Source organism: Enterobacter sp. SST3 (assembly GCF_000286655.1).
GTDB lineage: Bacteria > Pseudomonadota > Gammaproteobacteria > Enterobacterales > Enterobacteriaceae > Enterobacter > Enterobacter roggenkampii.
Window position 1 is genome coordinate 1 of sequence record NZ_ALNS01000034.1, and the last position, 56,894, is coordinate 56,894.

Consider the following 56,894-nt stretch of genomic DNA (forward strand, 5'->3'; position numbering starts at 1 on the left):
AGCCGCCACCCGGCTTTTACGCCGCGCGATCGTCCCGATTCGCCATCACCTTCGGCGTATTCACCTCAATCCAGTCCGCCAGCGCGGCGACTTTCTCGCTGACCTCGATCCCCATCGGGGTCAGGCTATACTCTACGTGCGGCGGCACCACCGGATACGACACGCGATCGACAAATCCGTCCTGCTCCAGCGCCTGAAGCGACTGGGACAGCATCTTTTCGCTCACCCCGCCCATTTTACGGCGCAGATCGCTAAAGCGATGCGTTCCCTGGCGCAGCGCCAGCAGAATCAGTACCCCCCAGCGGCTGGTAACGTGTTTGAGCACCTCTCGTGAAGGACACTGTTCCGCGAAGAGATTGCCATCGCGCAATTGTTCGCTGAGCGTCGGTATCGTTGTTTTCATACTTACCTTTTTGTACGTACTTACTAAAAGTTAGCTATGGTGCTAGTGTGCCACAACACCAGACAAACACGAAGGAGATTCATCATGATCGCGATTACCGGCGCCACCGGCCAGCTTGGCCATCTCGTTATCGAACAGCTGTTGAAAACCGTACCGGCTAACCAGATTGTGGCTATCGTACGTAACCCGGCAAAAGCTGAAGCCTTAAGCCAGCAGGGAATTGTGGTGCGTCAGGCGGACTACACGGATGAAGCCGCATTCACCGCCGCGCTGAACGGCGTGGATAAGCTGCTGCTGATCTCGTCCAGCGAAGTCGGCCAGCGCGCGGCCCAGCACCAGAACGTGATTAACGCCGCCAAAGCGGCAGGGGTGAAATTTATCGCCTATACCAGCCTGCTGCATGCGGATACCTCGCCGCTCGGTCTGCACGTTGAACACGTTGCCACTGAAAAAGCGCTGGCGGCGTCAGGCATTCCTTATGCCCTGCTGCGCAACGGCTGGTATACCGAAAACTATCTGGCGAGCGCGCCGCCTGCGCTGGAACACGGCGTGTTTATTGGGGCGGCAGGCGAAGGCAAAATTGCCTCTGCCACCCGCGCAGACTATGCCGCGGCGGCAGCGAAAGTGATTGCTGAAGAGGGCCATGCGGGCAAGGTGTATGAACTGGCGGGCGACCACGGCTGGACGCTGAGCGAACTGGCGGCTGAACTCAGCAAACAGAGCGGAAAGCCGGTCACCTACCAGAATCTCAGCGAAGCGGAGTTTGCTGCCGCGCTGAAGAGCGTCGGCTTGCCTGCCGGTCTGGCCGATATGCTGGCGGACTCCGATATCGGGGCCTCCAAAGGCGGGCTCTTTGACGACAGCCATACGCTGAGCAAACTGATCGGGCGCCCAACCACTACGCTGGCGCAGAGCATCAAAGCCATCCTGTAATGGTTACGGGATGGTTATTTTTTGTGGCATCCCCTCGGGTCATCTTTGATAATGAAAAGATGACCCACGAGGAGGCTCACCGTGCAAGGCGTACCGGAACAGTTTAATGATGAAAGAGACAGCGCGCGCTTTCGCCATCTGGCGCAGCTGCCGGGCCTGGAGCTGTATCACGCGCATATTTCTGACTACGCCTTTGAGCCTCACACCCATGAAGCCTTCGGCATCGGCACGATTGAAACCGGTGCCGAACGCTTTCGCTATCGCGGCAGCCAGCATCTCGCGGCGGAGAAATCCGTCGTTACCATGAACCCGGACGAGATCCACACCGGCGAATCCGCCACCGAGGGCGGCTGGCGCTACCGGATGGTCTATATCGAACCCGACCTGCTGGAAGAGGTGACCGGCCTCCGGCACTGGTGGTTCAGCGACGTGACCCGTCATGACCCGTTGCGCTCACAGCAAATCGGCAGGCTTATTTACGGCTTGTGGCACACGGACGATCCGCTTGCGCAAAAAGGTTTACTGCTGGATCTGATTGAGACCTTCCAGCCGTTTGCCCACCACGCGCCACGGGTTCAGGAAGGCGCGCACCGCTTCGAACGGGTACGCGAGTACCTGCACGACAACTATATGCGCGCTCTGACGCTGGACGAGCTGGCCAGCGTCGTCTCGCTCAGCCCGTATCATTTCCAGCGCCAGTTCAAAGCCCATTTTCACGTGACGCCGCATCAGATGCTGATGGCCATTCGACTCTGGCGCGCCAAAGCGTTTCTCACCCACGGCATGCCCGCCGCAGAGGTTGCCGCCGCAACCGGGCTGACCGATCAGTCACATCTGACCCGCGCGTTTACCCACCGCTACGGCATTACGCCCGTGCGCTACCAGAAGCAGGTTACACGGCGCTAATGCGCAATCTCATACAATACGCGCGCATTCGCCCCTCCTACACTGACTACAGCGTAAATACCTGTGGATGGAAAAATGATTAGTGGAGTGTTGTATGCCCTGCTGGCCGGGATGATGTGGGGACTGATTTTTGTCGGCCCGCTGATCGTGCCCGAGTATCCGGCAATATTACAGTCGACCGGACGTTATCTGGCGCTGGGGCTGATTGCCCTGCCCCTGGCGTGGCTGGGACGCGCGCGCTTGCGCCAGCTCAGCCGTCAGGACTGGGGAACCGCGCTGGCGCTGACCATGATGGGCAATCTTATCTATTACGTTTGCCTCGCGAGTGCCATTCAGCGTACCGGTGCGCCGGTATCGACCATGATTATCGGCACGCTGCCGGTCGTCATCCCCGTCTTTGCTAACCTGCTCTACAGCCACCGCGATGGCAAACTGGCGTGGTCAAAAATGGCCCCGGCGCTGGTATGCACCGCCCTGGGGCTGATATGCGTCAATATTGCCGAGCTGCGTCATGGGCAGGTGGACGTTGACCTGTGGCGGTACGGTTCTGGCATTCTGCTGGCGTTCATTTCCGTGGCGTGCTGGGCATGGTATGCCCTGCGCAATGCGCGCTGGCTGCGTGAGAACCCGGACAAGCACCCGATGATGTGGGCGACGGCGCAGGCGCTGGTCACGCTGCCCGTATCCGTCGTGGGATATTTCGGCGCATGCCTCTGGCTGGGCCATCAGCAGCCGGACTTCGTCCAGCCCTTCGGGCCAAGACCGTGGGTGTTCATTGGCCTGATGGTTGCGATCGCGGTGCTGTGCTCATGGGTGGGCGCGCTGTGCTGGAACATTGCCAGCCAGAAGCTGCCGACGGTGATCTTAGGGCCGCTGATTGTCTTCGAAACCCTGGCCGGACTGCTTTATACCTTCCTGATGCGCCAGAGCGTGCCGCCGCTGTTCACGGCCTGCGGGATCGTGCTGCTGGTTGTGGGGGTAGTGATGGCGGTGAGAGCGAAGCCGGAAAAACCGAGGGTTGTTCCGGCATCGGAGGTGTGATATTTGCCGGGTGGCGGCTCCGCCTTACCCGGCCTACAAGGAGCCGTTTCGTAGGCCGGGTAAGCGCCAGCGCCACCCGGCATGATGTTAAAACGTTTCCCAGTTTGCTTCAGACGCCGCCGCGACAGGCTGCGCTTTTGGCACATAGGTTTTTACCGGCGCCGCTTTGACCGCCTGGTTGCGGGTAATTTTGAACACCGCCACCGCTTCGTTCAGGCGTGCAGCTTGATCTTCCAGCGCCGCCGCCGCGGCCGCAGACTCCTCCACCAGTGAGGCGTTCTGCTGGGTCACGCGGTCCATCTCGGCTACCGCCTGGCCCACCTGGTCGATACCGCGGCTCTGCTCGTCAGAGGCCGAAGCAATTTCGCCCATAATGTCGGTGACGCGAGTAACCGCATTGACGATCTCAGCCATCGTGGCCCCGGCTTCGTTAACCAGCTGCGAGCCCGCGCTCACGCGTTCGCCGGAGTCATCGATCAACGCTTTGATCTCTTTCGCCGCCTGAGCGCTGCGCTGGGCAAGGGTACGCACTTCCCCTGCCACCACCGCAAAACCACGGCCCTGCTCGCCTGCACGGGCCGCTTCCACCGCCGCGTTCAGCGCCAGAATATTCGTCTGGAAGGCAATCCCGTCGATCACGTTGGTAATTTGCGCGATTTTGCTGGAACTGGTGGCGATTTCGTCCATCGTCCGCACGACGCCTTCCACCACGTTACCGCCCTTCTTCGCCGTGGAGGAGGCATCCAGCGCCAGACGGGAAGCCTGACGCGCGTTATCGGCGTTCTGCTTCACGGTCGCCGTCAGCTGTTCCATGCTGGCTGCCGTCTCTTCCAGAGACGCGGCCTGCTGCTCGGTACGGGAAGAGAGGTCGTTACTGCCAGCGGAGATTTCGCCTGCACCGGTGTAAATGGTATCTGCGCCTTCACGCACCACGCCCACGGTGTTCGCCAGCGAAGTTTGCATCTCCTGCACGTTACGCGCCAGGATGGCCATTTCATTTTTACCGTCGGCCTGAATCGGCTGGGTGAGATCGCCTGCCGCAATGGCGCGAATATGGTTGATCACCTCTTCCAGCGGCAGCAGCAGCACGCGGCGCATCGCAATCCAGCTGGAGATAATCACCACAATCACCAGCAGCATGACCGCAGAGAGGATCCACAGGATGCGCTTGTAATCACTTTCGTTATCCTGAATGCCTTTATCCGTGAGCGCGGCCTGCGCTTCACGCCATTCACGATAAACCGTCTGCATCGCATTCTGTTTTTGTTCAGCATTCTGCTTGAACATATCTTCCAGATTGCCCTGGCTCAGCAGAACATTCATTTGCGTCAGCGTTGCAGAGTAAATGCGGTACTGCTCCTCGAGTTGGTTGGTCAGGTTCTCATCCAGGCCTGGCGTATTCGGCAAGGCATAGTATTTATCGTAATGAACCTGGGCTTCAGTCAGCAGATTTTTCGCCGTGGTCACCAGCTCATTCAGCTGACCGCCGTTAATTTGCGAAGCCATGCTGCTTTGCAGGCGCAGCATCCCGCGGTTCAGGGTGACGCGCGCCTGGTTCAGACTGATCCACGCATCGGTAAACTCCGCCACGTTCTTGCTGGAGAGCTGCGACACGGTAAAGTTGTCTTTATCGTTATTCAGGGCGTTGATAAAGATACCGGCGGAAATCACTTGCATGATGCCGAGCACAAGCAGCACCGAAATCAGAAGGGTAATGACTTTTATACGTTTAAACATGCGTTGCCTTTGTTATATGCAGGTTTGTCTGACGTGGATATATCGGCAGGTGCAGCGGGTTGTTTACTGTTTCTCCACCTTTAAAAAGTTTCGAAACCACTTTCCTGAACCCATTCAGAGGGTTAAATCGGATATTTTTTTGTGATCTGCATCTCACTTTTACCCGTTCCTCTAAAGGGTTATAGCGTCGCTTAAAAGATGTATTTAATATGCACTTTATATTATTGATGATGAGGTAACTGCTATGGCCTTTCGCGACCAACCCCTGGGCGAGCTGGCGCTCTCCATCCCTCGCGCTTCTGCGCTGTTTCGCAAATACGATATGGACTACTGCTGCGGCGGTAAGCAAACCCTGGCACGGGCGGCCCTACGCAAAGAGCTGAACGTTGAGGTGATTGAAGCCGAGCTGGCGAAGCTGGCCGAGCAGCCCGTCGACAAAGACTGGCGAACCGCTCCGCTCGCGGAAATCATCGACCACATCATCGTGCGTTACCATGACCGTCACCGTGAACAGCTGCCGGAGTTGATCCTGCAGGCGACCAAAGTCGAGCGCGTGCATGCCGACAAACCTTCCGTACCGCGCGGTCTGGCGAAATACCTGACCCTGCTGCACGAAGAGCTTTCCAGCCACATGATGAAAGAAGAGCAGATCCTCTTCCCGATGATTAAACAGGGAATGGGAAGTCAGGCGATGGGGCCCATCAGCGTGATGGAAAGCGAGCATGATGACGCGGGCGAACTGCTGGAAGTGATCAAACACACCACCCACAACGTCACGCCGCCGCCAGAAGCGTGCACAACGTGGAAAGCGATGTACAACGGCATTAACGAGATGATTGACGACCTGATGGAACACATCAGCCTTGAGAACAACGTTCTGTTCCCGCGGGCATTAGCGGGGGAATAAAATAGCCCGGTGGCGCTAGCGCTTACCGGGCCTGCAACGTCCTCGAACGTAGGCCGGGTAAGCGTCAGCGCCACCCGGCAACATGCTTAACGCATGCCAGCCATCCGTTTCTTACCGATAAACATCCAGCCCAGCCCCAGCGCGATAAACCACAGCGGCGTGACGATCAGCGCCTGACGGGTATCATCTTCCAGCGTCAGCAGAACCAGCACGAAGACGAAGAACGCCATGCACACCCAGCACATCAGCTTGCCCAGCGGCATCTTGTAGATCGATTTTTCATGCAGGTGTGGGCGCTGTTTGCGGTACACCAGATAGGAACAGAGGATGATGGTCCAGACGAACATAAACAGGATCGCTGAGACCGTGGTAATCATGGTGAACGCGCCAATCACGCTTGGGTTTACGTAGAGCATCACCACGCCGCCCAGCAGGCACATGCAGGAGAAGGTCAGCCCTTTCGCAGGTACCGCACGCTTAGACAGCTTGGCGAACGCGCTCGGCGCCACGCCTTCCTGCGCCAGACCAAACAGCATACGGCTGGTTGAGAACACGCCGCTGTTCGCGGAAGACGCCGCTGAGGTCAGCACCACGAAGTTAATCAGGCTCGCCGCCGCAGGCAGCCCCACCAGCACGAACAGCTCAACGAACGGGCTCTTGCTTGGCACCACCGAGCTCCACGGCGTCACGGACATAATGATGATCAGCGCGAAGACGTAGAACATGATGATACGCACCGGAATGGAGTTGATGGCGCGCGGGAGAGACTTCTCCGGATCTTTGGTTTCCGCAGCGGTCGTTCCGACAAGCTCAATCCCTACAAACGCGAACACCGCAATCTGGAAGCCAGCAAAGAAGCCGCTAATGCCTTTCGGGAACCAGCCTCCATCATTCCACAGATGGGTAAACGACGCCTGAACGCCGGTTGGTGACTGGAAGTGGGTGAGCACCATCACCAGGCCCACCACGATGAGCCCAACGATGGCCACGATTTTGATCATCGCGAACCAGAACTCCATCTCACCGAACATTTTAACGGTGGCGAGGTTCAGGCTCAGCAGCAGAACAATAACCGCCAGCGAGGCCACCCAGTCCGACAGCCCGGGGAACCAGAACTGCGCATAGGCGGTTATCGCCACGACGTCCGCCATACCGGTCACGACCCAGCAGAACCAGTAGGTCCAGCCGGTGAAATAGCCCGCCCATGGCCCGAGCAGGTCTGAAGCGAAGTCGCTGAAGGATTTGTATTCGAGGTTCGAGAGCAGCAGTTCACCCATTGCACGCATCACGAAGAACAGCATAAAACCGATAATCATATAAACGAATATGATTGACGGTCCGGCGAGACTGATGGTTTTGCCTGACCCCATAAACAGCCCGGTACCGATGGCACCCCCAATAGCAATGAGCTGAATATGACGGTTTGTGAGATTGCGCCGTAGCGACTGTTCAGACGACGCCTCTTCGTCGGCGACGACTTTGACCTGATCTACCATGTGATATTTTCCTGTTTATGCCTGTCTGTGTTGTTAAGGCTCTTCTGGCCTTTAAATACGTCAAAAAAATGACGTTCCCTTGTTAGGGCTAATCGATATTAGGTAAGAATCGGCGGGATGAATACTATGATTTAGATATTATGTTAATAATATGTTGAAAGTGAGTGTCATATCACTCATGCAGCGCGAAACAGCTCACAAAAATACACGCAACAGTTTCGTTTGCAAGATAAAATATTGATTCCGACTTAACTATAGGTTTTCACGCTATTTTCCCCTCCCCAAGCGGGGAGAGGAAATAAGAAAAGTCGATTACAGAATTTCCAGCAGCTCGACTTCAAAGACCAGAGTGCTGAATGGCGGGATGGACGCGCCAGCGCCGCGCTCGCCGTAAGCCAGGTTATGCGGGATAGTCAGTTCCCATTTGGAACCCACTGGCATCAGGGTCAGCGCTTCGATCCAGCCCGCGATAACGCCATTCACCGGGAACTCAGCCGGTTCGCCGCGCGCGACGGAGCTGTCGAAGACGGTACCGTCGATCAGCTTACCGGTGTAGTGTACGCGAACGTGGTCGGTACGCGCCGGGATTGCGCCATCGCCCTGATTGATCACGCGGAACTGCAGACCAGACTCGGTGCTGTTCACGCCTTCACGCTCACGGTTCTCTTCCAGATATTTCACACCTTCGGCGGCCATCTCTTCAAAGCGCGCGCGACGCACGGCGTCAGCACGCTCGTGGATTTCACGCAGCGCACGGTGCACAACGTCAACCGGAACGGCAGGCTGTTTACCTTCCAGCGCGTCAGCGATACCCGCCACCAGCGCTTCAGGTAACAGACCTTCCAGGCCGGATTCGCTCAGCTGCTGTCCTACCTGCAAGCCGATACCGTAACTTGCCTGCGCTTCGATAGTGTCAAAAGTCGGGGTGGTCATGGGTTTTCCTTCCATCACATTTAAAGTAGCGGGCAGCATATCAGCCATGCCCTTATGGGTAAAACTTTGTCTGAAGTTAAGGTGACAAACCGCGACGAAACAGAAACAATAGAGAGAACCAGGATTAATCCCGAACTGATGTCACGGATGTCGGGTTTACTACGCCGTTCAGGCAGTTAGCAAACTATACTTCGGGGCACAGGATAAAAAATACGCGGAGCAGGAGGAGTGCCATGCCCGGGCGATTTGAACTGAAACCTACCCTGGCGAAAATCTGGCAGGCGCCGGACAATTTTCGCATCATGGATCCGCTACCTCCTCTGCATCGCAGAGGGATCATCATTGGTGCGCTGATGGTGATTGTGGGCTTCCTGCTTCCTTCCGGTGGCGATGATGTTGATACTGCCCCCGTTACCCGCAATGCTCAGCTGGACCTTCAGTCGCAAACGCGACCGCAGCCTGACGCACAGCCGATGCAGACGCAGCTCGTTACCCCGTCTAACGATCCGGGTCAGGTCGCGCCGGTTGAGCCAGAGCCGATTCAGGACGAACAGCCACAGGAACAGGCCGCCGCCCCGTCTCAGCCTCAGACCCAACAGCCCACCGGCATTGAGCAACAGTGGCGTTCCTATCGCGTAGAGCCGGGGAAAACGCTGGCGCAGCTGTTCCGTGACCACAACCTGCCGCCGACAGACGTGTATGCCATGGCGAAGGTGGAAGGCGCGGGTAAACCGCTCAGTAACCTGCAGAATGGCCAGATGGTGCAAATTCGCCAGAATGCCAGCGGGGTGGTGACAGGGTTAACGATTGATACCGGAAATGGACAACAGGTGCTGTTTACCCGCCAGACAGACGGCAGCTTTATCAGGGTACGTTAAGGGCGGGGTTCTGTAAAAAGCAAAACGCCGGCACAAGGCCGGCGTTTCAACGTGAGCAGAGTAAAAAATTACTCAGCTACAACGTTAACAACCAGTTTAGCGAACACTTCGCTGTGAACCTGGAAGTCAACTTCGTGCTCACCAGTGGTACGCAGAACGCCGTTCGGCAGACGAACTTCGCTCTTAGCCACTTTAACGCCTGCTGCAGAAACTGCATCAGCGATATCGCGGGTACCGATGGAACCGAACAGTTTACCTTCGTCGCCAGCTTTGGACGCGATGGTAACGGTGCCCAGTGCGTTGATTGCTTCAGCGCGAGCGTTAGCAGCCGCCAGAACGTCAGCCAGTTTGGCTTCCAGTTCAGCGCGACGTGCTTCGAAAAACTCTACGTTTTTCTTGGTAGCTGGAACAGCTTTACCCTGTGGAACCAGGAAGTTACGAGCGTAACCCGCTTTAACGTTTACCTGATCACCCAGGCTGCCCAGGTTTGCTACTTTATCAAGCAGAATAACTTGCATTACCTTATCCTCTTAAAGTCGTATTAATGGACCGTGCCCGATTACTGATGACGATCAGTGTACGGCAGCAGGGACAGGTAGCGAGCGCGTTTGATAGCGCGAGCCAGCTGACGCTGATATTTTGCACGAGTACCGGTGATACGGCTTGGGACAATCTTACCGCTTTCGGTGATGTAGTTTTTCAGCGTTGCGATATCTTTATAGTCGATCTCTTGAACGCCTTCCGCGGTGAAACGGCAGAACTTGCGACGACGGAAATAACGTGCCATATGGCTAGTCTCCAGAATCTATCAAATCAATCTGCTCGGCATGCAGAACCATTTTGCTCAGACCGTTCTTTGCCTTGTGGCAAGAGATGAACCCCTGAACGATTACTGCACTACCGACCGTTAAACTGTGAGTAATGGCCTGGTTTTCGTGTCCGCTAATAATAACGGGCATTTGGCACCACGCCTGCCGGTGAAACCCGGCTTCCTCTTGCACAGAACGATGCTCAAGCACGAACTGGCAATGCGGAATTCCTGATGGACTGACCTTTCGAAGGGGAGCCCTGCATACGATGCCGGACAACGCCAGACGGTTGGTCATCAGAAATTACTCTTCAGAATCCCCAGCATCAGAATCATCTGCGGTTTCGTTTGCGAAATCATCGCGACGCTCACGGCGCTCGTCTTTCGCTTTAACCATCGGAGATGCTTCGGTCACTGCGTTTTTGGTACGCATAACCATGCTGCGGATAACGGCATCGTTGAAGCGGAAGTTAGTTTCCAGCTCATCGATCACTTCCTGCGGCGCTTCAACGTTCATCAGAACGTAGTGTGCTTTGTGCAGTTTGTTGATCGGATAAGCCAGCTGACGGCGGCCCCAGTCTTCCAGACGGTGGATCGTGCCCGCTGCTGCAGTGATTGCACCAGTGTAGCGCTCGATCATACCCGGAACCTGTTCGCTCTGGTCAGGATGGACCATAAAAACGATTTCGTAATGACGCATCGAATTGCTCCTTACGGATTATTCAGCCTCCTGTCTGGGTCAGCCGAGGCCCGGGGAGGCAAGGAACGTGTTAAAGGTCGGCTGAAAAATTGACGCGTCATAATACTTGCGCGCCCCTGGAAACTCAAGCTGATTGCACAAATAATTCGCACAAAGCGCGAAGCGGGTCTAAGTGGGTGATTTAAAATTACTCACATCCGTAAGCGGTGTTTTTTTGAACAACTGCATCAGAAATGGTCACGCATCCCCGCCGGATGAGTGATTACACTTTAATCAGAGATAACCGAAACAGAAGAAGGAGCATCCCCCCTCTCACAGCACGCAGTCGTGGAGCGCATATCATGAAAAAAATCGCATTAGCCATAATGGCGGCGCTTTTGCTCAGTGCAAACGCGATGGCAGCCATCAAGATAGACAGCCGACAGGCCAGAAACATGGATGATGTGCACAGCTTAGGCGTAATCTATATTAATCATAATTTCGCCACCGAAAGCGAAGCAGATCAGGCACTAAATGAAGAGACCGACGCCCAGGGCGCAACTTATTACCACGTGATGTTAATCCGTGAGCCCGGCAGCAACGGCAATATGCACGCCAGTGCAGATATTTACCGATAACGCCTTAACGCTAGCACCAGGAAAGCCAACAACGAGAACATAGCCATAGTTGACGTTGCCCCCTGCCCGGGGGCTTTTTTTGTGAATGGCTCCGGAATACCACCGGTTACAACTGTTTTTCGGTATTCCAGAGCACTTATTCACTTCTGCCCGTAATAGGCATTCGGGCCATGCTTGCGCATGAAATGCTTGTTCATCAGGTAATCATCAATGCCCTGAAGCCGTGGGTTAATGCCGCGGGCAATCCACGCCATACGTGCCACTTCCTCCATGACGACCGCATTATGGACGGCGTCGTGGGCATCTTTTCCCCAGGCGAACGGGCCGTGCTGATACACCACAATCCCCGGCGTATGCAGCGGCTCGCATTCTCCCAGCGTGTCGATAATCACCTTTCCGGTATTGAGCTCGTACTCTCCTTCCACTTCATCCTGCGTTAATGCGCGCGTGCAGGGGATGTCACCAAAAAAGTAGTCCGCATGTGTCGTGCCCAGCGCCGGAATCGCCAGCCCCGCCTGTGCCCAGGCGGTCGCGTGCGTGGAGTGAGTATGCACCACACCGCCAAGGGACGGATAACGCCGATACAGCGCCAGATGGGTCGCCGTGTCCGAAGAAGGACGCCATTTACCGTCAACAACGTTTCCTTCAAGATCGACCACCACCATATCGTCAGCTTTCATGGTGTCATACGCCACACCGCTCGGCTTAATCACGATCAGCCCCTGCTCGCGATCGATAGCGCTGACGTTACCCCAGGTGAAGGTGACCAGGCCATAGCGGGGCAGATCCATGTTGGCTTCAAAGACCTGCTGTTTAAGCTTAAGCATGTTCAGCCTCCAGTAATCCCGCGCGCGCCATACGCTCGCGCACCCAGTCCCGCGCCTTTGCTACTTCCGCAGCAGGGTTGTCCGACGTTTCGCTCCACATCTCAATCAGGTAAGGCCCGCAATAGCCTGTCTGCTTGAGCGTCTCGAAGCACCGTTCGAAATCCACCACCCCGGTGCCGAACGGTACGTTTTTAAACACGCCAGGACGGGTATCTTTGACGTGCACCGCCACGATATGCCCTATGCCTGCCTGCAGCTCCATCTGCACGTCGTTATCCCATGCCGACAGGTTGCCGATATCGGGATAAAGCTGGAACCACGGGTTGTTCAGATAGTGCGCGTAGCCCAGCGCCTTACTGATGGAGTTCATCAGCGGGTAATCCATGATCTCCATTGCCAGCGTGACCTGCGCACGGCTGGCCATCTCAACGCTCTCTTTCAGACCATCACGGAAACGACGGCGCGTTTCATCGTTGGCTTCCTGATAGTAAACGTCATAACCCGCCAGCTGGATCACGCGGATACCCACGTCCTGCGCAAAGCGGATGGCTTTACGCATGATCTCCAGCCCCTGCGCGCGCACGGCATCATCTTCGCTGCCGAGCGGAAAACGACGATGAGCGCTCAGGCACATGGACGGCACGCGCACGCCCGTTTCCGCGATGGCGCTTACCAGTGCCAGGCGCTGTTCGCGGCTCCAGTCGAGGCGAGCAAGACGCTCGTCCGTCTCATCCACCGACATTTCGACAAAATCGAAGCCCAGCTGCTTCGCCAGCTGTAACCGCTCCAGCCAGCACTCCCCCGCGGGGAGTGCCTTTTCATAGATGCCGAGCGGGACCTGTTTTGACAACATACCCGCCCCTTAGCCCCAAAGCTGAGCGATTGAGCGTTTGAACTGACGCGCGGCTTCCACCGGGGACGCCGCATCACGAATGCTGCGACCGGCAATAAAGACGTGAATCGGAATGCCCTTGAACAGCGGCAGATCTTCCAGCGCCAGACCGCCAGTGACGGTCACTTTGAAACCCATATCGGCCAGACGTTTGATGGCGCTGATATCCGCCTCGCCCCACGCCACACCTGCGGCCTGCGCATCACGGCTGCGGTGATATACCACCTGCTGAATGCCCGCGTCGCGCCACTCCTGGGCCTGCTCCCAGGTCCAGAAGCCGGTCAGCTCAATCTGCACGTCGCCGTTAAACTCTTTTGCCACGTCCAGCGCGCCTTTGGCGGTGTTGATATCCGCACAGCAGATCACGGTGACCCAGTCGGCGTTGGCTTCGAAGCACATGCGGGAGAGGATTTTGCCTGCGTCGGCGATTTTGGCATCCGCCAGCACGATTTTATGCGGATAGAGCGCTTTCAGGTCACGAACCGCACGAACGCCTTCGCCCACGCACAGAATGGTGCCCACTTCAATGATGTCCACTTCTTCCGCAATCAGGCGGGTGGTTTCGTAAGCGTGAGACAGCGTTTGGTTATCCAGCGCAACTTGCAACATGGGTAATGACATATTCAATTCCTCTTAAACGGCCGCCGCAGTGGCGTTATCAATTAAATCCAGCACGTCCTGCGCGGTGCGGCAGGCGCGTAAACGGTCAAAATTGGCTTCGTCATCAAACAGATTGACGATCTGCATGATGCCCACCTCCTGGTGGGTATTGGCATCGACAGCCGCCATAGTGATAAGGATGTCGACCGGGTCGTTATCTTCGTGGTTAAACACCAGCGGCGTTTTCAGCGTCACCAGCGCGAAGCCGGTTTTCTTGACGCCCTCTTCCGGGCGGCCATGCGGCATCGCCAGGCCTGGCGCAATCACAAAGTAAGGGCCATGCTGCGCTACGCCATCCAGAATCGCCTGGTAGTAACGAGGCTCGACAACGTCAGCCTTAACCAGCAGATCCACACTCAGCTTCACCGCTTCCTGCCAGGTACTGGCTTCGGCCCGTAAAAGGATGGAGTTATTCTCTGCCAGCGAATCACGTAGTTTCATATGGCGTCCTTACTTCACGTCTTGTGGGAAGTGTTCTTTGATCACTTCCAGCAGTTTTGGTCCGAAATCCGCAGGCGACAGCATGTTGCGTACACCCACCACATATTTATTACCCGACACACTAATTTCGCCGGCGATATGAGTAGAGGCGATGATGATGTCCGCGCCGTTCAGCTCACTTTTGTATTCACCCACTGCGCAGCTGTTCACCGTGTGGTCGATGTTGGACTGGGTTAAAAACTGGTCCACTTTCATCTTCATGATCATGGAGCTGCCTTGCCCATTACCACACACAGCCAGGATACGTACGGTCATAATCGAAACTCCTTAATGAGCAGACACTTCTGCTGTTTGTTTTTCCGCATCTTCTTCAGCTCGCAGCGAACGGCCAGCGAAGAACATATAAGCCAGAGCAATCAGGATGATGATGGCCATAAAGATCAGTCCGATGGAGGCAAAACCCTGCATCATCGGCGGTGCCAGAATTGACCAGTCCGCCATGCCCATCCAGGCGCTCATACCGGTGAGCTTGACCGCCCACACGCAGCCAAAGATTTCAACCATGCCCATTACCAGGCAGATCTTGAGCGCCGCGCGCCAGCCGCCGAAGTGGTTAGCGAATACGCCGATGGTGGCGTTGGAGAAGAACATCGGGATAAAGCCCGGAATAATCAGGATTGAGGAGCCGCAGCCGACCAGGATACCCACCGCAATCAGCTGGCCGATGGTGCCCCACATAAATCCCCAGACCACCGCGTTTGGCGCGAAGCTATAGATAGCGGCACAGTCGATGGCCAGTACCGCGCCAGGAATCAGGCGCTGAGAAATACCGTTGAAAGCTTCAGACAGTTCGGCGACGAACATACGCACGCCCTGAGTAATGATGAAAATAGCCACGGCGAAAGAGAAACCGGTCTGCAGGATGTAAACCGTCCAGTGGGTTTTCCCCGCCATCGCCTGCACCACATTAATACCGAAGGAGAGCAGAATGGCGCCGAAGAAGAGGGTCATCACAATCGCGGTCGACACGATGTTGTCATGGAAGATATTCAGCCAGCCAGGCAGCTTAAGGTCTTCAACACTCTCTTCTTTTTTGCCCAGATACGGCGCAACTTTATAAGCAATCCAGGCAGCAAACTGTTGCTGGTGACCGATGGAAAAACCGCAACCGTCGGTCACTATCTGGGTTGGCTTGTACATCATGTTGGAGGTGATACCCCAGTAGAGCGATACCAGCACCGCGGTGCAGATAATCGTGGTCCACATTGGGTAACCGAAGATATAGAGAGAAACCGCAATCAGCCCCGCCTGCTGGAACATAATGTGCCCGGTGAGCATGATGGTGCGAATACCGGTAATGCGGCGCAGCAGAACATAGATAATGTTCAGCGCCAGCGCGAGCAGAACGGCGTAACCTACCCAGCTATAGGCATCGCCCATACGATCGATGGTCGCCATCATTGAGGCGTAGGTATCAGAGATAGCCCCATTAATGCCATACACTTCCGACATTTTGGCAACGACTGGCTTAAACGTGCTGGTCAGTATGCCCGACCCCGCCTGCAACAGCATGAAACCGATAATGGTTTTGATGGTGCCTTTAATAATCACGCTGACGCTTTTACGCAGCAGGATATATCCCAGGCACGTCACGATACCCAGCAACAGCGGGGCGTTGGTCATTACCTGATTAAAGAAAACGGTAAAGACGTTGTAGAGGATCTCCATAACTCTCTCCAGAAATGAGAACACGAGGGGCAATCCCTGTGCGGTTGGTGCCATCACTCTATTAATCACAAATAATCACCACAAGATTGAATTTGATTATTTGTGACGCATCACGCAATTTATTTCCCTTCAGTTAGTAATGATTTTCACTACCGCACAAATGAAATAAATTAGTCCTTATAATTCATGGAATTAATGTTTATTGCGCGATAATCTAACAAGTAACAAGCAGAGAGTCTGTGACGTTGAGCAGATAAAATTCCGCATTTTCGCTATTGCAAAGCGCGTAAAATGGTGCCAGCATTAATCACAACGAATCACAATGTGATTACTTTTGATTAAAACCAGGAGCCAAAACGATGAGTAAAGTGAAAACCATCACCCGTGAATCATGGATTCTGAGCACCTTTCCGGAGTGGGGTAGCTGGCTGAACGAAGAAATCGAGCAGGAACAGGTTGCTCCTGGCACGTTTGCAATGTGGTGGCTGGGCTGCACCGGGATCTGGCTGAAATCAGAAGGTGGCGCCAATATCTGCGTCGATTTCTGGTGCGGCACCGGCAAACAGAGCCACGGTAACCCGCTGATGAAAAAAGGCCACCAGATGCAGCGTATGGCCGGCGTTGAAAAACTCCAGCCGAACCTGCGTACTACACCGTTTGTGCTTGATCCTTTTGCCATTCGTCAGATCGATGCCGTGCTCTCTACCCACGATCACAACGACCATATTGATGTAAACGTGGCGGCAGCGGTGATGCAAAACTGCGCGGACGATGTGCCGTTTATCGGGCCGCAGACCTGCGTGGATCTCTGGATTGGCTGGGGTGTGCCGAAAGAGCGCTGCATCGTGATGAAACCGGGCGACGTGGTGAAAATCAAAGACATCGAAATCCATGCTCTTGATGCCTTTGACCGTACCGCTCTGATTACGCTGCCGGCCGATCAAAAAGCGGCAGGTGTACTGCCAGACGGCATGGACGAGCGCGCGGTGAACTACCTGTTCAAAACGCCGGGCGGCTCCCTGTATCACAGCGGTGACTCCCACTACTCCAACTACTACGCTAAGCACGGTAACGAGCATCAGATTGACGTGGCCCTGGGCTCCTACGGCGAGAACCCGCGCGGTATTACGGATAAAATGACCAGCGCCGACATGCTGCGCATGGCGGAAGCGCTGAACACCAAAGTCGTTATTCCGTTCCACCACGATATCTGGTCAAACTTCCAGGCCGATCCGCAGGAAATCCGCGTGTTGTGGGAGATGAAAAAAGACCGCCTGAAGTACGGCTTCAAGCCATTTATCTGGCAGGTAGGCGGCAAGTTCACCTGGCCGCTGGACAAAGACAATCTTGAGTACCACTACCCGCGTGGTTTCGATGATTGCTTCACCATTGAGCCTGACCTGCCGTTTAAGTCCTTCCTCTGATTCCGAGGCCACATCGCCAGACTTGTGTCTGGCGATTTCATATTTATTTTAGTAATTACACGCTATTTCAAATATCATCTTTTCAAATCAATTCTTATCGGAATAGCTCATGACGGAAGCGCAACGGCATCAAATTTTACTGGAACTCCTGGCGCAAACAGGGTTTATCACCGTCGAGAAAGTGATCGAACGTTTAGGGATTTCCCCTGCCACCGCGCGGCGAGACATTAACAAGCTGGATGAAAGCGGCAAGCTGAAAAAAGTTCGCAACGGTGCGGAAGCCATTAGCCAGCAGCGCCCCCGCTGGACGCCGATGAACATTCATCAGGCGCAGAATCACGATGAAAAAGTACGGATCGCCAGAGCCGCGTCGCAGCTGGTGAATCCCGGTGAGAGCGTCGTTATCAACTGCGGCTCTACGGCGTTTTTGCTGGGCCGCGAGATGTGCGGCAAGCCGGTGCAAATCATCACGAACTACTTACCGCTCGCCAACTATCTCATCGATCAGGAGCATGAGAGCGTGGTGATCATGGGTGGTCAGTACAATAAAAGTCAGTCGATTACGCTTAGCCCACAGGACAGCGAAAACAGTCTCTACGCCGGACACTGGATGTTTACCAGCGGCAAAGGCCTGACCGCTGAAGGTTTGTATAAAACCGATATGCTGACCGCGATGGCGGAACAAAACATGCTCAACGTGGTAGGCAAACTCGTGGTGCTGGTCGACAGCAGTAAAGTCGGTGAACGCGCAGGCATGCTGTTCAGCCGCGCAGAACAGATCGACCTGGTGATCACCGGCAAAGGGGCTAACCCCGAGATCCTCCAGAAGCTGGAAGATCAGGGAGTAAAAGTGCTGCGCGTTTAAAGGTGCTGGCGGAAAAACGCTACCGTGGCATCCAGCGCCGTTGGCGTAATGCGGTGGCGAACGCCTGATTCCCACAAACAGGTCAGATTACCGTCCAGCCCTTCCTTCTTTAACGCCTGCTGCAGGCGGAAGGTACCGTCAGGTGGCACCACATCATCCGCATCACCGTGCCACAGCAAAAGCGGGCGATCTGCGAGGCGCGGCAATGCCCGGGTTACTTCCCACTCTTCCAGCCTCGCAGTGATTTCCGCTAAATCCTGAGGGGGAAAAAGGGTCTTCGCCAGCGAGGTAAAATAACCCGAGCCCATCAGACAGGCGACCGACTTCACTTCTGGATGGTGCGTCATGATCCCCAGGGCTGTCATACCGCCCATCGACGCCCCGGCCACGGCCAGACGATTCTCGGCCACCAGCCCTGCCTCATAAAGCGCATCGCGCAACCCGGCAAACTCGGTCAGACTCCCGTGCAGTATGTGCCAGAACTGCCCAAGGCGCGCCTGCTCATTACCCATAAATCGTGCGCCGTGGTCAGGCGCATCCGGCATCACCACGCGAAAACCTGCCTGCGCCAGCGCGACCGCAAAGTAACTGTAAACCAGCTTCGATGAGGTAAATCCATGATAAAAAACCACAACAGGCAGCGGTTTATCACGTTTACCCGCTGGCATAGCGTGTAAAATTTCATGGTCGCCGAGATGGCGTATTTCAATTTCAATCATTGTCGACCCTGCACGAATGGATGATTCATAATGTTGAGAACTGGATTACGGTTTCAGGCTATTTTCATTCGAAAATTACGTCCCAGCTAACACTTCGGGAACATTCCCCCAAAACTAAATTCACAGACAACTACACTATGGCTATCAGGAAACGAGATATGGTTATGCACAGGTTTGCTGCTTTATTGCTGGTGTTTCTGCTTAGCGGCTGTAGCGCACTGCAGGGAACACCGCAACCCGCTCCCCCGGTTGCCGATCATCCGCAGGAGATTCGTCGTAATCAGACGGAAGGATTACAACGAATGGGCACCGTCTCCGCGCTGGTTCGCGGTTCGCCGGATGACGCAGAAGAGGCAATAAAGGCACAAGCCGTCGCCGCCAAAGCAGATTATTACGTCATTATTATGATCGACGAAACCATCATAACGGGACAGTGGTATTCACAGGCCATTTTGTACCGAAAATAATGGTTTACCTTTGAACGACATTTACACTGCTTTGCGTCCATAGACATTTTCCTGTCCACAATAAACTCCATGCCAGCGACAAGGAATGGGGGTTTATTCGCGAAGGATTGCCCGGCGGATACCGGAAATATGTGAAATGGAGCTGACGATGAAACGAACTCTTGCTTTGACCTCTCTGTTGCTCTCCGCAGGCCTGGTGAGCACCACCGCGCAGTCAGCAGAATTCGCCAGTGCTGACTGTGTAACTGGCCTGAATGAAATTGGCCAGATCTCCGTGAATAATATCTCGGGGAGCCCGCAAGACGTTGAACGCGTCGTGGCATTAAAGGCCGATGAGCAGGGTGCTTCCTGGTATCGCATCATCCAGATGCAGGAAGATAACCATATCGACCACTGGCGGGTACAGGCCATTCTCTACGTGTAAACTCCCTCCTGATAAAAGCCACTTATTTTTAGTGGCTTTGCGCTTTTGCAAATTTTTTATCTTATGAAAAACCAATCAATAACAGCAAAATAACATTTTGTTACATTAATTCAGTAAACGTAATCTCCGCTCTGCCGTTGAAGAACCACACCTATTCAATGATGAGCAATTTATGATCAACGTTTTTCGCCGTGCAGGCCTGGGGGCGAAGCTGTCGCTGCTTACGGGCGTCAGTGTCGCCACGCTGTTTCTGCTTTTCACTTTTCTGCTCAGTCAAAAAGCCAGCCAGCAGCTTGAAGCCCTTGCGGTAGAAGACCTGCACAATCAGTCCACCGGCATGGTCGACATGGTGCAGATGTTTAACACCAGCCTGAGTGAAGAGGTTGAGAGTTATACCCGGCTGTTTACCACCTTTTTACCGCAGCCACTGAATATTGATACTTCCCAGGCTCAGACGATTAACGGACTCAGCGTCCCGCTTCTGAAAGGCGGTGACACCGGACTGCATCAAAACAACACCCTGTCTGACGAGTTCCTGAACCGTACGGGAGCCATTTCGACGCTGTTTGTACGCAGCGGTAATGACTTTGTTCGCGTAGCCACCTCCCTGCGCAAAGAGAATGGCGAGCGGGCGATGGGCACCGTGCTGGATACCGCCAGCCCGGCCTTTGCCGCCGTCAACAGAGGGGAAGTCTACCGCGGACTGGCGCTGCTGTTTGGCAAACGCTATATCACCCAGTATCAGCCGGTTAAAAACGCCGAAGGACAGGTCATTGCGATCGTCTTTGTTGGCGTGGACATTACGCACTCCTGGAACGTCATGCGCGAGAAAATCCTCACCCGCCGCCTGGGCGAGAGCGGTCACTTCTTTGTGCTGGATCGCAGCAACGGCAAAACGCGCGGGCAATATCTGTTCCATGCCGGTGAAGAGGGGCAGTTGCCGAAGTGGGACGACGCGACGCAGCAGCAGCTTCTGGGTGACAAGCCCGGCACCCTGGAACGCGTAAGCGACGACGGCCGCACACTTAAAATGGCGTATACCCCGTTGCCAGGCTGGAACTGGACTATCGTGGGCGAAGTGGATAAATCGGTGCTGCTCTCAAGCGTTAACGCCATGCGCGATCGCTTCCTGCTGGCCGGCGTGGTCTTATCTATCCTGTTTGCTGGTCTGTTCGTGGTCCTTATTCGCCGTGTGCTGACCCGACCGCTGAGCAATGTGATCCATCTTGCCCGGCAATATGCTGCAGGGGATCTCCGTTTCAGCCTGCCCGTGACGCGTCAGGACGAGGTCGGCCAGCTGATCGACGCCATTAACGGCATCGGCGGCGGCCTGCAAAAAATTGTTCTGCAGGTTCGCGAGGCCGCAGGCGAGATCCATTTGGGCACTAACGCGCTGGCGTCCGATACCGGCGAGATTTCTGAGCAGATCAACAAGCAGGCCAGCAGCGTGGAAGAGACCTCCGCCAGCATGGAGCAGCTGGCCGCCACCGTACAGCAAAATGCCGCCAACATGGAGCAAACGCAGCAGCTGGTGGGTGAAACCTCCCTCGCGGTCCATCAGGGCGGTGAGACGGTCACCCACGCCGTGTCGACCATGGACGACATTCGCGAGGCGTCAAAACGCATCGAAGACATCACGCGCGTGATTGAGTCCATCGCTTTCCAGACCAATATCCTGGCGCTGAATGCGGCAGTGGAAGCGGCCCGCGCGGGCGAGCACGGGAAAGGGTTTGCGGTGGTTGCGCAGGAAGTTCGCGCCCTGGCCGGACGCAGCGCCAACGCGGTGAAGGAGATTGAACAGCTGATTGGCGATACGCTCAGGAAAGTGAGCGAAGGCCATGCGCTGTCTGAACAGACGCGCCTGGCGATGGATGACATCATCATTCATATCGATAACATCAGCCAGCTGGTCACCGAGATTAACCATGCCTCACGCGAGCAGTCCGCAGGGATTGGCCAGGTGAATCTCGCCATGACCCACATTGGCGAAGCGTCGCATATTAATGCGGATCGTATCTCACGCAGCGAACAAACCGCTCAAACGCTGCGCGAGAAGGGGTCACATCTGGCTCAACTGGTGAGTCTGTTCCAGCTAAAAGACTAACCGACTCTGCCCGTCGCACGTAGCAGCAGGTCATTTTGCACCTGCTCGCTCATCAGCGTACCGCCACGGGTATCCAGCATCATGCGGCACCACGCCTGCGCCACCGGGGGCGATGCGTGCCGCAGCATTTCGCTTCCGGCACCCAGCAGGAAAAGCTGCTGCGCAATTTCCCGCCCCTGCGCCTCCTGCGGTTTACGCAGTTTTTGCTGAAGCTGTCGCCAGCTGCGGTCGAAGTGTCTGTCCTGCCCTTTTACCTGTGCAAACTCATCGGCAAGCAGATCGTGAATACCCGGCTGCTTCGCCAGCACGCGCAGCACGTCCAGGCACATGATATTGCCGGACCCTTCCCAGATGCTGTTCACCGGCATCTCGCGATACAGGCGGGGAAGTTCGCTCTCCTCGCAGTACCCGACTCCGCCCAGCACCTCCATCGCTTCCGCCACAAACGGGATGCCCGCTTTGCACACGCTAAATTTCGCGGCCGGGGTAAACAGCCGCGCCCATGCCGCTTCCTGGGGAGCCGCGCGTTTATCCCACGCCCGGGCCAGGCGGAACAGCAGCGCCGTTTGCCCCTCCAGCACCAGCGCCATCCGGCTTAACACCTCACGCATGAGCGGCTGATCGATAAGATTTTTGCCGAAGGTCTGACGCTGATGCGCGTGATACAGCGCCGCGGACAGCGCACGACGCATCAGTCCGTGGCTGCCCAGCGCGCAGTCAAAGCGCGTCAGGCCGCCCATTTTGAGGATCTGCCGTACCCCTTCGCCCTCTTCCCCCAGCAGCCAGCCGGAGGCATCAAGAAACTCTACCTCGCTGCTGGCGTTGGAGCGGTTCCCGAGCTTGTCCTTAAGGCGCTCCAGCCGGACGGCGTTGCGCTGTCCGTCAGGTAAAAAGCGCGGCACAAAAAAGCAGGACAACCCGCCCTTCGCCTGTGCCAGCACCAGATGCGCATCGCTTTGCGGGACGGAGAAAAACCATTTATGGCCCACCAGCCGGTAGCTGCCGTCGCTGCATTTTTCCGCTTTGGTGGTGTTGCTCAGCACGTCCGAGCCGCCCTGTTTTTCCGTCATCCCCATACCGATCAGCAGGCCACGTTTTTGCGCGCCAGGCGCCAGATGAGGATCGTAGCGATCGCTGAGCAGCGGCGTCAGCCAGTCGTGAAATAGTTTAGGGAGCGCCTGCTGCAGGAGCGGTGTCGCGGCAAACGTCATGGTGACGGGACAAAGCGTGCCTGCCTCAACCTGAGCATGAAGCACAAAGCGTGCGGCCCGGGCGACAAACGCCCCCTTACGCGCCTCCTCTTCCCATGCCAGGTTATGTACCCGATTGGCACACAGCCCCTGCATCAGCAGGTGCCATGCCGGGTGAAAGCGAACGTCATCCAGTCGCTCTCCGGTGGCGTCATAGCGAAGCAACTCCGGCGGATTCACGTTCGCCAGCCTGCCCAGCTCCAGCGACTCTGCGGTGCCTAACTGCTGCCCGATGCTGGCGAGCAGTTCGATATCCCACTCGGCACCCTCACGCGAGACTGCGTCACGCAGCGCGCAGTCCGAGAGGAAAAGGTTGCTGTTAGAGAGTGGTGCAGGTTGATTGAAAACGGTATGAGTCTGCCAGTGCATACTGTCTCCCTCCTTCAGTGGCAATGACGATAAGTATGGACAGACCGCGCACACGCTGCATGGGAGGGGAGTCACACGTTCACGATCCCGCTGATATCATTCGTGAAATAGCTCACAGAACATAAGAATAAACTATTTCATGACTTCGCTTTTGTTGAATAATTTATTCTCTCCCCCTTTCAGTGAGGAAAGTTATGCAACCGGATGCGCACAAGCGAGCATTAATTGCCGGCTCCATTGGTAACTTTATCGAGTGGTATGAGTTTGCGGTCTACGGTTTTCTGGCGACCGTCATTGCGAAGAACTTCTTTCAGCTTGAAGGGGAAGCGGGGCTTACCAGCCTGATCCTCACCTACGCCTCATTTGCCATCGCCTTCTTCTTCCGTCCGCTGGGCGCGGTGGTGTTTGGCCGCATCGGTGACCGAATTGGCCGTAAGCCGACGCTTATTATTGTGCTGGTGCTGATGACGCTGGCCACCGCCGCCATCGGCATTGTGCCGGTCTACGCCAGCATCGGGATTGCCGCACCGCTGATCGTTACGCTGCTTCGGATCCTGCAGGGGCTGTTCGCGGGCGGCGAGTACGGCGGTGCAGTCTCGCTGATGACGGAGTTCGCCCCGCGAGGCAAGCGCGGGCTCTATGGTGCCTGGCAGTCCTTTACCGTGGCGCTGGGGCTGTTAGCGGGCGCCGGCATCGTGGCGCTGCTCTCCGCACTCCTCACGCCTGAAGCCCTGCACGACTGGGGCTGGCGCATTCCTTTCTTCCTGGCGCTGCCCATGGGCGCTGTTGCGCTGTGGCTTCGCGTCAGCATGGAGGAGACACCCAGCTTTGTGCAGCAGCAGGACAAACCGGCCGTCGCTCAGGCGGACATTGCCGCCACGCTCCGGGCCATCGTGATGGGGATTGGCCGCGTGATGGTCTGGTCTGCGGCGGGGTACACCTACCTGGTCATTATGCCGACCTATCTGCAGTCGGCGCTGCACACCGGGTTTAATCAGGCGCTGTTGATCGCAGTGATTTCGAACGTTGGGTTTGCGCTGACGATCATTCCGTCGGGGATCCTGAGCGATCGGATCGGGCGTCGCACGGTGATGATTATCGCCACCGCGCTGCTGCTGATCCTCGCCCTGCCGCTGCTGAAACTTCTGCAGGCGGAGTCCAGCACGCTGGCGGTGAAAGCGATAGTAGTATTGATTGCGGGCGGTCTGGTGGGCATGCTGGCGGGGCCGGGCCCGGCGATGCTCTCTGAGATGTTCCCGACCCGCGTGCGCTATACGGGGCTGGGGCTGGCCTATTCGTTATCGAACGCGATTTTCTCGGGATGCGCAGGGTTAATCATAACCGGGCTGATTAAGCAGACGGGCAATCTGGATATTCCGGCGTACTACGTGATGGCGACGGCAGTAATGAGTATTTTCGCGCTGATGACGCTGAGGAAGGATGACCATCTGCGGTCACTGGAGGAATGAGGTTAATGCCCGGTGGCGCTACGCTTACCGGGCCTACGGTACCGTGCCTTTGTAGGCCGGGTAAGGCGAAGCCGCCACCCGGCATAACAGGCTACCCGCGCTGACGCACCGCTTCAAACAGGCAGATGCCCGTCGCAACAGACACGTTCAGGGAGGACACGCTGCCCGCCATCGGGATGCTGATCAGCTCGTCGCAGTGCTCGCGCGTCAGTCGACGCATACCTTCACCTTCCGCCCCCATCACCAGCGCCAGACGGCCGGTCATTTTGCTCTGATACAGGGTATGATCCGCTTCACCGGCAGTACCGACGATCCAGATGTTCTCTTCCTGCAGCATACGCATGGTGCGCGCCAGGTTGGTCACGCGGATCAGCGGAACGTTTTCCGCCGCGCCGCAGGCCACTTTCTTCGCCGTCGCGTTCAGCTGCGCGGAGCGATCTTTCGGCACGATCACCGCATGCACGCCCGCCGCATCCGCACTACGCAGACACGCGCCGAGGTTGTGCGGATCGGTAACGCCATCGAGGATCAGGAAGAACGGATTCTCGAGCTCAGCGATCAGATCCGGCAGATCGTTTTCCTGATACTGACGGCCCGGCTTCACGCGGGCAATGATCCCCTGGTGAACCGCGCCTTCACTTTTCTCATCCAGGAACTGGCGGTTAGCCAGCTGGATCACCACGCCCTGCGCTTCCAGGGCGTGGATCAGCGGCATCAGACGTTTGTCTTCACGCCCTTTCAGAATAAACACTTCCTGAAAACGCTCCGGTGCGCGCTCGAGAAGGGCCTGCACCGCGTGGATGCCGTAAATCATTTCACTCATTGATGGTTCTCGTAATAAGTATTTCCCCTCTCCCGCTTGGGGAGAGGGTCAGGGTGAGGGGAGAATTTACTCCGCCTGCTTTTTCTTAGCCGCGCGCTTCGCTTTGGTGGCGGCCGCTATTTTCTGTGTCTTCGCGGAAGGTTTCTTCGCGGCACGGGCTTCTTTCTTTGCCGCCTTCGGCTTCTGCTTCTTCTCGCCGCGGAAGGCGCTGTCCGGCTCGAAGTTCACCTTCTTACCGGCCTGACGGCGCTTGCCGCTCGTTTTGCCGTTTCCGCCTTTTTTCGCTCTTTCGCGCTCGGTTTTACCGACGTTACGCGGTGCGCGCTCGCTGGAGATCAGGCTGAAGTCGATTTTACGGTCGTCCATATTCACGGCCTCAACCTTCACTTCCACACGGTCGCCCAGACGATAGGTCTGGCCGCCAGATTCGCCGATCAGACGCTGACCGACCTGGTCGAAGCGGTAGTAGTCGTTATCCAGGCTGGAGACGTGCACCAGACCGTCGATAAACAGCTCATCCAGACGAACGAAGAAGCCAAAGCCGGTCACGCTGGCAATCACGCCTTTGAAGACGTTACCGACCTGGTCCAGCATAAAGTCACACTTCAGCCAGTCCGCCACGTCGCGGGTAGCTTCATCGGCACGGCGTTCGGTCATGGAGCAGTGCTGACCCAGCTGCAGCATCTCTTCCATCGAATAGTGGTAGCCACCGGTTTCGGTGGTGTTCCCTTTATGGCCCTGCTCCTGCGCCAGCAGATACTTGATCGCACGGTGCAGCGAAAGGTCAGGGTAACGACGGATCGGCGACGTAAAGTGGGCGTAAGACTGCAGCGCCAGGCCGAAGTGACCGCGGTTTTCCGGATCGTAAATCGCCTGCTTCATCGAGCGCAGCAGCATTGTCTGTAGCATTTCTGCATCAGGACGATCGCTAATGGATTCCAGCAGCTCGGCGTAATCGCGCGGCTCTGGCTTATTGCCGCCCGGCAGCTCCAGGCCCAGTTCAGCCAGCACGGAGCGGAACGCGGTGATGGCTTCCGTCGACGGTTTATCGTGAATACGGAACAGCGCAGGCTCTTTGGCTTTCTCAACGAAGCGTGCCGCCGAGATGTTCGCCAGGATCATACACTCTTCAATCAGCTTGTGCGCATCATTACGCTGGGTCTGCTCGATGCGCTCAATGCGGCGCTCGGCGTTGAAGATAAATTTCGCCTCTTCGCTCTCAAAGGAGATCCCACCGCGCTCTTCGCGCGCCTGATCCAGCGTTTTGTAGAGGTTATGCAGCTCTTCGATGTGTTTGACCAGCGGCGCGTACTGTTCGCGCAGATCCTGGTCGCCCTGCAGCATATGCCAGACCTTGGTGTAGGTCAGACGCGCGTGCGAGCTCATCACCGCTTCGTAGAACTTGTAGCCGGTTAAGCGCCCTTTGTTGGAGATGGTCATCTCGCAAACCATACAGAGGCGGTCAACCTGCGGGTTCAGGGAACACAGGCCGTTAGACAGCACTTCCGGCAGCATCGGTACAACCTGCGACGGGAAGTAGACCGAGGTACCACGGCTGCGCGCTTCGTTATCCAGCGGGGTATGCGGACGAACGTAGTAGCTTACGTCTGCAATCGCTACCCACAGACGCCAGCCGCCGCCGCGTTTTTTCTCGCAGTAGACGGCATCATCGAAGTCACGGGCGTCTTCACCGTCGATCGTAACCAGCGGCAGGGAGCGGAGATCCACGCGGCCCACTTTGGATTCTTCCGGCACTTCTTCACGCAGGCTTTCGATCTGCTCTTCAACCGCTTTCGGCCAGATGTATGGAATTTCGTGGGTGCGCAGCGCCATATCAACGGCCATGCCGGTGCCCATATTATCGCCCAGCACTTCGACGATTTTACCTACCGCTTTGGTGCGACGGGTTGGGCGCTGGGTAAGTTCCACCACCACCACAAAGCCCATGCGGGCGCCCATCACCTCTTCAGGTGGGATCAGAATGTCGAAGCTCAGACGGCTGTCGTCCGGCACCACGAAGCCCACGCCCGCGTCGGTAAAGTAGCGGCCAACAATCTGGCTGGTTTTTGGCACCAGGACGCGCACGACGCGCGCTTCTCGGCGACCTTTACGGTCAGCGCCCAGCGGCTGCGCCAGAATTTGGTCGCCGTGGATGCACATTTTCATCTGTTCAGATGAGAGATACAGATCGTCTTTACGGCCTTCCACGCGCAGGAAGCCGAAGCCATCGCGGTGACCAATGACGGTCCCTTTCAGCAGATCGAGGCGTTCTGGCAGCGCGTAGCACTGGCGGCGGGTAAAGACCAGCTGCCCGTCACGCTCCATCGCGCGCAGGCGGCGGCGAAGGGCTTCAATTTGCTCTTCACCTTCAATGTTTAATTCAACAGCAAGTTCTTCACGATTGGCGGGTTTTTCGCGTTTTGTTAAGTGTTCAATGATGAACTCGCGGCTGGGGATAGGATTCGCGTATTTTTCGGCTTCGCGTTCCTGGAAAGGATCGTGTGACATGTCGGTTCCTCCGTTGTCAGCTCCGGTGGAAATTTTCTTCATTCCACCAGCAATAATTTATAAAGCGGTTGATTCTCTTCAACCAAATCGGCCAGCGTGTAGTTATCCAGCTCCTTGAGAAAACTTTGCACGGCCTTAGAAAGCGCCTTTTTCAGGCGGCAAGCGGGCGTGATGTGGCAGAACTCGCTGCTGCAGTTCACCAGAGACAGCGGCTCCAGTTCACGTACCACATCGCCAACACGAATACTCTGTGCCGGTTTACCGAGACGGATCCCACCATTCTTCCCGCGGATGGCAGCAACGTATCCGGCACGACTAAGTTGATTGATTATTTTGACCATATGATTACGGGATACGCCGTAGACCTCTGTGACTTCAGAGATACTGGTCATTTTCCCATCGGGTAACGACGCCATGTAGATCAGGGCGCGTAAGCCGTAATCGGTGAAACTTGTTAACTGCACATCAACCTCAGGAAAAAGGGAAATCGCGGACAAACCGCAGAGATATTCATTAATGATGATAAACCAGCCAGATAGTTAGCGGCTAATTTATTTGACAGACGGGGCGAAAAAGCGGAGATCCAGGAGCGGTCGCCGGATGGCGCTACGCTTATCCGGCCTACGGGTCTCCCCGCAGGCCAGCAGTCACGAAGATTATGCGTCGAACGGGTCGCGCAGGATCATCGTTTCAGTACGATCCGGGCCGGTAGAAATAATATCGATCGGCACTTCGGTCAGTTCTTCAATACGCTTGATGTAATCCAGCGCCGCCTGAGGCAGGCCGCTACGCTCTTTCACACCGAAAGTGGTCTCAGACCAGCCCGGCATGGTTTCGTAGATTGGCTCAATGCCTTCCCAGTCGTCAGCAGCCAGCGGCGTGGTGGTCACTTCGCGGCCATCTGGCATACGGTAGCCTACGCAGATTTTCACTTCTTTCAGGCCGTCCAGTACGTCCAGCTTGGTCAGGCAGAAGCCAGACAGGGAGTTGATCTGCACTGCACGACGCACGGCAACCGCATCCAGCCAGCCGGTACGACGACGACGACCGGTGGTCGCGCCAAACTCGTTACCCTGCTTGCACAGGAACTCGCCGGTTTCATCAAACAGTTCGGTCGGGAATGGACCTGCACCCACGCGAGTGGAGTACGCTTTGATGATGCCCAGAACGTAATCCACATAACGTGGACCCAGGCCAGAGCCGGTCGCCACGCCACCCGCGGTGGTGTTGGAAGAGGTTACGTACGGATAGGTACCGTGGTCGATGTCCAGCAGCGTACCCTGCGCACCTTCGAACATGACGAAATCGCCACGCTTGCGCGCCTGGTCCAGCAGATCGGACACATCAACAACCATACCGGTCAGAATGTCTGCAATCGCCATGACGTCATCCAGCACTTTCTGGTAGTCAACAGCGTCAGCTTTGTAGAAGTTCACCAGCTGGAAGTTGTGATATTCCATCACTTCTTTCAGTTTTTCAGCGAAGGTTGCTTTGTCAAAGAGGTCACCCACGCGCAGACCGCGGCGTGCAACTTTATCTTCGTAAGCCGGACCGATACCACGACCGGTGGTGCCGATCGCTTTCGCACCGCGGGCTTTTTCACGCGCAACGTCCAGCGCCACGTGATAGTCCAGGATCAGCGGGCAGGCTTCGGAGAGCAGCAGACGCTCGCGAACCGGGATACCACGGTCTTCCAGACCTTTCATCTCTTTCATCAGCGCAGCTGGAGACAGCACAACGCCGTTACCGATGATGCTGGTGACGTTTTCGCGAAGAATGCCTGATGGAATAAGATGGAGGACGGTTTTTTCACCGTTGATTACGAGAGTATGGCCTGCGTTGTGACCGCCCTGGTAGCGCACAACATATTTAGCCCGTTCAGTCAGAAGATCAACAATCTTCCCTTTACCTTCGTCACCCCATTGGGTGCCCAGTACGACGACGTTGTTACCCATTTTTTTCAAAATCACCGTTTGCTTAAAAATGGATTCTACCATCGCTTTTTCAGATATACAGCACTTTTTGACCTCAGAATATCCCAAATCCGACCACTTTTTGATCAGCCAATCGTTTTCCTCAACATGTAGTAGATCACGATGCCCGCAACCACAAGACCGCCGCCAAAACGACGTAAAATATTATCCGGCAGTTGGCTCATGGTGGCGATCATTCGACGCCAGGCGCGTGGATAGAGCATCGGTCCCAGACCTTCCAGCACCAGGACCAGGGCCAGCGCGAGCCAGATCGTTGAATTCATTTTTGTTCCTTATAAAAGAAAACCACCGCCCCGTTGGGAGCGGTGGTTTGAATACTCAAACGAGTCTGAGTTTATCGCGTTGCGTTAGTCGGCGTCTTCATATAACGGAAGAAATCGCTGTCCGGGCTGAGCACCATCACATCCTGGTTGCTCTGGAAGCTATTCTCGTAAGCACGCAGGCTACGGATAAAGGCATAGAAGTCAGGATCCTGACTGAAGGCATCGGCAAACAGCTTCGCCGCCTCGGCATCACCTTCACCGCGCAGGATACGACCCTGACGCTCAGATTCCGCCAGCGTTTTGGCCACTTCGTAGTCCGCAGCAGCACGCAGCTTCTCCGCCTCTTCCTGGCCCTGTGAACGGTGACGACGGGCGACCGCTTCACGCTCGGCGCGCATACGGTTGTAAATCGCCTCGGACACTTCCACCGGCAGGTTGATCTGCTTGATACGCACATCTACCACTTCAATACCCAGCGCAGCCATACTGTTCGGGTTGATCACCGGCACTTTACCGTTGGTTTCAGCCTGAACGCGCTCAGCCGCTTTGGCAATCGCATCATCTGCTGCTGGCGTTGAAACTTCATCTTCCGTGCCCGCTGTGCCGGAGTTCAGCGCATCGCGAACTTCCAGGGTCAGACGGCCACGGGAATCGGTCACGATGTCTTTCACATCCAGACGACCAATCTCAGAACGCAGACGGTCAGAGAACTTACGTTTCAGCAGCACTTCTGCCTGAGAAACGTCACCGCCGCCCGTTGCCAGGAAGTAACGGCTGAAATCGCTGATGCGCCATTTGATATAGGAATCAACGATCAGGTCTTTCTTCTCTTTAGTCACGAAACGGTCGGCCTGGTTATCCATGGTCTGGATACGCGCATCAAGCGTTTTCACTGACTGAATGAACGGCACCTTGAAGTGCAGACCCGGCTCGTAGATCACCGGGCGTTTGTCGCCATCACGCACGACGCTGCTGAACTGGAACTTGATCCCACGCTCGCCCTCTTTCACCACAAAGATCGAGGTATAAAGCACGACCAGTACGATGACGATGATCGCAATAACTGACTTACGCATCCTTATTCCCCCTGACGCTGGTAGTCGTTACGCTGCGCGTTAGCACGGCGTTGGTCCATAATGTCACCATCGCTCGAAGAAGACGTGGTTGTTGCGCTTGTGCTACCGGATGACGCAGGTGGCAGACGCAGCAGGTTGTTCGCACCGCTGTTGTCTTTTGCTGCCGGTGCAGAACCGCCTTTCAGCATCTGATCCAGCGGCAGCACCATCAGGTTTCCGCCTTTACTGTCGTTAACCAACACTTTGCGGGTGTGGCTCAGCACTTTTTCCATGGTCTCAATATAGAGACGCTCACGGGTAATTTCCGGCGCCGCTTTATATTCCGGCAGGATCTTCGCGAAGCGAGCCACTTCACCCTGTGCTTCCAGGATGGTCTGGGTCTTATACGCACGCGCTTCTTCCAGAATACGCTGCGCCTGACCGTTAGCACGTGGCTGAACTTCGTTGGTGTAGGCTTCTGCTTCACGGATGTACTGCTGTTCGTTTTCACGTGCAGCAATCGCATCGTCAAAGGCCGCTTTTACCTCTTCCGGCGGACGGGCAGCCTGGAAGTTGACGTCCAGCAGGGTAATACCCATGTTGTATGGACGAATGGTCTCTTCCAGCTCACGCTGGGTATCGCTACGGATAACGGTACGACCTTCGGTCAGGATACGGTCCATGGTGTATTTACCGATCACCCCGCGCAGGGCGCTGTCGGTCGCCTGACGCAGGCTGTCATCGGCGCTGGTCACGCTAAACAGATAACGCTCAGGATCGGTCACGCGGTACTGCACGTTCATCTCAACGCGCACCACGTTTTCATCAGACGTCAGCATCACACCAGACGCCGCCAGTTCACGGACCGATTCCACGTTGACCGCGGTCACGTCGTCAATGAAGGTCGGTTTCCAGTTCAGGCCCGGCTCAACCAGATGGCTGAACTTGCCAAAACGCGTAACGACACCGCGTTCCGCTTCTTTAATGGTGTAGAACCCGGTAGCAGCCCAGATGATTACCACTGCAGCGGCAACAATACCGACTACGCGGCCACCCATTTGCGGGCGCGGCCCCTGGGTGGAATTTCCACCTGAGCCAGAACCTTTACCTCCGCCAAGACCACCAAGCTTCTTGCTCAGCTTGCGGAAGATATCATCCAGATCCGGCGGCCCCTGCTCGCGACCACCTTTGTTGCCATTTCCCCCAGAGTTGCCGCCTTGATTATTGCTGCTTCCCCACGGGTCGCGGTCCTGTCCGTTATTACCGGGCTGATTCCACGCCATGTATATGCTCCATATTTGTTATGCAAGGGCGAATTATTCAGGCATCCCCTTTCTGATCAGACGATATAGTCGACCAGCGCAGGTTCTTGTTTACAGAGGCGACGCCAGTCAACGATCGGCATACGCACCTGCATCCCCACGCTGCCGTCATCCTCCATCCACTCTTTTTCTATCGCCTGAAGCTGATAAAACCGGCTGCGCAGCCTGCCTTCCTGTGGCGGCAGTCGCAGCGTGTGCTGAGCTACCTCACCGGAAAGACGTTCTGTCAAAGCCTGGAAAAGCAGTGGCACACCAAGACCGGTCTGGGCAGAAAGCCAGACCCGAATCGGTTTGTTCTCTTCATCTCTGTCGATACGCGGTTCGAAATCGTCCAGCATATCGATCTTGTTCATCACCAACAGCGTTGGGATTTCGTGGGCGTCGATCTCTTCGAGCACCACGTTCACCGCGTCGATGTTCTCCTGCACGCGCACGTCTGCCGCATCAATCACGTGCAGCAGCAGGGTCGCCTGTCGCGTCTCCTGCAAGGTGGCCTTGAACGCCGCCACCAGGTCATGCGGCAGGTGACGGATAAACCCTACGGTATCCGCCAGCACCGTTTCACCGACGTCTGCAACGTCAATACGGCGCAGCGTCGGGTCCAGGGTCGCAAACAGCTGGTCTGCGGCATAAACCTGGGCCTCGGTTATCTGGTTAAACAGGGTGGATTTACCGGCGTTGGTATACCCCACCAGCGACACCGTCGGGATGTCGGCTTTGGTTCGTGCCCGACGCCCCTGCTCACGCTGTTTCTCGACCCTTTCCAGACGTGAGAGGATCTGGGTAATTCGGCCACGCAGCAAACGACGGTCGGTTTCGAGCTGGGTTTCACCCGGGCCGCGCAAACCAATCCCGCCTTTTTGTCTTTCAAGGTGGGTCCAGCCACGCACCAGACGCGTTGCCAGATGACGCAGCTGCGCCAGCTCAACCTGCAGTTTCCCTTCGTGGGTACGTGCACGCTGAGCAAAAATGTCTAAAATCAATCCCGTGCGATCGATAACACGGCATTCGCAGAGAGCTTCCAGGTTGCGCTCCTGGGCTGGAGACAGCGCATGATCAAACAACACGACTGACGCGCCGGTTGCTTTTACGGCATCCGCAATTTCGACTGCTTTACCTTCACCAACAAAATACTTTGGGTGCGGCGCTTTACGGCTACCGGTAATCACCTGCATTGCTTCGACACCGGCGGAAGAGACCAGAGATTCAAACTCCTGGAGGTCTTCCATATCTTTGTCTTGCGAAAAATAGATGTGTACCAGCACCGCCTGCTCACCGGCATCATAACGGTCAAACAAGCGTAAACCTCTCTAAAAAGATCAGCGGGGAACGCAGGATCCCTGGCTCCCCGTGTGGATAACAGTGCGAAACCTTATTCGGTCTCGTCGCTGTCCTGCGCTGGCGTTGAAGAACCCTGCGCGTTGCTGCCATGATGGTAGTTACTACCTGTGCCGCCGCCAGCGTTATTGCTGTGATGAGATACCGGACGGGACGGAACAACTGTAGAAATAGCGTGCTTATAGACCATCTGACTGACCGTGTTTTTCAACAGAATCACGAACTGATCGAAAGACTCAATCTGACCTTGCAGCTTAATACCATTCACCAAATAAATAGAAACTGGAACACGTTCCCGACGCAATGCGTTCAGGAACGGATCTTGTAAAGATTGCCCCTTAGCCATTCTATCTTTTCCTTATATGCTTGTTTTGTACTTAGAACCTTGCGATTCTGAAAAATTGCGCACGATACGCCTCAATTGTACACATTCAGTGAGCGATATCACCAACAACCTCAATCACGTCGCTTAACGCCTGTTGTGGTTTTTCACTGTCTAACCAGTGAACCCCTTCCCAACCGCGCAACCAGGTGATCTGGCGCTTCGCTAACTGTCTCGTGGCGCAAACACCTCGATAAACCATTTCATCGTATGAAATCTCACCTTCAAGGTACGACCACATCTGGCGGTATCCCACACAACGAATGGAAGGCATGTCCGTATGCAAATCTCCACGGGCAAATAGCGCCCGCACTTCTGCTTCAAAATCTGAAGCTAACATCTGATGAAAACGCTGCTCAATTCGCTGATGGAGCAGTTCACGGCTCGCCGGGGCGATGGCGAACTGATGCACCTGATACGGCAGAGCGTCTCCTGACGTTTGCGTCAGTTCCGTTAAAGTTTTACCCGAAATGAAAAAAACTTCCAGTGCCCGGGAAAGCCTTTGCGGATCATTTGGATGGATCCGCGCTGCGGCAACCGGGTCAATCTCCGCCAGTTGCTGATGCAATACGTCCCACCCCTGCTCTGCCGCCTGCTGCTCAATTTTCGCTCTTACTTCCGGGTCCGCGGATGGCAGAGGTGATAACCCCTCCAGCAGCGCCTTGAAGTAGAGCATGGTTCCGCCAACCAACAGCGGTATACGCCCCGCCGCCGTTATCTCGGCCATCTCGGCTAAGGCATCCCGGCGAAAATCCGCTGCGGAGTAAGCCTGAGCCGGGTCGAGGATATCCAGCAAACGGTGCGGTGCCGCGCGCAGTTCTTCTGCGTCAGGCTTCGCCGTGCCGATGTCCATCCCTCGGTAGATGAGGGCGGAGTCGACGCTAATCAACTCTACAGGCAAAACTTTACGCAACTCAATGGCGAGCGCCGTTTTGCCGGAGGCCGTTGGGCCCATTAAAAAAATTGCCTTAGGCAGGCTCGCCTTACTTACGTCAATCATGTTTCAGGGCGTTCATCGCCGTTTTTAAATCAACAGGTTGTAATAACCCACCCGGCGGCGCTTTCACCAGATGCGGACAGAGGCGTTCCACCTCCGCCAGCACGCTGATGGCCTGTGCCATGCTCCACGGCGCGTGTTCGCTGGCCAGATGGCGGGCGATCCACTGCGCGGTGTTAGCGGCATCAAACGATGTTTGCTGCGCCAGGTAGCCTATCAGTTCAGGAATCAAGTTTTGTAAATTTTGTTGGCGTAAGGGTAAAGGCACTGCACGAATTGTCACATGTTGTGGTTCGAGCACAATTTCAATACCCATTTGCGCCAGCTGTGCTTCGGCACGCTGCAATATCCTTGTTTCATCAGGGGATATTTTCAGGCGAACCGGAATTAACAGCGGCTGCGCACAGGCGGCATTTTCGCCCGGCGTGAGCTGCACCTGTTTAAGCCAGCGTTCGGCAACCGGCAGTGCCAGAAGCATCAATTTGCCGTCACGTTCCAGCAGTGCCATATCCGGCGCGATAATCGTCAACACCCGGCCAAAACTCTGGCTATGGCCGTCCAGAGAAGGCTGAGGTGCCGGAATGGGTTCTTTACGCTCTACGGCTGGCGTCTCCAGCAGTTTGCGGTACAACGCGCCCTGCTGCTTTTGATAGCCAGGCTGGGCATTCGGGTAGTTGGCGCCCGTTGGACGCGGCGCGGCCCCTGCGGAGGAAAAGCGCGGCGCTTCCGGTTCACGCGCAACGGCGGGCTCCGCAAAATGGTTGCGGCCTGCAGCGACACGGTTTTCAGGAATTGGGCGTGGCGCCGGTTCTGCGTGTTCCAGCGGCAACGGCGTTTCACCCTGCTGCTGCAGCACGCTCAGCACGCCCTGATAGATAAAATCATGCACCAGTCGCGACTGGTGGAACCGCACTTCATGCTTGGCAGGATGGACGTTCACATCCACCTGATGCGGGTCGATTTCCAGATAAAGCACGAAAGCAGGCTGCTGATCGGCCCCGAGCTTGTCTTCGCAGGCCTGGCGAATGGCGTGATTGATGAGACGGTCGCGCATCATGCGGCCGTTGACGTAGCAATACTGGATCTCCGCAAACGCAGCGCTGCTCGCGTTCGGATCGGCTACCCAGCCGCGCAGCGCCAGATCGCCGTGCTGCCACTCAATGGCCAGCGCCTGTTCCAGAAACGGGGTCCCGCAAATGGCGCCCAGGCGACGCTCTTTCTGTCCACCTTCCGCCACCGCGCGATACTGGCGCATCACCTTGCCGTTGTGGCTAAGGTTAATGGTGACATCGAAACGCGCCAACGCGATACGGCGGATGATCTCGTCGATGTGTCCGAATTCGGTCTTCTCGGTACGCATGAACTTGCGTCGGGCGGGGGTGTTGTAGAAGAGATCTAATACTTCAAGCGTCGTGCCGACAGGGTGCGCCGCGGGTTTGACCGTCACATCCATATCGCGCCCTTCGGCGTAAGCCTGCCAGGCTTCCTGCTGTTCGGCGGTACGGGAGGTCAGCGTTAAGCGCGAAACCGAGCTGATACTGGCCAGCGCTTCACCGCGAAAGCCGAGGCTAATAATCGCTTCCAGGTCATCCAGAGAAGCTATTTTACTGGTGGCGTGACGGGCCAGCGCCAGCGCCAGCTCCTCTTTTTTAATGCCGCAGCCGTTGTCGCGAATGCGGATAAGCTTCGCGCCACCGCGCTCGATATCAATATCGATGCGGGTCGCGCCCGCATCGAGGCTGTTTTCCACCAGCTCCTTCACGACCGACGCAGGGCGTTCCACCACCTCACCGGCGGCGATTTGGTTCGCAAGCTGCGGCGGCAGAACCTGAATCGGCATGAATTCTCCTTAGTTGGTCGCGGTCATCTCACCCGGTAGCGCTGCGCTGGCCGTCTGGGCAGCGCCGCTCTGTGGCGCAGACTGCAGCGGATGGGCATCAAAGTATTTACGCAGACCGTTATAAATCGCTTCAGCAATTTGCTGCTGATAGCTGTCGCTTCCCAGCAGACGCTCTTCACCGTTGTTACTGATAAAGCCCGTCTCTACAAGGATGGACGGGATATCTGGCGAGCGCAGAACGCCGAGGCTGGCATGTTCAGGACGACGCTTATGCAGCACACCAATGCTTTGCAGCTGGTTCAATACGTTAGTGGCCACATCATACCCGACGCGCTGAGAATGACCGAATTGTAAATCCAGCACCGCCTGGCTGAGGTACGGGTCTGACTGGCTGTTCGCCAGCACATCGCCCGCGCCGCCTAGCAGTTCAGACTGCTTCTCATGCTCTTCCAGCCAGTTGGCCATTTCGCTGTTGGCGCGACGGTTCGAGAGTACCCATACCGAGGCACCGGTCGCGTTACGGTTAGGCGCAGCATCCGCGTGGATGGAGACCAGGAAGTTCGCATTCTGCTTGCGCGCGACGTCCGAACGCCCCATTACCGAAATGAAGTAATCCCCGTCGCGGGTCAACACGCCTTTGAACGTAGGGTCGTCGTTGAGCAGTGCACGCAATTTACGGGCAATGGCGATGGTGACATTTTTCTCTTGCGTCCCACCCGGGCCAATCGCACCCGGGTCCTGTCCACCGTGACCTGCATCAATGGCGATAATCACTTTGTCACCGCTGGTCGCAGCACGGCGCGTACTCACCGCCGGACGGGTCACCGTATTGCTGCTGGTTGCCGCAGTGATGCGATCGTTCTGTGATTTAAATGGATTACGCGCAGGTTCAGCAGGACGCGGCGTATACACCGGTTCTTCCACGCGTTTGGCAACGACAGGCGGCGGTGGAGGCGGTGGCGGGACATCGGCATTGATGGTAAAGACCACCGTATAGTTCGCCCCGTTTTGCTGCTTCACTGCCTTCGTTTTGCCCTTTTCGGTCAGATCGACCACCAGGCGTAACGACTGGCTATCCTGCGGCGTACCCGAACGGATACTTTTCACCAGGTTGTTGCCGCTGAACTGCAGCGGTAATCCCTGGATCACGCCTGTCTGTTTGATATCCAGCGCCACGCTGTGGCTGTCTGGCTGTGAAAACGCATACTCAGGATCGCCCATAAAGCTGAACGAGATCCGGGCCTGGCTTTCGCCGTTCGATACCTGAATATCTGAGAGGTTTGCCGCCCCGGCCTGCGCGCACAGCAGCACGGTGGCAGCCAACAACCAACCTTTAACGCGATTTATCATCCCGTCATCCCTACGCTTAACCGGCCAGACGCGCCAGTAAGGAACTGCCTGATGAGGAAACAGCACTGATGCGTGCCTCACGCCCTTGAGCCTGGTAATCTAAGTGAATTTCGACATCCGGGTCAGGCAGCACACCCGCACCTTGTTGCGGCCACTCCACCAGGCAAATGGCGTCGTTGGCAAAATAATCACGGATCCCCATAAATTCCAGCTCCTCAGGATCCGCAAGGCGGTATAAATCGAAGTGGTACACCATGAGATTTTCAAGGGTGTACGGTTCTACCAGCGTGTAGGTTGGGCTTTTCACATTCCCGTTATGCCCTAACGCCTGCAAAAAACCCCGGCTGAAGGTGGTTTTACCCGCCCCTAAATCACCATACAGATAAATGACGGTTGCCCCCTGACAGGCCTGCGCCACGCGCTTGCCGAGATCTAAAGTGGCTTGTTCATCAGGTAAAGGAATCGCTCGATTAGTCATTTTCTACGTCAATCACATCCGGGTTAACTACACGCCGCAGCGTGCAAAAGAGATCGGTGGCCAGCATACCGCGCGTACCGTAACGCGCAGCCAGTTTATCTGCCGCAACGCCGTGGGCCACGCAGCCCGCACAGGCTGCATCATAAAGGGGAAGTTTCTGTCCAAGCAATGCGCCAATAATACCGGAAAGCACATCGCCCATGCCGCCGCTCGCCATGCCCGCATTTCCGGCATCAATAACGCCCTGCGTCTCGTCACTGGCAACAACGGTTCCTGCCCCTTTTAAAACGGCAACACCTCCGTAACGTTTTACCAGACGCTGAGCAGAAAGTAAGCGATCGCTTTCAATTTCTGCCACGCTGCAGTTAAGCAGCCGCGCGGCTTCGCCGGGGTGTGGCGTCAGAATGCGATTGTGACGCTTATCCGGGTTTATTGCCAGAAGGTTAAGCGCGTCGGCATCCCACAGCATCGGTTTGCGAAAATTCTCGACCTTTTGCAGGGCCTGTTTACCCCACGCCTGCTGCCCAAGCCCGGGACCGATCACCACCACGTCCGCCCATTCGAGGCTTTCCTCCAGCGTCTGGAGCGTAAGCTCATGGACCATCAGCTCCGGTCGGGCCGTGACGATCGGCGCAATATTCTCAATGCGAGTGAGCACTCGCACTAATCCGGCGCCGCTGCGCAGAGCCGCTTCACCGGTCATGCGAATCGCACCCGCCGTACCGTGGTCACCGCCCACAATCACCAGCCTGCCGTGATCGCCCTTATGTGACGTTGGTCGTCGCGGCGGGAGCCACGCTGCAAGCTGCGACGCATCATAACGCATGAGGTGCGTTTCCTGCCCGGCCAGCCAGCTCTCCAGCCCCAGCGCACTGTGGTGCAACACGCCAACGACATCCCGCGCTTTGCCGGTCAGTAATCCTGGCTTCAGGGCGATAAAGGTTACCGTATGTGCCGCCTGAATCACCGCCCCCGGCGTCGCACCCGTTTGTGCAATCAGGCCAGAGGGAATATCCAGGGCGACTACCGGCGCGGAATGTCTGTTAGCGTGTTCAATAAGCGCGGCAATGTTTTCGCGCGGCGCGCTGCGCAGCCCGGTGCCCAGCAGCCCGTCAACAATCAGATCAACATCCTCTGGCCAGACGATATCAGGCGCATGAATCACACCGCCGGCGTTCAGCCATGCCTCCCGCGCCGCGCTGGCCTCTTCCGGCAGCGGTTTATCACTTTCGAGAGCCAGCAAGGTCACGCGGATACCCGCAGCGACCGCGAGACGGGCGACGACGTAGCCGTCACCGCCGTTGTTGCCGTGCCCGCACAGAATCAGCCAGTGGGCGGCCTGCGGCCAGGCGCTACGGGCAACGTCAAACGCTGCCTCACCCGCGCGGAGCATCAGTTCATACAGGGTAATCCCGAGGCTGTCTGCAGCCTCTTTTTCGGCGCGCCGGAGGTCATCCGCATGCCAGATGGAATGTGGTATACTTGCGGGGTTTTTCTTCACCGTATGGTCCGTCATGTCACAGCCCCTCGATCTCAATGAATTAGCGCAAAAAATCAAACGGTGGGGTGCTGAGCTTGGCTTCCAGAAGGTAGGCATTACCGATACCGACCTCTCCGCCAGCGAGCCCAAACTGCAGGCCTGGCTGGACAAACAATACCACGGCGAAATGGAGTGGATGGCACGTCATGGCATGATGCGCGCCCGTCCACACGAGCTTTTGCCGGGCACATTACGCGTCATCAGCGTGCGCATGAACTACCTGCCCGCCAATGCGGCCTTTGCGCGCACGCTCAAAAACCCCTCGCTGGGTTACGTTAGCCGGTACGCCCTCGGTCGTGATTACCATAAGCTTCTGCGTAACCGTTTAAAAAAACTCGGGGAAACTATTCAGCAGCACTGTGTTTCGCTGAATTTTAGACCCTTTGTCGATTCCGCGCCTATTCTTGAGCGTCCGATCGCCGAAAAAGCCGGGCTTGGCTGGACAGGTAAGCACTCACTTATTCTTAGCCGCGACGCCGGATCGTTCTTCTTCCTCGGTGAACTGCTGATTGATTTACCGCTGCCGGTAGACGGCCCGGTAGAGGAAGGCTGTGGCCGCTGCGTGGCCTGTATGACCATCTGCCCCACCGGCGCCATCGTTGAGCCTTACACCGTTGATGCGCGCCGCTGTATCTCCTACCTCACGATCGAACTGGAAGGCGCCATTCCAGAGGAGTTCCGACCGCTTATCGGCAACCGCATCTACGGCTGCGACGATTGCCAGCTCATCTGCCCGTGGAACCGCTATTCACAGCTCACGGACGAAGAGGATTTCAGCCCGCGCAAGGCGCTCCATGCCCCGCCGCTCGCTGAACTCTTCGCCTGGACCGAGGCCTGGTTCCTGAAAGTGACGGAGGGTTCGGCCATCCGCCGTATCGGTCATCTGCGCTGGCTGCGAAATGTGGCCGTCGCGCTGGGAAATGCCCCGTGGGATGAAGCGAATATTCGGGCGCTTGAAAGCCGTAGAGGTGAGCACCCACTTCTTGATGAACACATAGAATGGGCGATTGCGCAGCAAATTGAGAAACGTAATGCCTGTGTGGTCGAGGTGCAGCTACCGAAGAAACAGCGTCTGGTGAGGGTGATTGAAAAAGGGCTTCCGCGGGATGCCTGAACTATTCACAGCCTGTGAATAAAATTACAAACTCAAGCGCCATCTGGGCTGGAGAAGAGATCAAGTGATCTCAATAACATTTTGAAATCAAATTTTATGATGTAAATACAATATGTTATAAACATATTATTCACCCTGCTAAGTTTTAACCCTGTTTCGGTTAAGCGCAGTTTCTGTGGATAACTCTGTTCACAAGAGTATTTCAGAGAAAACAGAAAACGTCCCCAGCGATTCTTTTCGCTGTGGATATTTTAGAGATGAAGAAGAATTTGGAGCGGGAAACGAGACTCGAACTCGCGACCCCGACCTTGGCAAGGTCGTGCTCTACCAACTGAGCTATTCCCGCTTGGGTGGTCCGTGCCGTGGAAGCACTTTCAAATTTTGGAGCGGGAAACGAGACTCGAACTCGCGACCCCGACCTTGGCAAGGTCGTGCTCTACCAACTGAGCTATTCCCGCTTGGGCAGTCTGTGCTGTGAAAGCACTTTCAAATTTTGGAGCGGGAAACGAGACTCGAACTCGCGACCCCGACCTTGGCAAGGTCGTGCTCTACCAACTGAGCTATTCCCGCAAATCTGCACTGCTTTTGTTGCTGTCGTAACGTGTAATTCTCTGTCGTTACGGGAGGCGCATTATACGAGAAATCCTTTTAGCTGCAACCCCCCTTAAAGCGATTTTTTCGAAATTCAGTTCAAATGCTTATTTAATCGGCAAGCTGCACAATTTAACGACAAAAACCCGGCCACGCAAGGCGCCGGATCTCAAAATCACAGCTTAATAAAGTTTTCGCGGTAGTAAGAAAGCTCCGCCACGGACTCTCGGATATCGTCCATCGCCTGATGCGTCCCCTGCTTTTTAAAGCCGTCGAGAATTTCAGGCTTCCAGCGACGCGCCAGCTCTTTCAGCGTGCTGACATCCAGATAGCGGTAGTGGAAGTAAGACTCCAGCTCCGGCATGTACTTAAACAGGAAACGACGATCCTGGCCGATGCTATTCCCACAAATAGGTGATTTGCCCGCCGGAACCCACTGTTTCAGGAACTCAAGCGTCGCCAGCTCCGCCTCACGGTCACCCATCGTGCTCGCCTTCACGCGCTCCACCAGGCCACTGCCGGTGTGGGTACGCACGTTCCACTCGTCCATCAACGCCAGCTGGTCATCAGACTGATGCACCGCAATCGTAGGCCCTTCCGCCAGGATATTCAGGTTGGCGTCCGTCACCAGGGTCGCAATTTCAATGATGCGATCGCGCTCGGGATCCAGCCCGGTCATTTCGAGATCGATCCAAATCAGGTTGTTTTCATCCGCGCTCATGTTATTTTCCACCCTTCTCGCATAACCGGCAGTAGCAGGTTAACTAGTATTAATTAGAGTGTATCATAGAGGTTTTGCCCCCTACGGGCGACCAGGAGCCAGTGCGATTGAGTAAAAATAAACTCTCCAAAGGGCAGCAGCGCCGCGTGAATGCCAATCACCAGCGCCGTCTTAAAACCACTGCGGAGAAGGTCGATTACGACGACAACCTGTTTGGCGACCCAACGGAAGGCGTAGTCATCAGCCGTTTCGGTATGCACGCTGACGTGGAATCCGCCGATGGTGCGATTCACCGCTGCAACATCCGACGGACTATTCGTTCTCTGGTGACCGGCGACCGGGTCGTCTGGCGACCGGGTAAAGAGGCGGCGGAAGGCGTAACGGTAAAAGGTATTGTTGAAGCGGTCCATGAGCGTACGTCCGTGTTAACCCGTCCCGATTTCTACGACGGGGTCAAACCGATTGCCGCCAACATTAACCAAATCGTTATCGTATCGGCGATTTTGCCCGAACTGTCGCTCAATATTATCGACCGATACCTCGTCGCCTGCGAAACGCTGCAGGTTGAACCGATCATCGTGCTGAACAAAATCGATCTGCTGGACGACGACGGAATGGCCTTCGTCAATGAGCAGATGGATATCTATCGCAAAATTGGCTATCGCGTCCTGATGGTCTCCAGCTACACCAAAGATGGCCTGAAACCGCTTGAAGAGGCACTGACCGACCGCATCAGCATCTTTGCGGGCCAGTCCGGCGTGGGTAAATCGAGCCTGCTGAACAACCTGCTTGGCCTTCAGCAAGAGATCCTCACCAACGATGTGTCTGACGTCTCGGGCCTCGGCCAGCACACCACCACCGCGTCACGCCTGTATCACTTCCCGCACGGCGGCGACGTGATCGACTCCCCGGGCGTGCGAGAGTTCGGTTTATGGCACCTGGAGCCGGAACAAATCTTTAACGGATTTGTCGAATTCCATGATTATTTAGGCGCTTGCAAGTACCGCGACTGTAAACACGATAACGATCCAGGCTGCGCTATCCGAGAAGCGGTTGAGAAAGGCGAAATCGCGGAGACCCGCTTCGAGAATTATCACCGCATTCTTGAGAGCATGGATCAGGTAAAAACGCGTAAAAACTTTTCTGATTCTGATAACTGACAACTAAGCTAAGCATCGCTAAAATCGTCCCCTTTTTTCAGGTTCCGGTGGCTTACCGCCGGATCAGGAACGACAAAACAATGGCCTGGAGGCTACCTTGTTAAACGCATTTAAACTTTCGCTTCAATACATTCTGCCAAAACTGTGGCTCACTCGCCTGGCGGGCTGGGGCGCGAGCAAACGCGCAGGCTGGCTGACCAAACTGGTCATCGACCTTTTCGTAAAATATTACAAGGTCGACATGAAAGAGGCGCAGAAGCCGGATACCGCCAGCTACCGCACCTTCAACGAATTCTTCGTGCGCCCGCTGCGTGACGACGTGCGCCCGGTGAATACCGACCCTAACGTCCTGGTGATGCCGGCAGACGGCGTGATCAGCCAGTTGGGTAACATCGAAGACGACAAAATTCTGCAGGCGAAGGGCCATAACTACAGCCTGGAAGCGCTGCTGGCGGGGAACTACCTGATGGCGGATCTGTTCCGCAACGGTACCTTTGCCACCACCTATCTGTCACCGCGCGACTACCACCGCGTGCACATGCCGTGTAACGGCATCCTGCGTGAAATGATTTACGTCCCGGGCGATCTGTTCTCCGTGAACCACCTGACCGCGCAGAACGTGCCAAACCTGTTTGCCCGTAACGAGCGCGTCATCTGCCTGTTCGATACTGAATTTGGCCCTATGGCACAGATTCTGGTCGGTGCGACCATCGTCGGCAGCATCGAAACCGTCTGGGCAGGCACCATCACCCCGCCGCGCGAAGGCGTGATCAAACGCTGGACCTGGCCTGCCGGTGAAGCGGAAGGTTCCGTGGCCCTGCTCAAAGGTCAGGAGATGGGCCGCTTTAAGCTGGGCTCCACCGTGATCAACCTGTTTGCGCCGGGCAAAGTGAAGCTGGCTGAACAGCTTGAAAGCCTGTCGGTGACAAAGCTGGGCCAGCCGCTGGCGGTCTCTACCGAAACCTTCGTGACGCCGGATGCAGAGCCTGCTCCGCTGTCACCGGAAGAGATTCACGCCGAGCACGACGCCAGCCCGCTGGTTGACGACAAAAAAGACGAAGGCTAACAACAGAAGGATCGCTGACGTGCGCCCGATTATCGTTCTACTGATGGCCTGGTGCCTCAGCATGGGGGCGTACGCAGCGACAGCCCCCGACGCCAAACAGATAACCCAGGAACTGGAGCAGGCAAAAGCGGCCAAACCCGCTCAGCCAGAGACCGTCGAGTCGCTCCAGTCCGCACTGAACGCGCTTGAGGAGCGGAAAGGCTCGCTTGAGCGCGCTCAGCAGTATCAGCAGGTTATCGACAACTTCCCCAAACTCTCGCAGACGCTGCGCGCGCAGCTCAATAACTTGCGCGACGAACCGCGCGATGTGCCAGCAGGGATGACCTCCGACGCGCTGAACCAGGAGATCCTGCAGGTCAGCAGCCAGCTTCTGGAAAAGAGCCGCCTTGCTCAGCAGGAGCAGGAGCGAGCGCGCGAAATTGCCGATTCCCTCAGCCAGCTTCCGCAGCAGCAAACCGACGCCCGCCGCCAGCTTAATGAAGTTGAGCGCCGCGTGGGGACACAAAACGGCAACACGCCACAGGCGCAGGCCCAAAATCTGGGCCTGCAGGCAGAATCAGCTCGCCTGAAGGCCCTTGTCGATGAGCTCGAGCTGGCGCAGCTTTCCGCCAATAACCGCCAGGAGCTGTCGCGGATGCGCTCAGAACTCGCTCAGAAGCAGAGCGAGCAGCTGGACGCCTATCTTCAGGCCTTGCGCAACCAGCTCAATAGCCAGCGCCAGCGTGAAGCGGAGCGCGCGCTGGAAAGTACCGAGCTGCTGGCAGAAAATAGCGATAACCTGCCTGCCGGCATCGTCGAGCAGTTTAAGGTCAACCGTGAGCTTTCGGCCGCGCTGAATCAACAGGCGCAGCGTATGGATCTGGTGGCCTCGCAGCAGCGTCAGGCCACTAATCAAACCCTTCAGGTTCGCCAGGCGCTCAACACCCTGCGCGAACAGTCCCAGTGGCTCGGATCGTCAAACCTGCTGGGCGAAGCGCTACGCGCCCAGGTCGCGCGCCTGCCGGAGATGCCGAAGCCGCAGCAGCTGGATACCGAAATGGCCCAGCTGCGTGTTCAGCGACTGCATTTTGAAGATCTTCTCAATAAGCAGCCGCAAATCCGCCAGATCCGTCAGGCTGACGGACAGCCTCTGACCAGCGAGCAAAGCCGCATTCTGGAAGCCCAGCTGCGTACCCAGCGTGAACTGCTGAACTCTCTGCTCCAGGGCGGGGATACGCTGATTCTTGAGCTGACCAAGCTAAAAGTGTCCAACAGCCAGCTGGAAGATGCGTTGAAAGAGGTGAACGAGGCGACGCACCGTTATCTCTTCTGGACGTCCGACGTGCGTCCGATGACCTTCTCGTGGCCAATTGAGATTGTCCAGGATCTGCGTCGTCTGATTTCGCTCGATACCTTCAGCCAGCTGGGACAGGCCAGCGTGATGATGCTCACCAGCAAAGAGACCATTTTCCCGCTGCTGGGGGCGTTAATTCTGGTGGGCTTCAGCATTTACTCGCGCAGACATTTCACCCGCTTCCTCGAGCGTTCCAGTTCCCGAGTGGGTAAGGTTACTCAGGATCACTTCTGGCTGACGTTGCGCACCGTATTCTGGTCGATTCTCGTCGCCTCCCCGCTGCCGGTGCTGTGGATGACGCTGGGCTATGGCCTGCGGGAAGCCTGGCCCTATCCGCTCGCGGTAGCAATTGGCGATGGCGTCACCGCCACGGTGCCGCTGCTGTGGGTGGTGATGATTTGCGCCACCTTTGCGCGACCCAATGGCCTGTTCATCGCCCACTTTGGCTGGCCGCGTAATCGCGTGGCGCGCGCCATGCGTTACTATCTGATGAGCATCGGGCTGATTGTGCCGCTGATTATGGCGCTGATCATGTTCGATAATCTCAACGACCGGGAGTTTTCAGGCTCGCTGGGCCGCCTCTGCTTTATGCTGATATGCGGAGCGCTGGCCATCGTCACGCTCAGCCTGAAACGCGCGGGTATTCCGCTCTATCTGGATAAAACCGGCAGCGGCGACAATATGTTCAACCGGCTGCTCTGGAACCTGCTGCTCAGCGCACCGTTGATTGCGATGCTGGCAGCCGCGGTGGGTTACCTTGCGACGTCACAGGCGCTGTTGGCACGTCTCGAAACCTCGGTGGCCATCTGGTTCCTGCTGCTGGTGGTGTATCACGTTATCCGCCGCTGGATGCTGATTCAGCGCCGCCGTCTGGCGTTTGACCGTGCCAAGCATCGCCGGGCGGAGATCCTCGCCCAGCGCGCGCGGGGTGAGGAGGAGCCAAACCACGTTAACAGTACGGAAGGTACGACGGAGGCGGATGAGGTCGAACTGGATCTGGATGCCATCAGTACCCAGTCCCTGCGTCTGGTTCGCTCCATCCTGATGCTGATTGCCCTCCTGTCGGTGATCTTCCTGTGGTCGGAGATCCACTCGGCATTTGGCTTCCTGGAGAACATCTCGCTGTGGGACGTGACCTCTACGGTGCAGGGCGTTGAAAGCCTGGAGCCGATCACCTTAGGGGCGGTGCTGATTGCCATTCTGGTGCTGATCATCACCACCCAACTGGTGCGCAACTTCCCGGCGCTGCTGGAGCTGGCGCTGCTGCAGCATCTGGATTTAACGCCGGGTACGGGCTATGCAATCACGACCATTACCAAGTATCTGATCATGCTGTTTGGCGGTCTGGTTGGCTTCTCGATGATCGGCATTGAGTGGTCGAAGCTCCAGTGGCTCGTCGCAGCGCTCGGCGTTGGGTTAGGTTTTGGTTTACAGGAGATCTTCGCCAACTTCATCTCGGGCCTGATTATTCTGTTCGAAAAACCGATCCGCATTGGCGATACCGTCACGATCCGCGATCTGACCGGCAGCATCACGAAGATCAACACCCGTGCGACGACGATCAGCGACTGGGATCGGAAAGAGATCATCGTGCCAAACAAGGCGTTTATTACCGAGCAGTTCATCAACTGGTCGCTGTCAGACTCCGTTACCCGTGTGGTGCTGACGGTACCGGCACCGTCGGACGCGAACAGCGAAGAGGTCACCCAGATCCTCTACACTGCCGCGGAGCGCTGCTCGCTGGTCATCGACAACCCGGCGCCGGAAGTCTTCCTTGTGGATTTACAGCAGGGGATTCAGATTTTCGAGCTGCGTATCTACGCCGCCGAAATGGGCCACCGTATGCCGCTGCGCCATGAGATCCACCAGCTGATTCTGGCGGGCTTCCGCGAACACGGTATTGATATGCCGTTCCCACCGTTCCAGATGCGTCTGGAAAGCCTGGACGGGCGTAAAACGGGAAGAACGCTGACGTCAGCGGCGCGTACGCGCCCGGCGGGCAGCTTATAACGCATCTCCCCTCCCTTTCGGGAGGGGAATATTCCCGCTACGCCACTTCTGCGACGTACGCCGTCGCGCGTCGACGGTAATTCTCATAAATCCCCATCGCTAACAGCGAGAAGAAGATGGGACCGCCCACCATCCACAGCGCGCTGTTCCAGTCGTTCGCCTCAATTACCGGCTGAATAATGGTAAAGATGTTGGCAAACGCCACCACCAGCACCACCACCGTGGTCGCCAGCAGCGTTGCCGCGCGGGTTTTAAAAATCACAAACGGACGTTCAAGCTCCTGCTTCGCCTTAAAGAACGGGAACGCCAGGGTCAGGAACAGGTACGGCAGCGTCATCGACACGTTCGCCATCAGGGTCAGCTTGTTATAGAACGCCGATGCGGTATCACCGCCAAATGACACCAGCAGAATAAACACGCACACCAGCAGACACTGCATCCACATGGCGTTGGCAGGCATGCCTGCGGTATTGAGCTGGGTCATGCGTCCCGGCCACAGCGCTTTTGGCGTACCCTGGATGATCGCTTTCAGCGGCGAGTAGATCAGCGTGAAGAATGCGCCGGTATAGGCAAGGAACATCGACAGGCCGGTAATGCGCGCAAACCAGATCCCCATGGTGGCCGATGCTTCCGGCATCAGGTGCATGGCGTTACCCAGCGTCATCCCCAGGCTTTTCATCAGCACGTAGGTAATGTTCCCGAGGTTGGTGGTGTTGTTACTCAATACCTGCTGCCAGTTGGTGCTGACGCCCCAGAGGAAAATCGCCAGTGAATAGCCGATGGAAATCACGATAGCGGCAAAAATAATCCCTTTGGCAAAGTTCTTTTCCGGGTTCTCGGTCTTGTCGACCAGCCCGCCCACCGCTTCAATACCGCCGTAGGCGAAGATGGCAAACACCACGAAGGAGAGCATGGCCAGCCCGGACTGGTAACCTGGATTAGGCGAGGAAACGAAGTTCACCTCCTGCGCAAAATGACCACCGTTCAGGCACAGAATGGCAATACTCACCAGCAGCAGCACCAGGTTCAGACACATCACGGAAATACCGCCAACGGCAGTGATACGGGCAATTTTGTTGATGCCTTTTGACGCCACCAGCGTGACCACCACCATCCAGCATACCGCCAGGATACCGACGACCTGCGTGGAGCTCAGCCCCGCCAGAGACCAGACCTGCGTTTTATCGGCACCGAAAAGAAACGTAGAGAATGGCACCCAGACTTTGGCCGCCGTGCTGACCATCCAGACGACATAAGAGGAGAACCACATAAACGTGCCGATAAAGGCATAACGCGGGCCGACGCTGTTGTTCATCCATGAGTAGATCCCGCCCTCTTCTTTCCGGTAAGCCGAGCCCATCTCCGCCATCATCAGCGCAAACGGGATAAAGAAGAACAGAGCCGAAACGATATAAAACGGCGTCGCGCTGTAACCCATCAGATAGAACGCTGACGGGCTGTTGGCAAAGCCAAAGACTGAGGTAAATATCATCAGGATGAGCCCGGTAAGGGTCATCTTTTTGAGTGACTGGGACATAGAACCATCCGAAAAGGAATTAAACTGCGCGGATGGTAGCAGATGACCAGACTAATATTGTGGCTATAAGGGGCAAATTAAGAAAAAGACCCGTATATTAATAATATGGCAGTTTTTAATGTGGCAGGGCCAAATGACCGAGTAGGCCGGGTAAGCGACAGCGCCACCCGGCAATTCTTTAAGCGCGATCGACCGTAAAGGCAATCACATCGCCAAGCTGCTCTGCGCCCAGGGCCAGCATGACCAGACGGTCAACACCCAGCGCCACGCCGGAGCAATCCGGCAGGCCTGCTTTTAATGCTTCAAGCAGATTAACATCAATAGGCTGCTGCGGCAGGCCGCGCGCGGCGCGCTTGCGGTTATCCTGCTCGAAACGTTGCGCCTGCTCGCGCGCGTCGGTCAATTCGTGGAAGCCGTTCGCCAGCTCAATGCCTTTGTAATAGACCTCAAAACGCTCTGCCACACGGTGGTCTTCGGTGCTGATCTGCGCCAGTGACGCCTGGCTTGCCGGGAAGTGATAGACAAACGTCGGACGGTCTTTGCCAATCTGCGGTTCCACGCCGAAGGTGAACAGCAGCTGCAGCAGCGTGTCGCGGTCCTCTTCGGTATCTGCCACGTTGCTCAGATCCAGTTTTGCCGCCACTTCGCGCAGCAGGGTTTTGTCCGCCGACAGCGGATCGATTTCCAGATGGCGCTGGAAGGCCTGCTGATAAGAGAGCGTTTCCGCTTCTGAGCAATCCAGAACCTGCTGAAGCAGATCGTCCACCTCATTCATCAGGCGGTACATATCATAATGCGGGCGGTACCACTCCAGCATGGTGAATTCCGGGTTGTGGTGACGACCCATCTCTTCGTTGCGGAAGCTACGGCACAGCTGATAGACCGGACCACATCCCGCCGCCAGCAGGCGTTTCATGTGGTATTCCGGGCTGGTCATCAGATACAAATTCATGCCCTGAGAGTGGCCGGGGCCAACAAAACGGGTTTCAAACGGGACCAGATGAATATCCGTTACCGTTGCCTGACTCATGCACGGGGTTTCCACCTCCAGGACGCCGCGGTCGGCAAAGAAACGGCGGATCTCCGTCATAATTGCAGCGCGTTTTAACAGATTAGGGATGGATGCGCTCGGCTCCCAGGTGGCCGTTTCGCTCATGAGTTGTTCTCCGATTTCAGACAAGGGCACGAAGTCTACTCGTTAGCAGGGACAGAGACAAATTTTGCGCAGTAAAAAAGCGCATTTCATTTAGGTGAACAATTGCGTGATGCAATTCATCAATCTCAATGATAAATCGCCGGACAGAACAGCAAAAAAATCGAACACGTCAAATTTCCCTGACATCTACACGGTTATACTGTTTTACCCATAAAGGAGCAGTGGAAACGCTTTCGCAATCGTCCTTTTGGACGGGTGAACTACCTTTAGTTTGTCGCGTTGCGAAATAACAAAAATCTGGAGGAATGTCGTGCAAACTTTTCAGGCCGATCTTGCCGTAATAGGCGCTGGCGGGGCTGGATTACGTGCTGCGATTGCTGCAGCGCAAGCTAATCCCAACGCTAAAATCGCATTGATTTCAAAAGTCTATCCAATGCGCAGCCACACGGTGGCCGCAGAAGGAGGATCCGCGGCCGTTGCGCAGGATCATGACAGCTTTGAATACCATTTCCACGACACGGTTGCAGGGGGCGACTGGCTTTGCGAACAGGATGTCGTTGACTACTTTGTGCACCATTGTCCAACGGAGATGACCCAGCTTGAACAGTGGGGATGTCCGTGGAGTCGTCGCCCGGACGGCAGCGTCAACGTTCGTCGCTTCGGCGGCATGAAGATCGAACGTACCTGGTTCGCCGCCGATAAGACCGGCTTCCACATGCTGCACACCCTGTTCCAGACCTCCCTTCAGTTCCCACAAATCCAGCGCTTTGATGAGCATTTCGTCCTCGACATTCTGGTGGATGATGGACACGCGCGCGGCCTGGTGGCGATGAACATGATGGAAGGCACGCTCGTCCAGATCCGCGCCAATGCGGTGGTGATGGCGACGGGCGGTGCGGGCCGTGTTTATCGTTATAACACCAACGGCGGCATCGTCACCGGCGACGGTATGGGTATGGCGCTCAGCCACGGCGTGCCGCTGCGCGATATGGAGTTCGTGCAGTATCACCCAACCGGTCTGCCGGGCTCCGGCATTCTGATGACGGAAGGCTGCCGCGGTGAAGGCGGTATCCTGGTCAACAAAAACGGCTACCGCTACCTGCAGGATTACGGCATGGGCCCGGAAACCCCGCTCGGCGAGCCGAAGAACAAGTACATGGAACTCGGCCCGCGCGACAAAGTCTCTCAGGCTTTCTGGCACGAGTGGCGCAAAGGCAACACCATCTCCACACCGCGCGGCGACGTGGTTCACCTCGACCTGCGTCACCTGGGCGAGAAAAAGCTGCTGGAACGTCTGCCGTTCATCTGCGAGCTGGCGAAAGCCTACGTCGGCGTCGATCCGGTGAAAGAGCCGATTCCAGTCCGCCCAACGGCGCACTACACCATGGGCGGGATCGAAACCGACCAGCAGTGCGAAACCCGTATTAAGGGTCTGTTCGCCGTCGGTGAATGTTCCTCCGTGGGCCTGCACGGTGCTAACCGCCTCGGCTCAAACTCGCTGGCCGAGCTGGTGGTCTTTGGCCGCATGGCGGGCGAGCGCGCGATGGAACGCGCGGCAACCGCAGGCGAGGCTAACGGTGCCGCGCTGGATGCGCAGGTCGCAGACGTTGAAAAACGCCTGAAAGACCTGGTGAACCAGGAAGGTAACGAGAACTGGTCTAAGATCCGCGACGAGATGGGCCTGTCGATGGAAGAAGGTTGCGGAATCTACCGTACCCCTGAGCTGATGCAAAAAACCGTCGATAAGCTGGCGGAACTGCAGGAGCGCTTCAAGCGCGTGCGCATCACCGACACCTCCAGCGTCTTCAACACCGACCTGCTCTATACCATCGAGCTGGGCCACGGCCTGAACGTGGCGGAATGTATGGCGCACTCTGCGCTGGCGCGTAAAGAGTCGCGTGGGGCGCATCAGCGTCTTGATGAAGGCTGTACCGAACGTGACGACGTCAACTTCCTGAAACACACTCTCGCCTGGCGCGATGCGGATGGCACCACACGTCTGGACTACAGCGACGTGAAAATCACCACGCTGCCGCCGGCTAAACGCGTGTACGGTGCAGAAGCAGAAGCCGCCGAGAAGAAGGAGAAGGCGAATGGCTGAGATGCAAAAACTGAAAGTTGAAGTGGTGCGCTACAACCCGGAAGTGGATGCCGCACCGCACAGCGCTTTCTATGAAGTTCCTTACGACGAGCAAACCTCCCTGCTGGACGCGCTCGGGTATATCAAAGACAACCTGGCGCCAGACCTGAGCTACCGCTGGTCCTGCCGCATGGCGATCTGCGGCTCCTGTGGCATGATGGTCAACAAGGTGCCGAAGCTGGCCTGTAAGACCTTCCTGCGTGACTACACCAAAGGCATCAAGGTCGAAGCCCTGGGCAACTTCCCTATCGAGCGCGATCTGGTGGTCGATATGACCCACTTTATCGAAAGCCTGGAAGCCATTAAGCCTTACATTATTGGCAACCCGCGCACGCCGGATCAGGGGCCAAACACCCAGACCCCGGCTCAGATGGCGAAATACCATCAGTTCTCCGGCTGCATCAACTGCGGTCTTTGCTACGCCGCCTGTCCGCAGTTTGGCCTGAACCCCGAGTTCATCGGCCCGGCCGCCATTACGCTGGCGCACCGCTATAACGAAGACAGCCGCGACCACGGTAAAAAAGAACGTATGGCGCAGCTTAACAGCCAGAACGGCGTCTGGACCTGTACCTTTGTGGGTTATTGCTCCGAAGTCTGTCCGAAGCACGTCGACCCGGCCGCCGCCATTCAGCAGGGTAAAGTGGAAAGCTCGAAAGACTTTCTTATCGCTACCCTGAAACCACGCTAAGGAGTGCATGATGACGACTAAACGCAAAGCCTATGTGCGGCCTGTGCCGTCCACCTGGTGGAAAAACCTGCCGTTTTATCGCTTCTACATGCTGCGTGAAGGCACAGCGGTACCGGCGGTCTGGTTCAGCCTTGAGCTGATGTACGGCGTTTTTGCCCTCAAGCATGGCCCGGAAACCTGGGCCAGCTTTGTCGGTTTCCTGCAAAACCCGATCATTGTCATTCTGAACCTGATCGTGCTTGCGGCCGCGCTGCTGCATACCAAAACCTGGTTTGAACTGGCACCAAAAGCGGCGAACATCATCGTAAAAGGCGAGAAAATGGGGCCAGAACCGGTGATTAAGGGGCTCTGGGCGGTGACGATTCTGGTCACTGTGGTCATTCTGTTTGTCGCACTGTTCTGGTAAGGAGACTACTGTGATCAATCCAAATCCAAAACGTTCTGACGAGCCGGTCTTCTGGGGCCTCTTTGGCGCAGGCGGCATGTGGAGTGCCATCATTGCCCCCGTCATCATTTTGCTGGTGGGCATTATGCTGCCGCTGGGGCTGTTCCCGGGCGATGCGCTGAGCTACGAACGCGTACTGGCATTCGCGAGCAGCTTTATTGGTCGCGTGTTCATCTTCCTGATGATCGTCCTGCCGCTGTGGTGTGGCCTGCACCGTATTCACCATGCGATGCATGACCTGAAAATCCATGTACCGAGCGGGAAATGGGTATTCTACGGTCTGGCGACCATCCTGACCGTGGTCACGCTGATTGCCGTGATCACTATCTGACGCCTCTGGCCCGCCATCCGGCGGGCCTTTTATTTCTGCATCTTCCCCACCAGCCATTGAGCAAACTCGCGCATTGCGGGCGTTTCTGCGCGTGACTGCAGCCTCGTGAGCCAGTAGCTGCCAAGGTCAATCTGCGTCGCAAAGGGTTGTACAATGCGCTCACTGTTCAGCAGATGGGTGAACATATCGACAGGGGCAATCGCGATGCCCGTACCTGCCTGCGCGGCTTCCAGCATGGTCACGGACGAATCAAATACCATTACCCGGTGCGTCGGTGAAGGCGGGTTTTCTCCCGCGGCCTGCATCCAGGCGGTCCACTCGTCGCGCCGGTAAGAACGCAGCAGGGTAAACTTCAGGATATCGGCAGGGGTGTGCAACGCGGCTGAAATGTCAGGCGTGCAAAGCGGTGCAAGCGGTGCAGGGCAAAGAAACGTCGCTTCCGTGCCGTGCCACGCCCCGCCGCCATAACGAATGGCGTAATCAAGCCCCTCGGCTGCCGGATCGACGCGATTGTTGTGCGTCGACAGCTGAAGATCGATATGCGGATAGCAGCGACGAAAGTCAGCGAGCTGCGAGAATAACACCCCGGTAGCAAAGGTACCCACCACGCCAATTTTTAGCTTCTCCTGGGCGCGCTGGCTGGCAAAGCGATCCAGCATTCCGGCAATTCGGTCGAACGAGTCATTTAGCACCGGCAGCAAATTCTCGCCTTCAGTGGTCAACATCAGCCCACGCGAAACGCGGACGAACAACTGGCAGTTAAGATGCTGCTCCAGCGCCTTTACGTGCTGGCTAATCGCGGAATGGGTGACATTCAGCTCAATAGCGGCATGCGTAAAACTAAGGTGCCTTGCGGCAGCTTCGAAGGCGCGAAGCGAATTAAGCGGAAGATAGCTGCGGGTCATGGTCCCATCCGTTAGAAAAATTAACAGCTAATGCTAAATTTAACCGTTTGTCAGCCACAGTCAAATCCAACAGACTACAGCGGTCTGACGGGCCCGGACACTCCCTTGAACTGCTATTACGGAAGATAACCGATGATGACAAAATCCCTAAGCTGTGCCCTGCTGCTCAGCGTCGCCAGTTCTGCATTCGCCGCACCGATGTCCGAAAAACAGCTGGCTGAGGTGGTGGAACGTACCGTTACGCCGCTGATGAACGCGCAGGCCATTCCGGGTATGGCGGTGGCGGTAATTTATCAGGGTCAGCCACACTACTTTACCTTCGGTAAAGCCGATGTTGCGGCGAACAAACCCGTCACCCCGCAAACCCTGTTTGAGCTGGGCTCTATAAGTAAAACCTTCACCGGCGTACTGGGCGGCGATGCCATTGCCCGGGGTGAAATAGCGCTGGGCGATCCGGCAGCAAAATACTGGCCTGAGCTCACGGGCAAGCAGTGGCAGGGCATTCGCATGCTGGATCTGGCAACCTACACCGCAGGCGGTCTGCCGTTACAGGTGCCGGATGAGGTCACGGATACCGCCTCTCTGCTGCGCTTTTATCAAAACTGGCAGCCGCAGTGGAAGCCGGGCACCACGCGTCTTTACGCTAACGCCAGCATCGGTCTTTTTGGTGCGCTGGCGGTTAAACCTTCCGGCATGAGCTATGAGCAGGCCATGACGACGCGGGTCTTTAAACCCCTCAAGCTGGACCATACCTGGATTAACGTCCCGAAAGCGGAAGAGGCGCATTACGCCTGGGGATACCGTGAGGG

At 56.3% G+C, this 56,894-nt stretch carries 55 protein-coding genes and 3 tRNA genes (1 of these 58 running past the window's edge); 21 read left to right on the forward strand and 37 right to left on the reverse strand.

Going from position 1 to position 56,894, the window contains the following annotated elements; genetic code table 11:
* Positions 1–16 precede the first annotated feature (16 nt).
* Positions 17–403 (reverse strand): winged helix-turn-helix transcriptional regulator, encoded by a 387-nt coding sequence (locus tag B498_RS03460; protein ID WP_008502885.1) that lies wholly within the window; start codon positions 401–403, stop codon positions 17–19.
* A gap of 84 nt (positions 404–487) precedes the next feature.
* On the opposite strand from B498_RS03460, the gene B498_RS03455 reads away from it, so the two are divergent.
* The 3 genes from B498_RS03455 (at position 488) to B498_RS03445 (ending at position 3,283) form a co-directional block, all read left to right on the forward strand.
* Positions 488–1,336 (forward strand): SDR family oxidoreductase, encoded by an 849-nt coding sequence (locus B498_RS03455; protein WP_008502886.1) that lies wholly within the window; start codon positions 488–490, stop codon positions 1,334–1,336.
* A gap of 81 nt (positions 1,337–1,417) precedes the next feature.
* The gene (locus tag B498_RS03450; protein WP_008502887.1) at positions 1,418–2,242 is read left to right on the forward strand and encodes an AraC family transcriptional regulator; all 825 of its coding nucleotides are present in this window, start codon (positions 1,418–1,420) and stop codon (positions 2,240–2,242) included.
* A 75-nt stretch (positions 2,243–2,317) separates the two neighbouring features.
* Complete coding sequence (locus tag B498_RS03445; protein WP_008502888.1) at positions 2,318–3,283, forward strand: DMT family transporter; 966 nt, start codon at positions 2,318–2,320, stop codon at positions 3,281–3,283.
* Positions 3,284–3,370: 87 nt separating this feature from the next.
* Here B498_RS03445 and B498_RS03440 read toward each other — a convergent pair whose 3' ends face one another.
* Positions 3,371–5,020, reverse strand: coding sequence for a methyl-accepting chemotaxis protein (locus B498_RS03440; RefSeq protein WP_008502889.1), 1,650 nt, complete (start codon positions 5,018–5,020; stop codon positions 3,371–3,373).
* A 244-nt stretch (positions 5,021–5,264) separates the two neighbouring features.
* Between B498_RS03440 and ytfE the strand changes: the two genes are divergently transcribed.
* Positions 5,265–5,927 (forward strand): iron-sulfur cluster repair protein YtfE, encoded by a 663-nt coding sequence (gene ytfE / locus B498_RS03435; RefSeq protein ID WP_008502890.1) that lies wholly within the window; start codon positions 5,265–5,267, stop codon positions 5,925–5,927.
* 86 nt (positions 5,928–6,013) lie between these two features.
* Here the strand turns inward: ytfE and cycA are convergent, their stop codons facing one another.
* Both cycA and fklB read right to left on the reverse strand, forming a co-directional pair.
* Positions 6,014–7,423 (reverse strand): D-serine/D-alanine/glycine transporter, encoded by a 1,410-nt coding sequence (gene cycA, locus B498_RS03430; protein WP_008502891.1) that lies wholly within the window; start codon positions 7,421–7,423, stop codon positions 6,014–6,016.
* A gap of 312 nt (positions 7,424–7,735) precedes the next feature.
* On the reverse strand, positions 7,736–8,356 hold the full coding sequence (gene fklB, locus B498_RS03425) for an FKBP-type peptidyl-prolyl cis-trans isomerase (protein WP_008502892.1): 621 nt from the start codon (positions 8,354–8,356) through the stop codon (positions 7,736–7,738).
* Between the two features lie 233 nt (positions 8,357–8,589).
* Here fklB and B498_RS03420 point away from each other — a divergent pair, with 233 nt between their 5' ends.
* Positions 8,590–9,234, forward strand: coding sequence for an OapA family protein (locus tag B498_RS03420; protein WP_008502893.1), 645 nt, complete (start codon positions 8,590–8,592; stop codon positions 9,232–9,234).
* 68 nt (positions 9,235–9,302) lie between these two features.
* On the opposite strand, the gene rplI is transcribed toward B498_RS03420, so the two are convergent.
* Genes rplI through rpsF form a run of 4 tightly spaced genes read right to left on the reverse strand, consistent with a single transcriptional unit; the run spans position 9,303 to position 10,742 of the window.
* On the reverse strand, positions 9,303–9,752 hold the full coding sequence (gene rplI / locus B498_RS03415) for a 50S ribosomal protein L9 (RefSeq protein WP_008502894.1): 450 nt from the start codon (positions 9,750–9,752) through the stop codon (positions 9,303–9,305).
* Positions 9,753–9,793: 41 nt separating this feature from the next.
* Positions 9,794–10,021: a 30S ribosomal protein S18 gene (gene rpsR, locus B498_RS03410; protein WP_000135199.1), complete on the reverse strand. Its 228-nt coding sequence runs from the start codon at positions 10,019–10,021 to the stop codon at positions 9,794–9,796.
* A 4-nt stretch (positions 10,022–10,025) separates the two neighbouring features.
* Positions 10,026–10,340: a primosomal replication protein N gene (priB, locus tag B498_RS03405; protein WP_008502895.1), complete on the reverse strand. Its 315-nt coding sequence runs from the start codon at positions 10,338–10,340 to the stop codon at positions 10,026–10,028.
* Positions 10,341–10,346: 6 nt separating this feature from the next.
* On the reverse strand, positions 10,347–10,742 hold the full coding sequence (gene rpsF, locus B498_RS03400) for a 30S ribosomal protein S6 (protein ID WP_008502896.1): 396 nt from the start codon (positions 10,740–10,742) through the stop codon (positions 10,347–10,349).
* A 341-nt stretch (positions 10,743–11,083) separates the two neighbouring features.
* Between rpsF and yjfY the strand changes: the two genes are divergently transcribed.
* Entirely contained in the window at positions 11,084–11,359 is a 276-nt protein-coding gene (yjfY, locus tag B498_RS03395; protein WP_008502898.1) for a DUF1471 family protein YjfY, read from the forward strand.
* Between the two features lie 140 nt (positions 11,360–11,499).
* Here yjfY and B498_RS03390 read toward each other — a convergent pair whose 3' ends face one another.
* The 6 genes from B498_RS03390 to ulaA are packed head-to-tail and all read right to left on the reverse strand — an operon-like array spanning position 11,500 to position 15,907.
* Entirely contained in the window at positions 11,500–12,186 is a 687-nt protein-coding gene (locus B498_RS03390) for an L-ribulose-5-phosphate 4-epimerase (protein ID WP_008502899.1), read from the reverse strand.
* Positions 12,179–13,039, reverse strand: coding sequence for an L-ribulose-5-phosphate 3-epimerase (locus B498_RS03385; protein ID WP_008502900.1), 861 nt, complete (start codon positions 13,037–13,039; stop codon positions 12,179–12,181). The genes B498_RS03390 and B498_RS03385 overlap by 8 nt, the downstream gene beginning before the upstream one ends.
* A gap of 9 nt (positions 13,040–13,048) precedes the next feature.
* Positions 13,049–13,699 (reverse strand): 3-keto-L-gulonate-6-phosphate decarboxylase UlaD, encoded by a 651-nt coding sequence (gene ulaD, locus B498_RS03380; protein ID WP_008502901.1) that lies wholly within the window; start codon positions 13,697–13,699, stop codon positions 13,049–13,051.
* 12 nt (positions 13,700–13,711) lie between these two features.
* On the reverse strand, positions 13,712–14,179 hold the full coding sequence (ulaC, locus tag B498_RS03375; RefSeq protein ID WP_008502902.1) for a PTS ascorbate transporter subunit IIA: 468 nt from the start codon (positions 14,177–14,179) through the stop codon (positions 13,712–13,714).
* Positions 14,180–14,188: 9 nt separating this feature from the next.
* Positions 14,189–14,494: a PTS ascorbate transporter subunit IIB gene (gene ulaB, locus B498_RS03370; RefSeq protein WP_003856022.1), complete on the reverse strand. Its 306-nt coding sequence runs from the start codon at positions 14,492–14,494 to the stop codon at positions 14,189–14,191.
* A gap of 12 nt (positions 14,495–14,506) precedes the next feature.
* On the reverse strand, positions 14,507–15,907 hold the full coding sequence (gene ulaA / locus B498_RS03365) for a PTS ascorbate transporter subunit IIC (RefSeq protein WP_008502903.1): 1,401 nt from the start codon (positions 15,905–15,907) through the stop codon (positions 14,507–14,509).
* Between the two features lie 359 nt (positions 15,908–16,266).
* Here ulaA and ulaG point away from each other — a divergent pair, with 359 nt between their 5' ends.
* A complete protein-coding gene (gene ulaG, locus B498_RS03360; RefSeq protein WP_006810379.1) occupies positions 16,267–17,331 on the forward strand; it encodes an L-ascorbate 6-phosphate lactonase in 1,065 nt (354 codons plus the stop codon).
* A 109-nt stretch (positions 17,332–17,440) separates the two neighbouring features.
* Positions 17,441–18,196: an HTH-type transcriptional regulator UlaR gene (gene ulaR / locus B498_RS03355; protein ID WP_008502904.1), complete on the forward strand. Its 756-nt coding sequence runs from the start codon at positions 17,441–17,443 to the stop codon at positions 18,194–18,196.
* Here ulaR and yjfP read toward each other — a convergent pair.
* Complete coding sequence (gene yjfP, locus B498_RS03350) at positions 18,193–18,915, reverse strand: esterase (protein WP_008502905.1); 723 nt, start codon at positions 18,913–18,915, stop codon at positions 18,193–18,195. The two genes, ulaR and yjfP, sit on opposite strands and share 4 nt — an antisense overlap.
* Positions 18,916–19,052: 137 nt before the next feature.
* Here yjfP and bsmA point away from each other — a divergent pair, with 137 nt between their 5' ends.
* The 3 genes from bsmA to B498_RS03335 all read left to right on the forward strand — a co-directional run bounded on the left by bsmA (position 19,053) and on the right by B498_RS03335 (position 21,910).
* Complete coding sequence (gene bsmA, locus B498_RS03345) at positions 19,053–19,382, forward strand: biofilm peroxide resistance protein BsmA (protein ID WP_023616161.1); 330 nt, start codon at positions 19,053–19,055, stop codon at positions 19,380–19,382.
* A 136-nt stretch (positions 19,383–19,518) separates the two neighbouring features.
* Positions 19,519–19,806, forward strand: coding sequence for a DUF1471 family protease activator YjfN (gene yjfN, locus B498_RS03340; protein ID WP_021240708.1), 288 nt, complete (start codon positions 19,519–19,521; stop codon positions 19,804–19,806).
* 172 nt (positions 19,807–19,978) lie between these two features.
* On the forward strand, positions 19,979–21,910 hold the full coding sequence (locus tag B498_RS03335; RefSeq protein ID WP_008502908.1) for a methyl-accepting chemotaxis protein: 1,932 nt from the start codon (positions 19,979–19,981) through the stop codon (positions 21,908–21,910).
* On the opposite strand, the gene B498_RS03330 is transcribed toward B498_RS03335, so the two are convergent.
* On the reverse strand, positions 21,907–23,529 hold the full coding sequence (locus B498_RS03330) for an isovaleryl-CoA dehydrogenase (RefSeq protein ID WP_008502909.1): 1,623 nt from the start codon (positions 23,527–23,529) through the stop codon (positions 21,907–21,909). The genes B498_RS03335 and B498_RS03330 overlap by 4 nt on opposite strands.
* A 194-nt stretch (positions 23,530–23,723) precedes the next feature.
* Here B498_RS03330 and B498_RS03325 point away from each other — a divergent pair, with 194 nt between their 5' ends.
* Complete coding sequence (locus tag B498_RS03325; protein WP_008502910.1) at positions 23,724–24,998, forward strand: MFS transporter; 1,275 nt, start codon at positions 23,724–23,726, stop codon at positions 24,996–24,998.
* 91 nt (positions 24,999–25,089) lie between these two features.
* Here B498_RS03325 and rlmB read toward each other — a convergent pair whose 3' ends face one another.
* The 14 genes from rlmB to nnr all read right to left on the reverse strand — a co-directional run bounded on the left by rlmB (position 25,090) and on the right by nnr (position 40,864).
* Complete coding sequence (rlmB, locus tag B498_RS03320; RefSeq protein WP_008502911.1) at positions 25,090–25,821, reverse strand: 23S rRNA (guanosine(2251)-2'-O)-methyltransferase RlmB; 732 nt, start codon at positions 25,819–25,821, stop codon at positions 25,090–25,092.
* A gap of 66 nt (positions 25,822–25,887) precedes the next feature.
* Positions 25,888–28,329: a ribonuclease R gene (gene rnr / locus B498_RS03315; RefSeq protein ID WP_008502912.1), complete on the reverse strand. Its 2,442-nt coding sequence runs from the start codon at positions 28,327–28,329 to the stop codon at positions 25,888–25,890.
* A gap of 38 nt (positions 28,330–28,367) precedes the next feature.
* Entirely contained in the window at positions 28,368–28,793 is a 426-nt protein-coding gene (gene nsrR / locus B498_RS03310; protein ID WP_008502913.1) for a nitric oxide-sensing transcriptional repressor NsrR, read from the reverse strand.
* 192 nt (positions 28,794–28,985) lie between these two features.
* Positions 28,986–30,284 (reverse strand): adenylosuccinate synthase, encoded by a 1,299-nt coding sequence (locus tag B498_RS03305; RefSeq protein WP_006178975.1) that lies wholly within the window; start codon positions 30,282–30,284, stop codon positions 28,986–28,988.
* A gap of 104 nt (positions 30,285–30,388) precedes the next feature.
* On the reverse strand, positions 30,389–30,586 hold the full coding sequence (locus B498_RS03300; RefSeq protein ID WP_003855996.1) for a DUF2065 domain-containing protein: 198 nt from the start codon (positions 30,584–30,586) through the stop codon (positions 30,389–30,391).
* 71 nt (positions 30,587–30,657) lie between these two features.
* On the reverse strand, positions 30,658–31,662 hold the full coding sequence (gene hflC, locus B498_RS03295; RefSeq protein WP_008502916.1) for a protease modulator HflC: 1,005 nt from the start codon (positions 31,660–31,662) through the stop codon (positions 30,658–30,660).
* A 2-nt stretch (positions 31,663–31,664) separates the two neighbouring features.
* A complete protein-coding gene (hflK, locus tag B498_RS03290) occupies positions 31,665–32,924 on the reverse strand; it encodes an FtsH protease activity modulator HflK (RefSeq protein ID WP_008502917.1) in 1,260 nt (419 codons plus the stop codon).
* Between the two features lie 56 nt (positions 32,925–32,980).
* On the reverse strand, positions 32,981–34,261 hold the full coding sequence (gene hflX, locus B498_RS03285) for a ribosome rescue GTPase HflX (protein WP_008502918.1): 1,281 nt from the start codon (positions 34,259–34,261) through the stop codon (positions 32,981–32,983).
* Positions 34,262–34,335: 74 nt separating this feature from the next.
* Positions 34,336–34,647, reverse strand: a complete 312-nt coding sequence (gene hfq, locus B498_RS03280; protein ID WP_008502919.1) for an RNA chaperone Hfq — start codon at positions 34,645–34,647, stop codon at positions 34,336–34,338.
* An 85-nt stretch (positions 34,648–34,732) separates the two neighbouring features.
* Entirely contained in the window at positions 34,733–35,683 is a 951-nt protein-coding gene (gene miaA / locus B498_RS03275) for a tRNA (adenosine(37)-N6)-dimethylallyltransferase MiaA (RefSeq protein ID WP_008502920.1), read from the reverse strand.
* Positions 35,676–37,520 (reverse strand): DNA mismatch repair endonuclease MutL, encoded by a 1,845-nt coding sequence (gene mutL / locus B498_RS03270; RefSeq protein WP_008502921.1) that lies wholly within the window; start codon positions 37,518–37,520, stop codon positions 35,676–35,678. Before mutL ends, miaA begins: the two co-directional genes overlap by 8 nt.
* A gap of 9 nt (positions 37,521–37,529) precedes the next feature.
* Positions 37,530–38,870: an N-acetylmuramoyl-L-alanine amidase AmiB gene (amiB, locus tag B498_RS03265; protein ID WP_032623068.1), complete on the reverse strand. Its 1,341-nt coding sequence runs from the start codon at positions 38,868–38,870 to the stop codon at positions 37,530–37,532.
* Positions 38,871–38,886: 16 nt separating this feature from the next.
* Complete coding sequence (tsaE, locus tag B498_RS03260) at positions 38,887–39,348, reverse strand: tRNA (adenosine(37)-N6)-threonylcarbamoyltransferase complex ATPase subunit type 1 TsaE (protein ID WP_008502923.1); 462 nt, start codon at positions 39,346–39,348, stop codon at positions 38,887–38,889.
* On the reverse strand, positions 39,341–40,864 hold the full coding sequence (gene nnr, locus B498_RS03255) for a bifunctional ADP-dependent NAD(P)H-hydrate dehydratase/NAD(P)H-hydrate epimerase (protein WP_032623069.1): 1,524 nt from the start codon (positions 40,862–40,864) through the stop codon (positions 39,341–39,343). Before nnr ends, tsaE begins: the two co-directional genes overlap by 8 nt.
* Between nnr and queG the strand changes: the two genes are divergently transcribed.
* Complete coding sequence (gene queG / locus B498_RS03250; protein ID WP_008502925.1) at positions 40,863–42,002, forward strand: tRNA epoxyqueuosine(34) reductase QueG; 1,140 nt, start codon at positions 40,863–40,865, stop codon at positions 42,000–42,002. The genes nnr and queG overlap by 2 nt on opposite strands.
* 270 nt (positions 42,003–42,272) lie before the next feature.
* On the opposite strand, the gene B498_RS03245 is transcribed toward queG, so the two are convergent.
* From B498_RS03245 to orn, 4 genes are all read right to left on the reverse strand, one after another.
* Positions 42,273–42,348 (reverse strand) — tRNA-Gly (locus B498_RS03245).
* Positions 42,349–42,384: 36 nt separating this feature from the next.
* Positions 42,385–42,460 (reverse strand) — tRNA-Gly (locus tag B498_RS03240).
* A gap of 36 nt (positions 42,461–42,496) precedes the next feature.
* A tRNA-Gly gene (locus B498_RS03235) sits at positions 42,497–42,572 on the reverse strand.
* 196 nt (positions 42,573–42,768) lie between these two features.
* A complete protein-coding gene (gene orn, locus B498_RS03230; protein ID WP_008502926.1) occupies positions 42,769–43,314 on the reverse strand; it encodes an oligoribonuclease in 546 nt (181 codons plus the stop codon).
* A gap of 107 nt (positions 43,315–43,421) precedes the next feature.
* Between orn and rsgA the strand changes: the two genes are divergently transcribed.
* The 3 genes from rsgA to mscM all read left to right on the forward strand — a co-directional run bounded on the left by rsgA (position 43,422) and on the right by mscM (position 48,883).
* Entirely contained in the window at positions 43,422–44,474 is a 1,053-nt protein-coding gene (rsgA, locus tag B498_RS03225) for a small ribosomal subunit biogenesis GTPase RsgA (RefSeq protein WP_008502927.1), read from the forward strand.
* Positions 44,475–44,571: 97 nt separating this feature from the next.
* Positions 44,572–45,540, forward strand: a complete 969-nt coding sequence (gene asd / locus B498_RS03220) for an archaetidylserine decarboxylase (RefSeq protein ID WP_008502928.1) — start codon at positions 44,572–44,574, stop codon at positions 45,538–45,540.
* A gap of 19 nt (positions 45,541–45,559) precedes the next feature.
* A complete protein-coding gene (gene mscM / locus B498_RS03215; protein WP_008502929.1) occupies positions 45,560–48,883 on the forward strand; it encodes a miniconductance mechanosensitive channel MscM in 3,324 nt (1,107 codons plus the stop codon).
* Positions 48,884–48,920: 37 nt separating this feature from the next.
* Here mscM and yjeM read toward each other — a convergent pair whose 3' ends face one another.
* Positions 48,921–50,420, reverse strand: coding sequence for a glutamate/gamma-aminobutyrate family transporter YjeM (yjeM, locus tag B498_RS03210; RefSeq protein WP_008502930.1), 1,500 nt, complete (start codon positions 50,418–50,420; stop codon positions 48,921–48,923).
* A gap of 178 nt (positions 50,421–50,598) precedes the next feature.
* Entirely contained in the window at positions 50,599–51,576 is a 978-nt protein-coding gene (epmA, locus tag B498_RS03205) for an elongation factor P--(R)-beta-lysine ligase (RefSeq protein WP_008502931.1), read from the reverse strand.
* 310 nt (positions 51,577–51,886) lie between these two features.
* On the opposite strand from epmA, the gene frdA reads away from it, so the two are divergent.
* The 4 genes from frdA to frdD are packed head-to-tail and all read left to right on the forward strand — an operon-like array spanning position 51,887 to position 55,180.
* On the forward strand, positions 51,887–53,677 hold the full coding sequence (gene frdA / locus B498_RS03200; protein ID WP_008502932.1) for a fumarate reductase (quinol) flavoprotein subunit: 1,791 nt from the start codon (positions 51,887–51,889) through the stop codon (positions 53,675–53,677).
* Complete coding sequence (locus tag B498_RS03195; protein WP_003855955.1) at positions 53,670–54,404, forward strand: succinate dehydrogenase/fumarate reductase iron-sulfur subunit; 735 nt, start codon at positions 53,670–53,672, stop codon at positions 54,402–54,404. The genes frdA and B498_RS03195 overlap by 8 nt, the downstream gene beginning before the upstream one ends.
* A 10-nt stretch (positions 54,405–54,414) precedes the next feature.
* Complete coding sequence (gene frdC, locus B498_RS03190; protein WP_008502933.1) at positions 54,415–54,810, forward strand: fumarate reductase subunit FrdC; 396 nt, start codon at positions 54,415–54,417, stop codon at positions 54,808–54,810.
* Between the two features lie 10 nt (positions 54,811–54,820).
* Positions 54,821–55,180 carry a fumarate reductase subunit FrdD gene (frdD, locus tag B498_RS03185; protein ID WP_008502934.1) on the forward strand — a complete coding sequence of 120 codons (360 nt, stop codon included), beginning with the start codon at positions 54,821–54,823 and terminating at the stop codon, positions 55,178–55,180.
* A 29-nt stretch (positions 55,181–55,209) separates the two neighbouring features.
* Here the strand turns inward: frdD and ampR are convergent, their stop codons facing one another.
* The gene (gene ampR / locus B498_RS03180) at positions 55,210–56,085 is read right to left on the reverse strand and encodes a LysR family transcriptional regulator AmpR (protein ID WP_008502935.1); all 876 of its coding nucleotides are present in this window, start codon (positions 56,083–56,085) and stop codon (positions 55,210–55,212) included.
* A gap of 132 nt (positions 56,086–56,217) precedes the next feature.
* On the opposite strand from ampR, the gene B498_RS03175 reads away from it, so the two are divergent.
* On the forward strand, positions 56,218–56,894 hold the 5' portion of the coding sequence (locus B498_RS03175; RefSeq protein ID WP_008502936.1) for a cephalosporin-hydrolyzing class C beta-lactamase MIR-28. It continues 469 nt past the right edge of the window; the window shows 677 of its 1,146 coding nt (coding positions 1–677); its start codon is at positions 56,218–56,220; its stop codon lies beyond the right edge, outside the window.

Excerpts from the sequence above, each read along its gene's own strand:
- B498_RS03460 (WP_008502885.1), bottom strand. The coding sequence starts at position 403 with ATGAAAACAACGATACCGACGCTCAGCGAACAATTGCGCGATGGCAAT.
- B498_RS03455 (WP_008502886.1), top strand. The coding sequence starts at position 488 with ATGATCGCGATTACCGGCGCCACCGGCCAGCTTGGCCATCTCGTTATC.
- B498_RS03445 (WP_008502888.1), top strand. The coding sequence starts at position 2,318 with ATGATTAGTGGAGTGTTGTATGCCCTGCTGGCCGGGATGATGTGGGGA.
- B498_RS03440 (WP_008502889.1), bottom strand. The coding sequence starts at position 5,020 with ATGTTTAAACGTATAAAAGTCATTACCCTTCTGATTTCGGTGCTGCTT.
- ytfE (WP_008502890.1), top strand. The coding sequence starts at position 5,265 with ATGGCCTTTCGCGACCAACCCCTGGGCGAGCTGGCGCTCTCCATCCCT.
- cycA (WP_008502891.1), bottom strand. The coding sequence starts at position 7,423 with ATGGTAGATCAGGTCAAAGTCGTCGCCGACGAAGAGGCGTCGTCTGAA.
- fklB (WP_008502892.1), bottom strand. The coding sequence starts at position 8,356 with ATGACCACCCCGACTTTTGACACTATCGAAGCGCAGGCAAGTTACGGT.
- B498_RS03420 (WP_008502893.1), top strand. The coding sequence starts at position 8,590 with ATGCCCGGGCGATTTGAACTGAAACCTACCCTGGCGAAAATCTGGCAG.
- rplI (WP_008502894.1), bottom strand. The coding sequence starts at position 9,752 with ATGCAAGTTATTCTGCTTGATAAAGTAGCAAACCTGGGCAGCCTGGGT.
- rpsR (WP_000135199.1), bottom strand. The coding sequence starts at position 10,021 with ATGGCACGTTATTTCCGTCGTCGCAAGTTCTGCCGTTTCACCGCGGAA.
- priB (WP_008502895.1), bottom strand. The coding sequence starts at position 10,340 with ATGACCAACCGTCTGGCGTTGTCCGGCATCGTATGCAGGGCTCCCCTT.
- rpsF (WP_008502896.1), bottom strand. The coding sequence starts at position 10,742 with ATGCGTCATTACGAAATCGTTTTTATGGTCCATCCTGACCAGAGCGAA.
- yjfY (WP_008502898.1), top strand. The coding sequence starts at position 11,084 with ATGAAAAAAATCGCATTAGCCATAATGGCGGCGCTTTTGCTCAGTGCA.
- B498_RS03390 (WP_008502899.1), bottom strand. The coding sequence starts at position 12,186 with ATGCTTAAGCTTAAACAGCAGGTCTTTGAAGCCAACATGGATCTGCCC.
- B498_RS03385 (WP_008502900.1), bottom strand. The coding sequence starts at position 13,039 with ATGTTGTCAAAACAGGTCCCGCTCGGCATCTATGAAAAGGCACTCCCC.
- ulaD (WP_008502901.1), bottom strand. The coding sequence starts at position 13,699 with ATGTCATTACCCATGTTGCAAGTTGCGCTGGATAACCAAACGCTGTCT.
- ulaC (WP_008502902.1), bottom strand. The coding sequence starts at position 14,179 with ATGAAACTACGTGATTCGCTGGCAGAGAATAACTCCATCCTTTTACGG.
- ulaB (WP_003856022.1), bottom strand. The coding sequence starts at position 14,494 with ATGACCGTACGTATCCTGGCTGTGTGTGGTAATGGGCAAGGCAGCTCC.
- ulaA (WP_008502903.1), bottom strand. The coding sequence starts at position 15,907 with ATGGAGATCCTCTACAACGTCTTTACCGTTTTCTTTAATCAGGTAATG.
- ulaG (WP_006810379.1), top strand. The coding sequence starts at position 16,267 with ATGAGTAAAGTGAAAACCATCACCCGTGAATCATGGATTCTGAGCACC.
- ulaR (WP_008502904.1), top strand. The coding sequence starts at position 17,441 with ATGACGGAAGCGCAACGGCATCAAATTTTACTGGAACTCCTGGCGCAA.
- yjfP (WP_008502905.1), bottom strand. The coding sequence starts at position 18,915 with ATGATTGAAATTGAAATACGCCATCTCGGCGACCATGAAATTTTACAC.
- bsmA (WP_023616161.1), top strand. The coding sequence starts at position 19,053 with ATGGCTATCAGGAAACGAGATATGGTTATGCACAGGTTTGCTGCTTTA.
- yjfN (WP_021240708.1), top strand. The coding sequence starts at position 19,519 with ATGGAGCTGACGATGAAACGAACTCTTGCTTTGACCTCTCTGTTGCTC.
- B498_RS03335 (WP_008502908.1), top strand. The coding sequence starts at position 19,979 with ATGATCAACGTTTTTCGCCGTGCAGGCCTGGGGGCGAAGCTGTCGCTG.
- B498_RS03330 (WP_008502909.1), bottom strand. The coding sequence starts at position 23,529 with ATGCACTGGCAGACTCATACCGTTTTCAATCAACCTGCACCACTCTCT.
- B498_RS03325 (WP_008502910.1), top strand. The coding sequence starts at position 23,724 with ATGCAACCGGATGCGCACAAGCGAGCATTAATTGCCGGCTCCATTGGT.
- rlmB (WP_008502911.1), bottom strand. The coding sequence starts at position 25,821 with ATGAGTGAAATGATTTACGGCATCCACGCGGTGCAGGCCCTTCTCGAG.
- rnr (WP_008502912.1), bottom strand. The coding sequence starts at position 28,329 with ATGTCACACGATCCTTTCCAGGAACGCGAAGCCGAAAAATACGCGAAT.
- B498_RS03305 (WP_006178975.1), bottom strand. The coding sequence starts at position 30,284 with ATGGGTAACAACGTCGTCGTACTGGGCACCCAATGGGGTGACGAAGGT.
- B498_RS03300 (WP_003855996.1), bottom strand. The coding sequence starts at position 30,586 with ATGAATTCAACGATCTGGCTCGCGCTGGCCCTGGTCCTGGTGCTGGAA.
- hflC (WP_008502916.1), bottom strand. The coding sequence starts at position 31,662 with ATGCGTAAGTCAGTTATTGCGATCATCGTCATCGTACTGGTCGTGCTT.
- hflK (WP_008502917.1), bottom strand. The coding sequence starts at position 32,924 with ATGGCGTGGAATCAGCCCGGTAATAACGGACAGGACCGCGACCCGTGG.
- hfq (WP_008502919.1), bottom strand. The coding sequence starts at position 34,647 with ATGGCTAAGGGGCAATCTTTACAAGATCCGTTCCTGAACGCATTGCGT.
- miaA (WP_008502920.1), bottom strand. The coding sequence starts at position 35,683 with ATGATTGACGTAAGTAAGGCGAGCCTGCCTAAGGCAATTTTTTTAATG.
- mutL (WP_008502921.1), bottom strand. The coding sequence starts at position 37,520 with ATGCCGATTCAGGTTCTGCCGCCGCAGCTTGCGAACCAAATCGCCGCC.
- amiB (WP_032623068.1), bottom strand. The coding sequence starts at position 38,870 with ATGATAAATCGCGTTAAAGGTTGGTTGTTGGCTGCCACCGTGCTGCTG.
- tsaE (WP_008502923.1), bottom strand. The coding sequence starts at position 39,348 with ATGACTAATCGAGCGATTCCTTTACCTGATGAACAAGCCACTTTAGAT.
- queG (WP_008502925.1), top strand. The coding sequence starts at position 40,863 with ATGTCACAGCCCCTCGATCTCAATGAATTAGCGCAAAAAATCAAACGG.
- nnr (WP_032623069.1), bottom strand. The coding sequence starts at position 40,864 with ATGACGGACCATACGGTGAAGAAAAACCCCGCAAGTATACCACATTCC.
- orn (WP_008502926.1), bottom strand. The coding sequence starts at position 43,314 with ATGAGCGCGGATGAAAACAACCTGATTTGGATCGATCTCGAAATGACC.
- yjeM (WP_008502930.1), bottom strand. The coding sequence starts at position 50,420 with ATGTCCCAGTCACTCAAAAAGATGACCCTTACCGGGCTCATCCTGATG.
- epmA (WP_008502931.1), bottom strand. The coding sequence starts at position 51,576 with ATGAGCGAAACGGCCACCTGGGAGCCGAGCGCATCCATCCCTAATCTG.
- B498_RS03195 (WP_003855955.1), top strand. The coding sequence starts at position 53,670 with ATGGCTGAGATGCAAAAACTGAAAGTTGAAGTGGTGCGCTACAACCCG.
- frdC (WP_008502933.1), top strand. The coding sequence starts at position 54,415 with ATGACGACTAAACGCAAAGCCTATGTGCGGCCTGTGCCGTCCACCTGG.
- ampR (WP_008502935.1), bottom strand. The coding sequence starts at position 56,085 with ATGACCCGCAGCTATCTTCCGCTTAATTCGCTTCGCGCCTTCGAAGCT.